General features: G+C 75.9%; 60 protein-coding genes. 15 read left to right on the top strand and 45 right to left on the bottom strand.

Annotated features, from left to right (window positions below):
- The coding region (locus tag ABD993_RS16020; protein WP_345418296.1) for a 2-oxo acid dehydrogenase subunit E2 at positions 1-779 on the top strand (779 nt) is incomplete at its 5' end.
- A 48-nt stretch (positions 780-827) separates the two neighbouring features.
- Here ABD993_RS16020 and ABD993_RS16015 read toward each other — a convergent pair.
- A complete protein-coding gene (locus ABD993_RS16015; RefSeq protein WP_345418294.1) occupies positions 828-2,672 on the bottom strand; it encodes a sensor histidine kinase in 1,845 nt (614 codons plus the stop codon).
- 209 nt (positions 2,673-2,881) lie between these two features.
- Complete coding sequence (locus ABD993_RS16010) at positions 2,882-5,335, bottom strand: glycoside hydrolase family 65 protein (protein ID WP_345418291.1); 2,454 nt, start codon at positions 5,333-5,335, stop codon at positions 2,882-2,884.
- A gap of 133 nt (positions 5,336-5,468) precedes the next feature.
- Between ABD993_RS16010 and ABD993_RS16005 the strand changes: the two genes are divergently transcribed.
- Positions 5,469-5,723: an acyl carrier protein gene (locus tag ABD993_RS16005; protein WP_345418288.1), complete on the top strand. Its 255-nt coding sequence runs from the start codon at positions 5,469-5,471 to the stop codon at positions 5,721-5,723.
- Here the strand turns inward: ABD993_RS16005 and ABD993_RS16000 are convergent.
- Together ABD993_RS16000 and ABD993_RS15995 are read right to left on the bottom strand one after the other, a co-directional pair.
- A complete protein-coding gene (locus tag ABD993_RS16000; RefSeq protein ID WP_345418285.1) occupies positions 5,713-6,600 on the bottom strand; it encodes a universal stress protein in 888 nt (295 codons plus the stop codon). The two genes, ABD993_RS16005 and ABD993_RS16000, sit on opposite strands and share 11 nt — an antisense overlap.
- Entirely contained in the window at positions 6,597-6,764 is a 168-nt protein-coding gene (locus ABD993_RS15995; protein ID WP_345418282.1) for a DUF6307 family protein, read from the bottom strand. The genes ABD993_RS16000 and ABD993_RS15995 overlap by 4 nt, the downstream gene beginning before the upstream one ends.
- Before the next feature lie 212 nt (positions 6,765-6,976).
- Between ABD993_RS15995 and ABD993_RS15990 the strand changes: the two genes are divergently transcribed.
- Complete coding sequence (locus tag ABD993_RS15990) at positions 6,977-7,888, top strand: ABC transporter ATP-binding protein (RefSeq protein WP_345418279.1); 912 nt, start codon at positions 6,977-6,979, stop codon at positions 7,886-7,888.
- Positions 7,885-9,492 carry an ABC transporter permease gene (locus ABD993_RS15985; protein ID WP_345418276.1) on the top strand — a complete coding sequence of 536 codons (1,608 nt, stop codon included), beginning with the start codon at positions 7,885-7,887 and terminating at the stop codon, positions 9,490-9,492. The genes ABD993_RS15990 and ABD993_RS15985 overlap by 4 nt, the downstream gene beginning before the upstream one ends.
- A 69-nt stretch (positions 9,493-9,561) precedes the next feature.
- Here the strand turns inward: ABD993_RS15985 and ABD993_RS15980 are convergent, their stop codons facing one another.
- On the bottom strand, positions 9,562-10,440 hold the full coding sequence (locus tag ABD993_RS15980; RefSeq protein WP_345418273.1) for a universal stress protein: 879 nt from the start codon (positions 10,438-10,440) through the stop codon (positions 9,562-9,564).
- 185 nt (positions 10,441-10,625) lie between these two features.
- Between ABD993_RS15980 and ABD993_RS15975 the strand changes: the two genes are divergently transcribed.
- A complete protein-coding gene (locus tag ABD993_RS15975) occupies positions 10,626-11,603 on the top strand; it encodes an Acg family FMN-binding oxidoreductase (protein ID WP_345418270.1) in 978 nt (325 codons plus the stop codon).
- Between the two features lie 18 nt (positions 11,604-11,621).
- On the opposite strand, the gene ABD993_RS15970 is transcribed toward ABD993_RS15975, so the two are convergent.
- Genes ABD993_RS15970 through ABD993_RS15950 form a run of 5 tightly spaced genes read right to left on the bottom strand, consistent with a single transcriptional unit; the run spans position 11,622 to position 14,016 of the window.
- A complete protein-coding gene (locus tag ABD993_RS15970) occupies positions 11,622-12,086 on the bottom strand; it encodes a universal stress protein (RefSeq protein WP_345418267.1) in 465 nt (154 codons plus the stop codon).
- Positions 12,071-12,577: a CBS domain-containing protein gene (locus tag ABD993_RS15965; protein ID WP_345418264.1), complete on the bottom strand. Its 507-nt coding sequence runs from the start codon at positions 12,575-12,577 to the stop codon at positions 12,071-12,073. The genes ABD993_RS15970 and ABD993_RS15965 overlap by 16 nt, the downstream gene beginning before the upstream one ends.
- Positions 12,574-13,137: an Rv1733c family protein gene (locus tag ABD993_RS15960; RefSeq protein ID WP_345418262.1), complete on the bottom strand. Its 564-nt coding sequence runs from the start codon at positions 13,135-13,137 to the stop codon at positions 12,574-12,576. The genes ABD993_RS15965 and ABD993_RS15960 overlap by 4 nt, the downstream gene beginning before the upstream one ends.
- Positions 13,134-13,580, bottom strand: coding sequence for a universal stress protein (locus ABD993_RS15955; protein WP_345418259.1), 447 nt, complete (start codon positions 13,578-13,580; stop codon positions 13,134-13,136). Before ABD993_RS15955 ends, ABD993_RS15960 begins: the two co-directional genes overlap by 4 nt.
- Positions 13,567-14,016, bottom strand: a complete 450-nt coding sequence (locus ABD993_RS15950) for a CBS domain-containing protein (protein WP_345418257.1) — start codon at positions 14,014-14,016, stop codon at positions 13,567-13,569. Before ABD993_RS15950 ends, ABD993_RS15955 begins: the two co-directional genes overlap by 14 nt.
- Positions 14,017-14,171: 155 nt before the next feature.
- On the opposite strand from ABD993_RS15950, the gene ABD993_RS15945 reads away from it, so the two are divergent.
- The 5 genes from ABD993_RS15945 (at position 14,172) to ABD993_RS15925 (ending at position 18,147) form a co-directional block, all read left to right on the top strand.
- Positions 14,172-15,086, top strand: coding sequence for an SPFH domain-containing protein (locus tag ABD993_RS15945; protein ID WP_345418254.1), 915 nt, complete (start codon positions 14,172-14,174; stop codon positions 15,084-15,086).
- Positions 15,083-15,910, top strand: a complete 828-nt coding sequence (locus ABD993_RS15940; protein WP_345418251.1) for a universal stress protein — start codon at positions 15,083-15,085, stop codon at positions 15,908-15,910. Before ABD993_RS15945 ends, ABD993_RS15940 begins: the two co-directional genes overlap by 4 nt.
- Before the next feature lie 39 nt (positions 15,911-15,949).
- Positions 15,950-16,723, top strand: coding sequence for a universal stress protein (locus ABD993_RS15935; RefSeq protein ID WP_345418248.1), 774 nt, complete (start codon positions 15,950-15,952; stop codon positions 16,721-16,723).
- Positions 16,724-16,775: 52 nt separating this feature from the next.
- Positions 16,776-17,717 carry a nitroreductase family protein gene (locus ABD993_RS15930; protein ID WP_345418245.1) on the top strand — a complete coding sequence of 314 codons (942 nt, stop codon included), beginning with the start codon at positions 16,776-16,778 and terminating at the stop codon, positions 17,715-17,717.
- 115 nt (positions 17,718-17,832) lie between these two features.
- Positions 17,833-18,147 carry a 2TM domain-containing protein gene (locus ABD993_RS15925; RefSeq protein WP_345418242.1) on the top strand — a complete coding sequence of 105 codons (315 nt, stop codon included), beginning with the start codon at positions 17,833-17,835 and terminating at the stop codon, positions 18,145-18,147.
- A 48-nt stretch (positions 18,148-18,195) separates the two neighbouring features.
- On the opposite strand, the gene ppsA is transcribed toward ABD993_RS15925, so the two are convergent.
- From ppsA to ABD993_RS15880, 9 genes are all read right to left on the bottom strand, one after another.
- Positions 18,196-20,640 (bottom strand): phosphoenolpyruvate synthase, encoded by a 2,445-nt coding sequence (gene ppsA / locus ABD993_RS15920; protein WP_345418239.1) that lies wholly within the window; start codon positions 20,638-20,640, stop codon positions 18,196-18,198.
- Between the two features lie 110 nt (positions 20,641-20,750).
- Complete coding sequence (locus ABD993_RS15915) at positions 20,751-21,422, bottom strand: SRPBCC family protein (protein ID WP_345418236.1); 672 nt, start codon at positions 21,420-21,422, stop codon at positions 20,751-20,753.
- Positions 21,419-23,653, bottom strand: a complete 2,235-nt coding sequence (locus tag ABD993_RS15910) for a DUF6544 family protein (RefSeq protein WP_345418232.1) — start codon at positions 23,651-23,653, stop codon at positions 21,419-21,421. Before ABD993_RS15910 ends, ABD993_RS15915 begins: the two co-directional genes overlap by 4 nt.
- Before the next feature lie 3 nt (positions 23,654-23,656).
- Positions 23,657-24,487 carry an SDR family NAD(P)-dependent oxidoreductase gene (locus ABD993_RS15905; protein ID WP_345418229.1) on the bottom strand — a complete coding sequence of 277 codons (831 nt, stop codon included), beginning with the start codon at positions 24,485-24,487 and terminating at the stop codon, positions 23,657-23,659.
- A 113-nt stretch (positions 24,488-24,600) separates the two neighbouring features.
- Positions 24,601-26,955, bottom strand: a complete 2,355-nt coding sequence (locus ABD993_RS15900) for a lysylphosphatidylglycerol synthase domain-containing protein (protein WP_345418226.1) — start codon at positions 26,953-26,955, stop codon at positions 24,601-24,603.
- Positions 26,956-26,989: 34 nt separating this feature from the next.
- Positions 26,990-27,436: a thioredoxin gene (gene trxA / locus ABD993_RS15895; RefSeq protein ID WP_345418223.1), complete on the bottom strand. Its 447-nt coding sequence runs from the start codon at positions 27,434-27,436 to the stop codon at positions 26,990-26,992.
- Complete coding sequence (locus ABD993_RS15890) at positions 27,433-28,293, bottom strand: universal stress protein (protein ID WP_345418220.1); 861 nt, start codon at positions 28,291-28,293, stop codon at positions 27,433-27,435. Before ABD993_RS15890 ends, trxA begins: the two co-directional genes overlap by 4 nt.
- Positions 28,293-29,162 carry a universal stress protein gene (locus ABD993_RS15885; RefSeq protein WP_345418217.1) on the bottom strand — a complete coding sequence of 290 codons (870 nt, stop codon included), beginning with the start codon at positions 29,160-29,162 and terminating at the stop codon, positions 28,293-28,295. The genes ABD993_RS15890 and ABD993_RS15885 overlap by 1 nt, the downstream gene beginning before the upstream one ends.
- A gap of 163 nt (positions 29,163-29,325) precedes the next feature.
- Positions 29,326-29,532, bottom strand: a complete 207-nt coding sequence (locus ABD993_RS15880; protein WP_345418214.1) for a hypothetical protein — start codon at positions 29,530-29,532, stop codon at positions 29,326-29,328.
- Between the two features lie 61 nt (positions 29,533-29,593).
- Between ABD993_RS15880 and ABD993_RS15875 the strand changes: the two genes are divergently transcribed.
- The 3 genes from ABD993_RS15875 (at position 29,594) to ABD993_RS15865 (ending at position 31,634) form a co-directional block, all read left to right on the top strand.
- Entirely contained in the window at positions 29,594-30,037 is a 444-nt protein-coding gene (locus ABD993_RS15875) for a DUF302 domain-containing protein (protein ID WP_345418211.1), read from the top strand.
- Positions 30,034-30,741 (top strand): adenine nucleotide alpha hydrolase family protein, encoded by a 708-nt coding sequence (locus tag ABD993_RS15870; protein ID WP_345418208.1) that lies wholly within the window; start codon positions 30,034-30,036, stop codon positions 30,739-30,741. The genes ABD993_RS15875 and ABD993_RS15870 overlap by 4 nt, the downstream gene beginning before the upstream one ends.
- Positions 30,742-30,848: 107 nt before the next feature.
- Positions 30,849-31,634, top strand: a complete 786-nt coding sequence (locus ABD993_RS15865) for a protein kinase family protein (RefSeq protein WP_345418205.1) — start codon at positions 30,849-30,851, stop codon at positions 31,632-31,634.
- Between the two features lie 74 nt (positions 31,635-31,708).
- On the opposite strand, the gene ABD993_RS15860 is transcribed toward ABD993_RS15865, so the two are convergent.
- The 14 genes from ABD993_RS15860 to ABD993_RS15795 all read right to left on the bottom strand — a co-directional run bounded on the left by ABD993_RS15860 (position 31,709) and on the right by ABD993_RS15795 (position 43,509).
- Positions 31,709-32,065 carry a VOC family protein gene (locus tag ABD993_RS15860; RefSeq protein ID WP_345418202.1) on the bottom strand — a complete coding sequence of 119 codons (357 nt, stop codon included), beginning with the start codon at positions 32,063-32,065 and terminating at the stop codon, positions 31,709-31,711.
- 29 nt (positions 32,066-32,094) lie between these two features.
- Positions 32,095-32,301 (bottom strand): three-helix bundle dimerization domain-containing protein, encoded by a 207-nt coding sequence (locus ABD993_RS15855; protein WP_345418199.1) that lies wholly within the window; start codon positions 32,299-32,301, stop codon positions 32,095-32,097.
- On the bottom strand, positions 32,298-33,746 hold the full coding sequence (locus ABD993_RS15850; RefSeq protein WP_345418196.1) for a wax ester/triacylglycerol synthase family O-acyltransferase: 1,449 nt from the start codon (positions 33,744-33,746) through the stop codon (positions 32,298-32,300). Before ABD993_RS15850 ends, ABD993_RS15855 begins: the two co-directional genes overlap by 4 nt.
- An 11-nt stretch (positions 33,747-33,757) precedes the next feature.
- Positions 33,758-34,396, bottom strand: coding sequence for an AMP-binding enzyme (locus ABD993_RS15845; protein ID WP_345418193.1), 639 nt, complete (start codon positions 34,394-34,396; stop codon positions 33,758-33,760).
- Positions 34,360-35,262, bottom strand: a complete 903-nt coding sequence (locus ABD993_RS15840) for an AMP-binding protein (protein WP_345418190.1) — start codon at positions 35,260-35,262, stop codon at positions 34,360-34,362. Before ABD993_RS15840 ends, ABD993_RS15845 begins: the two co-directional genes overlap by 37 nt.
- Before the next feature lie 20 nt (positions 35,263-35,282).
- Entirely contained in the window at positions 35,283-36,581 is a 1,299-nt protein-coding gene (locus tag ABD993_RS15835) for a WS/DGAT domain-containing protein (RefSeq protein WP_345418187.1), read from the bottom strand.
- A gap of 30 nt (positions 36,582-36,611) precedes the next feature.
- The gene (locus ABD993_RS15830; RefSeq protein ID WP_345418183.1) at positions 36,612-37,574 is read right to left on the bottom strand and encodes an alpha/beta fold hydrolase; all 963 of its coding nucleotides are present in this window, start codon (positions 37,572-37,574) and stop codon (positions 36,612-36,614) included.
- A 92-nt stretch (positions 37,575-37,666) separates the two neighbouring features.
- Complete coding sequence (locus tag ABD993_RS15825; protein ID WP_345418180.1) at positions 37,667-38,368, bottom strand: CBS domain-containing protein; 702 nt, start codon at positions 38,366-38,368, stop codon at positions 37,667-37,669.
- Between the two features lie 132 nt (positions 38,369-38,500).
- A complete protein-coding gene (locus ABD993_RS15820) occupies positions 38,501-38,722 on the bottom strand; it encodes a DUF1707 domain-containing protein (protein WP_345418177.1) in 222 nt (73 codons plus the stop codon).
- The gene (locus ABD993_RS15815) at positions 38,719-39,501 is read right to left on the bottom strand and encodes an FAD:protein FMN transferase (RefSeq protein WP_345418174.1); all 783 of its coding nucleotides are present in this window, start codon (positions 39,499-39,501) and stop codon (positions 38,719-38,721) included. The genes ABD993_RS15820 and ABD993_RS15815 overlap by 4 nt, the downstream gene beginning before the upstream one ends.
- Positions 39,498-39,920, bottom strand: coding sequence for an FMN-binding protein (locus ABD993_RS15810; RefSeq protein WP_345418172.1), 423 nt, complete (start codon positions 39,918-39,920; stop codon positions 39,498-39,500). The genes ABD993_RS15815 and ABD993_RS15810 overlap by 4 nt, the downstream gene beginning before the upstream one ends.
- Positions 39,921-39,924: 4 nt before the next feature.
- Positions 39,925-41,328 (bottom strand): ferredoxin reductase family protein, encoded by a 1,404-nt coding sequence (locus tag ABD993_RS15805; protein WP_345418169.1) that lies wholly within the window; start codon positions 41,326-41,328, stop codon positions 39,925-39,927.
- Positions 41,329-41,434: 106 nt separating this feature from the next.
- Positions 41,435-42,817 (bottom strand): ATP-binding protein, encoded by a 1,383-nt coding sequence (locus ABD993_RS15800; protein WP_345418166.1) that lies wholly within the window; start codon positions 42,815-42,817, stop codon positions 41,435-41,437.
- Positions 42,814-43,509, bottom strand: coding sequence for a response regulator transcription factor (locus ABD993_RS15795; protein WP_345418163.1), 696 nt, complete (start codon positions 43,507-43,509; stop codon positions 42,814-42,816). Before ABD993_RS15795 ends, ABD993_RS15800 begins: the two co-directional genes overlap by 4 nt.
- A gap of 247 nt (positions 43,510-43,756) precedes the next feature.
- Here ABD993_RS15795 and ABD993_RS15790 point away from each other — a divergent pair, with 247 nt between their 5' ends.
- Complete coding sequence (locus ABD993_RS15790) at positions 43,757-45,220, top strand: alkaline phosphatase PhoX (protein WP_345418160.1); 1,464 nt, start codon at positions 43,757-43,759, stop codon at positions 45,218-45,220.
- Here the strand turns inward: ABD993_RS15790 and ABD993_RS15785 are convergent.
- Positions 45,183-45,977, bottom strand: coding sequence for an SLAC1 family transporter (locus tag ABD993_RS15785; RefSeq protein ID WP_345418157.1), 795 nt, complete (start codon positions 45,975-45,977; stop codon positions 45,183-45,185). The genes ABD993_RS15790 and ABD993_RS15785 overlap by 38 nt on opposite strands.
- 23 nt (positions 45,978-46,000) lie before the next feature.
- On the opposite strand from ABD993_RS15785, the gene ABD993_RS15780 reads away from it, so the two are divergent.
- Positions 46,001-46,501: a LysR substrate-binding domain-containing protein gene (locus ABD993_RS15780; RefSeq protein WP_345418154.1), complete on the top strand. Its 501-nt coding sequence runs from the start codon at positions 46,001-46,003 to the stop codon at positions 46,499-46,501.
- Positions 46,502-46,611: 110 nt separating this feature from the next.
- On the opposite strand, the gene ABD993_RS15775 is transcribed toward ABD993_RS15780, so the two are convergent.
- The 11 genes from ABD993_RS15775 to ABD993_RS15725 all read right to left on the bottom strand — a co-directional run bounded on the left by ABD993_RS15775 (position 46,612) and on the right by ABD993_RS15725 (position 53,272).
- Positions 46,612-46,905 (bottom strand): gas vesicle protein K, encoded by a 294-nt coding sequence (locus tag ABD993_RS15775; protein WP_345418151.1) that lies wholly within the window; start codon positions 46,903-46,905, stop codon positions 46,612-46,614.
- Positions 46,898-47,116, bottom strand: a complete 219-nt coding sequence (locus ABD993_RS15770; protein ID WP_425569016.1) for a gas vesicle protein — start codon at positions 47,114-47,116, stop codon at positions 46,898-46,900. The genes ABD993_RS15775 and ABD993_RS15770 overlap by 8 nt, the downstream gene beginning before the upstream one ends.
- Positions 47,077-47,841 carry a GvpL/GvpF family gas vesicle protein gene (locus ABD993_RS15765; RefSeq protein WP_345418146.1) on the bottom strand — a complete coding sequence of 255 codons (765 nt, stop codon included), beginning with the start codon at positions 47,839-47,841 and terminating at the stop codon, positions 47,077-47,079. Before ABD993_RS15765 ends, ABD993_RS15770 begins: the two co-directional genes overlap by 40 nt.
- The gene (locus ABD993_RS15760) at positions 47,838-48,275 is read right to left on the bottom strand and encodes a gas vesicle protein (protein ID WP_345418143.1); all 438 of its coding nucleotides are present in this window, start codon (positions 48,273-48,275) and stop codon (positions 47,838-47,840) included. Before ABD993_RS15760 ends, ABD993_RS15765 begins: the two co-directional genes overlap by 4 nt.
- Positions 48,272-48,883 (bottom strand): gas vesicle protein GvpO, encoded by a 612-nt coding sequence (gvpO, locus tag ABD993_RS15755; protein WP_345418141.1) that lies wholly within the window; start codon positions 48,881-48,883, stop codon positions 48,272-48,274. Before gvpO ends, ABD993_RS15760 begins: the two co-directional genes overlap by 4 nt.
- Positions 48,884-49,114, bottom strand: a complete 231-nt coding sequence (locus ABD993_RS15750; RefSeq protein WP_345418139.1) for a gas vesicle protein GvpG — start codon at positions 49,112-49,114, stop codon at positions 48,884-48,886. It abuts the gene before it with no gap.
- 18 nt (positions 49,115-49,132) lie between these two features.
- A complete protein-coding gene (locus ABD993_RS15745; protein WP_345418137.1) occupies positions 49,133-49,867 on the bottom strand; it encodes a GvpL/GvpF family gas vesicle protein in 735 nt (244 codons plus the stop codon).
- A complete protein-coding gene (gvpJ, locus tag ABD993_RS15740) occupies positions 49,864-50,307 on the bottom strand; it encodes a gas vesicle protein GvpJ (protein ID WP_345418135.1) in 444 nt (147 codons plus the stop codon). Before gvpJ ends, ABD993_RS15745 begins: the two co-directional genes overlap by 4 nt.
- Before the next feature lie 3 nt (positions 50,308-50,310).
- A complete protein-coding gene (locus ABD993_RS15735) occupies positions 50,311-51,609 on the bottom strand; it encodes an SRPBCC family protein (protein WP_345418133.1) in 1,299 nt (432 codons plus the stop codon).
- Positions 51,602-52,366 carry a hypothetical protein gene (locus ABD993_RS15730; RefSeq protein WP_345418130.1) on the bottom strand — a complete coding sequence of 255 codons (765 nt, stop codon included), beginning with the start codon at positions 52,364-52,366 and terminating at the stop codon, positions 51,602-51,604. Before ABD993_RS15730 ends, ABD993_RS15735 begins: the two co-directional genes overlap by 8 nt.
- Positions 52,367-52,840: 474 nt before the next feature.
- The gene (locus ABD993_RS15725; RefSeq protein WP_345418127.1) at positions 52,841-53,272 is read right to left on the bottom strand and encodes a hypothetical protein; all 432 of its coding nucleotides are present in this window, start codon (positions 53,270-53,272) and stop codon (positions 52,841-52,843) included.
- Between the last annotated feature and the right edge of the window lie 196 nt (positions 53,273-53,468).

Below are 53,468 nucleotides of genomic sequence, written 5' to 3'. Positions count from 1 at the left end.
CGCCCCGGCCCGCCGCCGTGCCCGAGCCGCAGCCCGCCGCGGCGACCGCACCGCGGGCCGCCGCCGATCCCCGTCGGGCCACGGCCGCGCTGATGGCGCGGTCGAAGCGGGAGATCCCGCACTACTACCTGAGCACCCAGGTGGACCTCGCCGACGCCCTCGACCGGCTGCGCACGCACAACCGTGCCGTCCCGGTCCCCGACCGGATCCTGCCCGCCGCGCTCCTGCTGTCCGCGGCGGCACGGGCGCTGCGGGCGGTCCCGGAGCTGAACGGGCACTGGGTCGACGACGCCTTCCACCCCGCCGACCACGTCCACCTCGGCGTGGCCGTCGCGGTGCGCGGCGGCGGCCTCACCGTCCCCGTGCTCCGCGACGCCGACACCCTCGACCTGTCCGCCCTCATGGCCGCGCTCACCGAGGCGGGCACCCGGGCCCGCGCCGGGCACCTGCGTTCCTCGGACGTCGGCGGCGCCACCGCGACCGTCACGAACCTCGGTGACCAGGGCGTCGACGCGATCATCGGCGTGATCCACCCGCCCCAGGTCGCCCTCGTCGGGATCGGGGCGGTCCGCGAGCGGCCCTGGGTGGTGGACGGCGAGGTCCGCGCCCGGCCCGTCGTCGACCTGACCCTCGCCGCCGACCACCGCGCCACGGACGGCGCCACCGGTGCCCGCCTGCTGCGTGAGATGGGCAGGCTGGTGCACCACCCGGACGCCCTCCTCCCCGCGCCCCCGAGCGACCCCGACCGCCCCGGGGCCGCGGTCCCGCGCCGCATGTGACGGTCCGGCCCGGCGGCTCGGCTCGGCGGCCGGGCCCGGCTCGGCCGCTCAGTTCCGCGAAGGGTCGATCGGGACGGTCCAGTCCACCCGGGTGCCGTGCGGCTCCACCGCGGTCAGGGTCATCCGGCCACCGCGGCGCTCGGCGCGGCGGCGGAGGTTGGCCAGGCCGCTGCGGCGACCGCCCGGGCCGAGCCCGACGCCGTCGTCGCGGACCACCAGGGCGAGCTCGCCGTCCCCGGCGACGAGGTCGACCTCGACCGTCGAGGCGCGGGCGTGTTTGGCCACGTTGGCCAGGCTCTCGCGCGCGACCGCGCAGAGGTCGTCGACCAGCTCGGCGCGGTCCCCGGCCTCGAGGGAGCCCAGCAGGGTGTCGACCGGGCCGGAGAACCGCAGCTGCGGGGTGTGCCCGAGGGCGGAGGCCGCGTCGGTGACCACGCCGAGCACCCCCGAGCGCAGGCCGTCGTCGGAGTCGTCCGCCCGCCGTCGGATGCCGAAGATGCTGGTGCGGATCTGGGCGATGGTGTCGTCCAGGTCCGAGACGACCGCCCGGAGCCGCGCGGCGTTCGCCGGGTCGAGCCGGGCCGCGATCCCCTGCAGGGACAGCCCGGAGGCGAAGAGCCGCTGGATGACGTGGTCGTGCAGGTCCGCGGCGATCCGCTCGCGCTCGTCCAGCATCGCCGAGCGCTCCGCCTCGGCGCGGGCGTCCGCCAGCTCGAGGGCGAGCGCGGCCTGGGTCGCGAACCCGGCGGCCATCCGCAGGTCCTCCTCCCGGAACGGGACGCGGCCCCGCAGCCGGGCGACCGCGAGCACGCCGGTCGTCTGCGCGATCCCGGCCATGGGCACCACGAGCACCGGGCCGATGTCGATCGCGTCCTCCAGCATCGCGGGCGGCAGGCCCGGATGGTCGTGGGCGTCCGCCAGCCGCAGCGGCTCCCCGGTGCTCAGCACGTGCGAGCACAGGCTGGCGCCGATCCGGGAGGTGTGCCCGACGAGCTCGGCCGCGGGCCGAGACGTCGTGGGCCCCCCGACCGCCGTGGCGACGCGCAGGGTGCGCCGCTCCGCGTCCGGGAGCAGGACCGCGACCAGGTCGGCGCCCGCCAAGCGGTGGGCGTGCTCGGCGATCTCGCGCAGCGGCGGGGCGCCGCCCGGCTCGAGCATCCGCCGGGTGATCTCCGCCGTGGCGCCCAGCCACTCGCCGCGGCGGTGGGTGGTCTCGAACTGGCGCGCGTTGTCGATCACCACGGCGGCCGTCGCGGCGAGCGAACGGGCCAGCTCCTCGTCCTCGGCGGTGAACCCGCCGTGGGTGCTCTCGGTGAGGTAGAGGTTGCCGAACACCTCGTCCCGGATGCGGATCGGCACGCCGAGGAAGGTGGTCATCGGCGGATGCCGCGCCGGGAACCCGGAGCCGCGGGGGTCCGCGGTGAGGTCGTCGAGCCGGATGGGGTGCGGGTCCTCGATCAGCGCGCCGAGCAGGCCCTTGCCCTCGGGCAGGTGCCCGATCGCCGCCGCGGTCTCCGGCGGCATCCCGACGTGCACGAACTCCGCCAGCCCGCCGCGCCCGTCCAGCACACCGAGCGCCGCGTACCGGGCCCCGACGACCTCCCGCGCGGCCTCGGCGATCCGGTGCAGCACGGCCGCCGGGGCCAGGTCCGTGATGATCGTCCGGTTGGCCCGCAGCAGTCCGCGCAGCCGACCCTGGACGCCGATCACCTCCTGGGCGCGGTCGACGAGCTGTTCGAGCAGCTGGTCGAGCTCCATCCGCGGCGCGTCCGCGAAGGTCAGCTCGGGGGCGTCCGCGGCGGTGCGGCTGTCTGCGGTGCGGCTGTCTGCGGTGCGGCTGTCTGCGGTGCGGCTGTCTGCGGTGCGGCTGTCTGCGGTGCGGTTGTGGTCCATGTGGGTCATCCCTGCCTGGAGACCGGTGCGTGGCCCCGTGCCGAGCGCCTTGCGGGACGCCTGTCGGACTGCGCACCGCGGGGGCCGGGCGGCACTCGGCCTGTCTAAACCCCTGAACCGGTGTGGGAGAAGGGCTGTGCGGACAATTCAGCCGCTCGGCCCACACCCGTGCCCCTCATCCTGCCGAGCGCTTTGTCCTGTTCGGAGGCTCACCCGGCCGCGAACCGGACCGCGTCGCCGGGTCCCAGCGGCCGGACCTCCCCGTCGCAGCCGACCCGCACCGGGGTCCCGGGCCCGTCCGCCGCGGCGATCCGGACCTCCCGACCGCTGACCCGCAGGTCCAGGGTCAGGCCCCGGTACTCGATGGTGAACCCCAGCTCCCCGTACCGCGCGGGCCAGTGCGGGTTCACCCACAGCACGTCGGCACGGGTCTCCAGGCCGCCGAAGCACCGCTGCAGCAGGTCCACCGAGCCCGCCATCGCCCCCAGGTGCACCCCCTCGGCGGTGGTGCCGCCCTGGACGTCCGCCAGGTCGCTGCGCAGGGCCCGCTCGAAGTGCTCCAGGGAGTCCTCGCGGTGGGCGCGGGCGAGCACCCAGGCGTGCACCAGCGCGCTCAGCGTCGAGCCGTGCACGGTGTGGGCGAGATGGTGGGAGATCGTGCGGCGGATGGCGTCCGGGGGCAGCGCGTACCCGAGGCCGCCGAGGAGCTCGCGCAGCTCGTCCGCCGAGAGCAGGTAGAACAGCATCAGCGCGTCCGCCTGCTTGCTGACCTGGTAGTCGTCGACCGAGCGGCCCTCGGCCTCCAGGATCCGGTCCATCCGCTGCAGGTCCCCGTAGCGGCGCCGGTAGTCCTCGAGGTCCAGCTCGGGCAGCGCGCTCGCGCCGTGGAACTGTTCCAGGACGCCGTCCGCGCGGAAGGGCACGTAGAGCCGCCGCCGCAGGACGTCCCAGTGCATCCGCTCCGCGGCCCCGAGGTCGAGGCGCTCCAGCAGCTCGGTCCGCCGCGTGGTGGGCAGCGCGGCCAGCGTGTCCTCGGCCCGGTGCCAGAGCCAGACGGCCATGACGTTGGTGTAGGCGTTGTCGTCGACGCCGGGGGTCGTCGCGCCCGGGTAGCGGGTGGAGTACTCGTCGGGGCCGATCACGCCGCGGATCCGGTAGCGGTCCAGCGCGGCGTCGTGCGCGGTGAGGTCGGCGAAGAACCGGGCGGTCTCCAGGATGACCTCGGCGCCGTGCCCGGCCAGGAAGTCCAGGTCGCCGGTGGCCTGGTAGTACTGCCAGACGTCGAAGGCCACCGCCAGGCCGACGTGCCGCTGCAGCCTGCTGACGTCCGGGATCCACCGTCCCGAGAGCGGGTTGAGGTGCATCCACTGGCTCTCCTCCCGCCCGTCGCTGCCGGACTGCCACGGGTACATCGCCCCGCGGTGGCCCACCTCGCGGGCGGCCCGGCGAGCGGCGTCCAGCCTGCGGACGCGGTAGTGCAGCAGGGCCCGGGCGAGCTGCGGCATCCGGAGCGTGAGCAGCGGCAGCACGAAGATCTCGTCCCAGAACACGTGCCCGCGGTAGGCCTCGCCGTGCAGGCCGCGCGCCGGGACGCCCGCGTCGAGGTCGAGATCGTGCGGCGAGGCCGTCTGCAGGACGTGGAACAGCCCCAACCGCAGCGTGCGCAGGGTCTCGACGGTCGCCGGGCCGCGCAGGTCGACGCGGAACCGCCGCCACAGCCTGCCCCAGGCGAGCTCGTGGCTCGCCAGTAGCGACTCGAAGTCCGGGGCCGACGCCAGCTCGTCGACCGCCGCGGTCGCGGGGTGCGACACGGCGACGTCCCGGGAGGTCACCAGCGCCACCGTCTTCTCGACGGTCACCGGCTCGCCCGCGCGGACCTCCACCGCCATCCGGTGCGCCACCAGCCCGCGGGAGCGCTCCAGCTCCCGCTCGGCCCGCCCGCGGTCGACCCGGGTGCGGGCGGCGACGGCGACCAGCAGCTCGGACTGCGTGGTGGTCGCCGTGAGCAGCACGGTCTCCGGGTCGGGCTCGGCGAGGCCGCGGACCCGCAGGTGGCGGCTCGCCATGTCCCGGTAGCGGGCGACGCCTGCGTTCGACACGGCGCCGTCGATCCCCGACCGGACCTCCAGCCGCCCGCTCCAGTTCTCGGGCATGACGACCGTCTGCAGCGCGGCCAGGTGCCGCTGGCCCATGTGCACGAGCCTGCGCTGCCGCACCGTGGTCCGCCTGCCCCCGGCGTCGGCGAGGCGGACCACCCGGGTCAGCAGCCCCCGGCGCAGGTCCAGCGTGACCCGCTGCTCGACGATCTCGGCCGGGCCGAGCTCGAGGAGCAGCCAGTTGGGCAGGTTGACCATGCTCTCGGTCTCGACGGCCAGCCCGCCGACGCGGTCCGGCAGCCGGTTGAAGAACCCGCCCGCGTAGGTGCCGGGATAGTGCACCCCGTCCGCGCGGCTCTCCGGCGCGGCGCCCCGGACGGCCTGGTAGCCGTTGCCCAGGGTGCAGAGCGCCTCGCGGCGGCCCTCGTCGGCGGGGTCGAAGCCCTCGAAGACGAGGGTCCAGGGGTCGTCGGTCCCGCGGACCGCGGCGGGCGTCGCTCCCGGTCCGGCACCCGCCGAGGGGGCGTGCGCGGCCTGCAGGTCGTCGTCGGTCGTCGTCCGCACCATGGCCTCCACGGTCACGCCCGGCGCGACGCGATCCCAGGGTCGAAGGTCTCTCGGCGGAGGTCCCCGCGGCCCCGGGTCGGCGCGGTCCCTTCGACCCTGCCGTCGGCGGCGGCCCCGGGGGATCGTCGCCGCCATGACCGAGCACACCGTCCCGACCGGCGCCGACGCCCGCGCGCTCGTCCTCGACGTCCTGCGCACGATCGCCCCCGGCCCGGCGCTGGAGTCCCTGCGCCCCGACGACGACCTCCGCGACGTCCTCGGCCTCGACTCGCTGGACTTCCAGGCCCTCGTGGCCCGGGTGTCGGAGCGCACCGGCCTGCGGATCGAGGAGGACGACTACGCCGACCTCGCCGACCTCGCGGGCTGGGTCCGGCACCTCACGAGCTGACCGGCACCTCCGCCGACCGGCCCTCCGCCGAGCGGCAGAGCGGCCCGACGATCGCGACGGGGCACTCCGCCAGCAGCACCACCCGGCGCCCGACTTCGCCGAGCCCGATCACCGACGACCGGCCGCGGGCCCCGAGCACGACCAGGTGCGCCCCCTTGGAGGCCTGCACCAGCGCCCGCTCCGGCCGGTCCCGGACGACCGTGTGCCGCAGGCGCACCGCGGGGTACGCCCGACGGAGCGGTGCGATCCGGGCGTCGAGGACGCGCCGGACGTCCGGGGCGAACGCGGCGAAGTCGAGCTCCTCGGTGCCGGCGTCCAGCGGCGCGTCGCTCCACGCGTGCACGATCTCGAGCGGCAGGCCCCGCTCCGTCGCCTCGCGGAAGGCGACGGCGAGCGCGGCGTCGCCGTCCTCCGCCCCGTCGAGCCCGGCGACGATCCCGCCGTCCTCGGACGGGTGACCGGGACGCTCCACCACCACGAGCGGACAGCGGGCGCGCCCGGCCAGCGCGACCCCGAGCATCGTGCCCGCCCAGCCGCCCACCGGCCCGCCGATGACCAGCAGGTCGGCCTGCTCCGAGGCCCGGCCGAGCTCCTCGGCGGGCACCCCCTCGCGCACCGACCGTTCGATGCGGACCTCCGGGAGGTGCTCGGCCGCGCGGGCCGCGGCCACCGAGAGCCTGACCTCGGCGAGCGCCAGCCGCGCCGCCCGCGCCCCGTCCGCGGCCACCCGGGCCGACGGGATCGGGTCGGCCGCCCACGGCGTCACCGTCAGCAGCCGCAGCACCGCACCCCGGCGGGCGGCCTCGCGGGCCGCCCACGACACCGCGACCAGGGCGGGGGCGTCGCCGTCGACGCCCACCAGCACCACGGGGCTCATCGCATCTTCTCCGGGACGTGGTCGATGGCGGCCAGCACGGCCTCGGCCAGCGCGCGGGCGGCGTCGCCGGTCAGCGTCGAATGATCGCGGATCGCCGCGGCGACGAGGTCCACGCGCCGCTCGTGCGGGGTCGGTGCCCGGTGGACGGTCTCGACGGTGGTCATCTGTCCCTCCTCGATCGAGCTCTACGCGGCCGGTGGCCGCCGGAACCGACGCTAGGACCGGCCCCGGGCCGCGCACACGGGCCGGACGGCACCCCCGTGACGTCCGGAGGACCCACCGCCGGACGGCCCGCCGGAGGGGTGGCCGACGACCCTGGTCACGCGCCACGACCCGCTCGCACGCTGGCCGTCGACGTGGGGCAGAGGAGGGTGGGATGGACGCGATCGAGGTCGACGACCTGCACAAGGTCTACGGGGCGGTCCACGCGGTCGACGGGGTGTCGTTCCGCGTGCGGACCGGGGAGGTGTTCGCCCTGCTCGGGCCCAACGGCGCGGGCAAGACGACCGCCGTCGAGATCCTGGAGGGCCACCGCAGGCGCACCGCCGGACGGGTCTCCGTGCTCGGCTGCGATCCCGAGCGCGGCGGCCGCGACCTGCGCGAGCGGATCGGGATCGTGCTGCAGTCGGCTGGGTTCGACGAGGACTTCAGCGTCCGCGAGCTCGTCCGGCTCTACCGCGGGTTCTACCCCCGCAGGCTCGCCGTCGACGACGTGATCGAGCTGGTGGGGCTCGGCGACAAGCGCGACGCCCGGGTCAAGACCCTCTCCGGCGGCCAGCGCCGCCGCCTCGACCTCGCCCTGGGCCTGGTCGGCGATCCCGAGCTGCTGTTCCTCGACGAGCCGACCACCGGCTTCGACCCCTCCGCCCGCCGCCGGGCCTGGGACATGGTCGAGATGCTGCGCGGGCTCGGCAAGACCGTGCTGCTCACCACCCACTACATGGACGAGGCGCAGCACCTGGCGGACCGGGTCGGCGTCATGGTCGCGGGCAGGATGGTGGCCGTCGGGTCGCCCGCGGAGATCGGCGGGATGGCCCGGCAGGCGTCCGTGGTCACCTTCCGGCTGCCCGCCGGGGCGGACCCGGCGAGCCTGCCCGACCTCGGCGGCCCGATGGTCACCGAGGGGCTCGAACGCCAGGTCCGGACCGCCGAGCCGACCCTGACCCTGCACCGGCTCACCGGCTGGGCCGTCGAGCGCGGCCTGGAACTGCCGGTCCTGACGGTCACGCACCCGTCGCTCGAGGACGTCTACCTCGATCTCGTCACGCCCACGGGGGTGTCGTCGTGACCGCCTCCGCCGTCGGGTCGGTGGCCGCCCGCCCCCGGTTCCTCCCCCTGGCGGTGGGCCAGCTGGGGTACGCGCTGCGCGAGCTCTGGCGCACCCGCGTGGTGTTCGTGTTCACCGTGCTGTTCCCGCTGACCTGGCTGGTCATCATCGGCTTCCTGGCGGGCGACGCCGTCGTCGACGAGGCGAGCGGGGTGCGCGTGATGCAGTTCGTGACGCCCTCGGCCATCACCCTGGGCGTGCTCTACGCGGCCTTCCCCACCGTCGCCATCTCGCTGGCGGTCGCCCGCACCCAGGGCATCCTGCGCAGGCTGCGCGGCACCCCGCTGCCCACCGGGACCTACCTCGCGGGGCGCATCGCCGCCACGGTGGCCGTCGCGCTGTTCTCGACGCTGGTCATGCTGGTCGTCGGCGTCGCCCTCTACCACGTGCAGATCGTCTGGCGGACCGTGCCCGCGACGCTCGTGACGCTGGTGGTGGGCGTCGGCTGCTTCGCCGCGCTCGGCCTCGCCGTCGCCGCGGTGTCGCGGTCCGTCGCCGTCGCGTCGGCCGCCTCGATCGGCGCCTCGGTGCTGCTGGGGTTCGTCTCCGGCCTGTTCACCCTGGGGCAGCTGCCCGCCTGGGCGGACACGATCGCCTCCTCCCTCCCGCTCAAGCCCCTCAACGACGCCCTGCGGGACCAGTTCACCCCCTTCCATCCCGGCGCGGGATGGCACCTCGGGTCGCTCGCCGTGCTCGTCGCCTGGGGGCTGGTCGGGGCGGTCGTCGCCGCCGTCGCGTTCCGGCGGGAGCCCGGTGGGCGGGCGCGTCCCGCCGACTCGCGGGCCGCCGCGGTTTCGGCGCGCCCGGCGCAGGTCGCCGTGGCGCGCCCGGGCCGCCCCTCCTGGGCGGCGCTGACGCTCGCGCAGCTGCGGTGGGCGCTGCGGACGACGCTGCGCGAGCCCGGCTCGGTGTTCTTCGCCGTGGTCATGCCGCTCGCCGTGGTCGTGTTCGTCCTGCTCATCGTGCCCGCGTCGAGCGACCCCGGGGTCCCGCTGCTCGTGGCCGCGGGCATGACGACGTGGGGCGCGGCGGTCGCCGGGTTCGTCACCGTGCCCGCGGCGTTCGCGCTGGCCCGCGAGCGGGGGGTGCTCACCCGGCTGCGCGGCACCCCGCTGCCCGAGGCCGCCCACCTCACGGGCCGCGCCGGATCGGCGCTGGCCACCGCGCTGGCCACCGCCGTGCTGGTCTTCGGGATCGGCGCCCTGGCCCTCGGCGTGGTGGTGCGCCCCGCGGGGATCCCGGCGGCCGTCGGGGTCCTCCTGCTCGGCACCGCGGCGCTGGCCGCGTGCGGGCTGGCGCTCGGCGCGGTCGTGCCGAGCAGCAAGGCGGTCAACGCGATCGGGCTGGGCATCCTGCTTCCACTGTCGTTCTTCTCCGACGTCTTCCCCACCGGCGGCACGCCCGCGTGGATGAGCGCGGTGGGCGCGGCGTTCCCGCTGAAGCACCTCGCGAACGGGCTGGCCGACGCGCTGAGCCCGGTGGGGCCGGGTGTGGCCTGGCTGGACGTCGCGGTCCTGGTCGGGTGGCTGGTCGCCGGGGTGGCCGCGGCGCTGTACCGGAGGTGACCGGCGGGACGCGCCGAGCCCGGCACGCGGGTCGCGTGCCGGGCTCGGGGTGTGCTTCCCGGAGGGCGCTCAGGACGGGCGGGCGATCAGCACCGGGCAGGACGAGTGGTGGATGAGCGCATGCCCGACCGAGCCGAGCAGCAGCCCCCGCACCCCGCCCCGCCCGCGGGAGCCGACGACCACCAGCCGCGCACCGCGCGAGAGCTCGACCAGCTCGGCGGCGGGCCGGTCGCGGACGACCCGCCTGCGCACCTCGACGTCGGGGTACTTCTCCGCCCAGCCCGCGAGCCGCTCGGCCAGCAGCACGTGCTCCTCCGCCTCGACCGCGTTCCAGTCGACGAGCGGGGCGATGCTGAGCTCCACGACGTCGTCCTGCCAGGTGTGCAGGGCCAGCAGCGGCGCGCCGTGCAGGGCGGCCTCCTCGAACGCCAGCGCCAGGGCCTCCTCGCTGATCGGGGACCCGTCGACCCCGACGACGACCGGCCGGACGTCGTCGGCCGCGCCCTCCTCGGCGTCGCCGCGCACGACCACGACCGGGCTGGTGCCGCGCGCGGCCAGGGCCACCGCCACCGAGCCCACGAGCAGCCCGCTGAAGCCGCCGAGCCCGCGGCTGCCGACCACGACCAGGCCGGCCTCCTGCGACTCCGCGAGCAGCACCGGGACGGCGAAACCGGTCCGCAGCTCGGACTCCATGTCCACACCGGGCTCGGTGTCCCGGGCGAGCGCGACGGCGTCGGCCAGCACCTGCTCGGCGGCCTCGGTCATCGTCGACTTGTACGAGGTGCCCAGGCCCGGGTTGCCGATGTGGTTCGGCTCGGGCAGCACCAGCGCGGACACCAGCCGCAGCCGTGCCCGGCGCCGGGCAGCCTCCCGGGCCGCCCAGCAGACCGCCTCGGCACCCGACGCCGAACCGTCCACCCCGACCACGACCGGTCCGTGTGCGTGCATGACCACTCCCTCCACAGGTGCAGGACTCGCCACGAGCGTCGCGCACCGACCGTCGTCCTGCCGGCACCGCACGACCCCGGTGGGTGGGCCGGAAGTCCCGGGACCGGACGACCACCGGCATCTACGCCGCGGACCCCGGGCGTGGCGAGATGACGGGGACACCCACCCCGTCGGAAGGAGGGGCCATGTTCACGTCCCGGGTGGACGCCGGAACCGTGCAGGCGGCCCTCGGGCTCGCCGCCCGGGCCCCGTCGGTCCACAACACGCAGCCGTGGCGCTGGCGGATCGGGCCCGACGTCATCGGGCTGCGGGCCGACCTGCGCCGCTGGCTCCCGCTGACCGACCCCGACGGCCGCGACCTGGTCCTGAGCTGCGGCGCGGCGCTGCACCACCTGCAGGTGGGTCTGGCGGCGCTCGGGGTGCCCGCCGTCGTCGAGCGGCTGCCCGACCCCGACGAGCCGGACCTGCTCGCCACGGTCCGCCTCGGCGCCCCGCGCGGCGGGGACTCGTCGCCCGTCGCGGAGGTCGAAGCGCTCCAGGCCCGCCGCACCGACCGCAGGCCCTTCACCGACTGGCCGGTCCCGGAGCAGCACCTGGACTCGCTGGCGGCGACCGCCGCGGCGCACGGCGCCCTGCTGCGCCGGGTCCCCGAGGGCGCCGCCCGGGCCGCCCTGCTGCACGCGATCGCCGCGGCGGCGGCCTCCCACGCGGCCACCACCGGCTACGACACCGAGCTGGCGCTCTGGTCCGGCCTCGTCGCGGGCGACGACGGCATCCCCGCGCGCAACGTGCCCGCGGGCGGCGCGACCCGCCGGTTCGCAGGCACCGGCCCGGCCCCGGACGGCGCAGAGGACGGCGCAGAGGACGGCGCGGAGCTGCTGGTCCTGGGCACCTCGTCGGACGACCGGCTCTCCCAGCTGCGCGCGGGCGAGGCGCTCGGCGCCGTGCTGCTGCAGGCCACCGAGCTGGGCCTGGCGAGCTGCCCGCTGTCGGAGCCGCTGGAGCTCGACCGGACCCGCAGGCTCGTCCGCGACGAGGTCCTCAACGGCACCCTCTCCCCGCAGATCGTGCTGCGCGTCGGGTGGGCGCCGGTGGGCGACCCGCTCCCGCCCACCCCACGGCGACGGACCGCCGACCAGGTCGACGGTCCGGACGCACCCTGAGCGAGCGGGCGGGCGGGGTCAGCTCCGCCCGCCCGCGCCGGCCAGCGCACGCACCACGGTCACCGTGCACGGCGCGTGGGCCACGCAGTACCGTCCGACCGACCCGAGCACCGCACCGGCGACCGCGCCGCGGCCGCGGTGTCCCACGACCAGCTCGTCCGCGTCCGCCGCCGCCCTGACCAGTGCCTTGGCCGGCGCCCCGAACACCGCCTCGACATCGACGGGCACCGCCGCGGCGAGCGGCCCCACCACGGTCCGGGCCTCGGCGACCGCCGAGCGCAGCCCGCGCTCGACCGTCTCCGTCGTCTCCGCCGGGGTCGGGGGCGGGCCGCAGTCGAACTCCGGGCTGTAGTCCGGTGTCTGCACGGCCATGACCACCCGCAGCGCCGCGTCCTGGCGCGCGGCCGTCTCCAACGCGTGGTTCAGCGCCGCCCGCGACTCGGGCGACCCGTCCACGCCGACCACGATCACCGCTCGGTCCATCGTCTCCGCTCCTGTTCTCCGGGTCCCGCCACCGCGGGCTCGGTCGATCGGCCGGTGCGCCCGCCCGGTGCGGGGGGCGGCAGGCCGCGGCGGCGCCGCACCTCGTCCGCGGTGTGCTCGCCCCAGGCGAGCATCCGCAGCGCGTCCCGGCGCGTCACGATCCCGACCAGGCGGTCCGCCTCGACGATCGGGATCGACCGGACGTGCGCCTCCAGCATCAGCGTCACCACGTCGGCGAGCGGGTCTGCGGGCGCGCGCACCAGCGGGGGCGTCCCCATGACGTCGTCGACGACCGCCGTCCCGCGCAGCAGGTCCGCCTCGGTGACGACGCCGACGAGCCGCCCCGCGCCGTCGAGCACCGGGGCGGCGGTGAAGCCGTGGGCGGCGAGCATCGCCGCCGCGGCCCGCACGGTGGTGCCGACGCGCACCGTGAGGACCGGGCTGGTCATCACGTCGGCGGCGGTCGGCCCACTCCCGGACGGCCCGGTCACGGCCGGGTCCAGCGGGACTCGATCTCCGCCCATTCGCGCGCCCACTCGCCGTCGCGCATCCGGGACACGCCCGCGAACGCCAGCCTGCCGAGCAGCCACACCGTCACCTCGCCCACGGCGAGGACGACCAGGGCGGTCACCGTCGCCACGAACACGACCTCGGTGTGGGTCAGCGGCGCCCGGACCACCCGGTGGTCGGCGGTCACCCAGATCGTCGTCCCGCTCCCGGCGGTCGCCGGGCCGGACACCTCCACGCTCCCGGTCCGTTCGATGCCGTCGGCCTCGGTCCAGCGGACCGGCACGACCACCCCCGACCCGGCTTCGGGGACGAGTCCGGCGTCCTCCAGGACGACCGCGGCCACCGGCGTGCGGTCCCGCTCCTCGGCCCGGGCCCGGTCGGACAGGGAGCCGAACGACCCGATCCCGATCACCACGGAGGCGAGCAGGACGAGCAGCGCGCCCGCACTGACGACCCATGCGACCAGGTCGGCGACGCGGTCGGAGCGCCGCCGCGGCCGCAGCGGCCCGGTGGGCCGGGCGTCCTCGCCCGCGCGTCTCACGGCTCCTCCCGGTCGTGCACGACGACCACGGGGCACCGCGCGTGTGTCGCCACGTGCTGGGCGACGGAACCGAGCAGCAACCCGGCGAACCCGCCGTGCCCCCGGCTCCCCACCACGAGCAGGTCGGCGTCCCGGGCGGCCTCGAGCAGCACCAGTGCGGCCCCGCCCTCCACGACCTCGGCCTTCACCTCGCAGGCCCGGTCGCCGAGGGTCGCCCGCAGCGCCTCGTCCAGCGTGGAGCGGGCGATGCCCGACCAGTCCGTCCAGAGCTGCGGCACGGGCATCGGCCCGTAGGTCACCGGGATCGACCAGCCGATGACGGCGTGCACGTGGGCGCCGGTGGCCTCGGCCTGCCGGACCGCCCAGCGCAGCGCCTCCCGGGAGGACCGCGACCCGTCGACGCCGACGACGATCCGCCCCGGACCGTGCTCAGCCCCGGTCATGGCTGGCCAGGGCCGTCCGCGCGGCCCAGGCCTCCTCCGACTGGAGCTGCCGGTGGGCGACCAGCCGCAGCACGTCCCGCCGGGTCACGATCCCGACGATGCGCCCGGAGTCGAGCACCGGCATCGCGCGCAGCCGCTCGTCGAGCATCCGGGAGACGACGTCGGCCAGGTCGTCGCCGGGCTCGGCGGCGATGACGCCGTGGCTCATCACGGCGGCGACGACGGCCTCGGGGTCGATCTCGACCTGCCACCCGTCCGGCGCGATGCGCCCGCGGACCAGGTCGGCCTCGGTCACCACGCCGACCAGCCCGCCCTCCGCGTCCACGACGGGCGCGGCGCTGTGGCCGTGCGACACCAGCGTCGCGGCGGCCACCTGGACCGGGGTGTCGGAGCGCAGTGTCGTCACGGCGGTCGTCATGACGTCGCGTACCTTCATGGGTCCTCCTCACCTGGGGATGTGGAGGCAGCGTCGGCCCCGCGGTCGCCCGGGCGCACGTGCCGAAGGGCCCGCGACCGGTGCGCCACCGGGCCCGATCCGTCGGGACGCTCGGCATCTGCCGCCCGCGGCCGCGCGCGCGCACCGTGGAGGCCATGAGCACTCCGCTGATCTGGACCCTCGCCGCGGTCGTGGTGGCCGTGGTCGTCGGTCTGCTGAGCATCCGGCTCGTGCAGCAGTACGAGCGCGGCGTCGTGTTCCGGTTCGGGCGGGTCCTCGCCGACGTGCGCCTGCCGGGGCTGAACCTGATCGTCCCGATCGCGGACCGCATGGTGAAGGTCAGCACCCAGGTCGTGGTGCTGGCGATCCCGGCCCAGGGGGCCATCACCCGCGACAACGTCACCGTCAAGGTGGACGCCGCCGTCTACTTCCGCGTCGTCGACCCGGTCAAGGCGATCGTCAACGTCGAGGACTACCACCACGCCGTCTCGCAGGTGGCGCAGACCTCGCTGCGGACGGTCATCGGCCGGGCCGACCTCGACACGCTGCTGTCGGACCGGGAGCGGATCAGCACCGAGCTCAAGGCCGTGATCGACGCGCCCACCGAGCAGCCGTGGGGCGTGCGGATCGAGCTCGTCGAGCTCAAGGACATCTCGCTGCCCGAGCAGATGACCCGGTCGATGTCGCGGCAGGCGGAGGCCGAGCGCGAGCGGCGGGCCCGGGTGATCGCGGCGGAGGGCGAGCAGCAGGCGTCGAGCAGGCTCGCGTCCGCCGCCGCCACGATGGCCGGGACTCCCGGCGCGCTCCAGCTGCGGCTGCTGCAGACCGTCGCGGACGTGGCCGTCGAGAAGAACAGCACGCTGGTCATGCCGTTCCCCGTGGAGCTGCTGCGCTTCTTCGAGGAGCGGCCGCCCGCTCCCCCCGCCGCGGTGGCCCCCGTCCCCGCGCCGCGCGAGCCCACGCGGGGCTGGCCGCACCTGCCCGGTGAGGACTCGGACCTGTCCTTCCCGGTGGACCGGCCGCTGAAGGTCCGGTCCGCCGACGAGGCCGACGCGAGGTGGTCCCCGTGACCCGGCCCGTCGTCGTCGGGGTGGACGGGTCCGGGCCCGCCCGCCAGGCCGCCGCCTGGGCCGCCCAGGAGGCCGACCTGCGCGACGCCCCGCTGCAGATCGCCTGTGTGCTGGAGCGGGTCCCGGCGGGGCCGCCGCTCGTCGCCGAGGCGATCCTGGCGCGCTGCGCGTCCGTCGCGCACATCGCCGCGCCGTCTCGCGTCGCGCAGACCGGCACCTGGTTCGGCCGCCCCGCCCCCGTGCTGAGCAGGCTGGCCGCCCACGCCGAGCTGCTGGTCGTCGGGCACCACGGGTCCGGGCGGGTGCGGCCCGCGCCGGGCAGCACCGCCGCCCGGCTCGCCCGCCGCCACGTCGGGGCGCTGGCCGTGGTGCGCCACGCACCCGGCCGCCCGCTGCCGGACCGCGGCCGCCCCGTGGTCGTCGCCGTGGACGGCGAACCGGGCAGCGCCGCGCTCGCCCACCACGCCGCGGCGCTGGCCGCGCTGCGCGGGGCGGAGCTGAGCGTCGTACACGTCCGGCGCGACGGCTCCCGGGACGGCGCGGGCCGCCGCGAGTCCTACACGCTGCTGGCCGAACGGGCGCTGGAGGAGCTGACCGAGACCTTCGTCGTGGCGCACCCCGGCCTCACCGTGCACACGACCGTGGCGGGCGGGCGACCGGCCCTCACCCTGCTCGAGCACGCCGAGGACGCCCAGTTCGTGCTGGTCGGCAGGCACGCGGGACTCGGCGTCGGGGCCTGCGCCACCGTGCTGCTGCAGGCCTCGGCCTGCCCCGTGCTGATCGTCGACCCGGCCCGGGTCGCCTCCGCCCTGACGCCCGCCTGAGCCCGTCCGAAACGCCCGTCCGAACCACGAGGAGGACCCGTGTCCGAGATCCGCCCGGTCGTCGTCGGCGTCGACGGCAGCGGCGTGGCGTCGGCCGCCGTCCGCGTCGCCGCGGTCGAGGCCGTCGCCCGCGGGTGCCCGCTGCAGGTGGTGCACACCGTCGGCGACGGCGAGCCGCCCGAGCAGACCGAGCGGATCCTCGCCCGGGCCGTCGGCATCGCCCGCGACGTCGATCCCGCGCTGGAGATCCGCACGCGGACCGCGGCCTGGTCCCCCGCCGTCGCGCTCGCCGCCGCCTCCCGCGAGGCGCGGCTGCTCGTCGTCGGCATGGCGGGCAGGGACGACCCGCCGGAGGCCGCCGACCGCTCCGTCGCCCTCGACCTGCTCCGCCGGGCGCACTGCCCGCTGGTCGTGGTGCGCGCCCGACACCGCAGGCACCGGGCCGTGGTCCTGGCCCTGCTGACCGGCACCGGGGACGCCGACGTCCTCGCCGTGGGCGCGGACCTCGCCGCGGGCCACGGCACCACCCTGGTGGTCGAGCGGTGGGGCGAGGCGCGCACCGACCCGGTCGACGCGGTCGGGCTCGCCCACCGCGTGCGGCCGGAGGTCGAGGTGTCGGTCCACGACCTCGGCACCCCCACGTTCGGCGGCCTGCTCGACCACGCCGAGGGCGCCGTCGCGCTGGTGCTGGCGGGCCCCGCCGGACCCGCGCGGTTCGACGACCCGGCGCGCGTCGCGGTCCATCGCGGACCCTGCCCCGTCGTGGTCGTCCCGCAGGGGGCGCCGCTGGACGCCGCGCTGGGTGCGTCGTGAACCGCGCCCTCCCCGTCCCTCCGCAGGCGGGCCGCGCCGCCCGGTCACCGCGATGAGCACCGCGGGCCTCGACGACCCCGTCGACCACGGCGACGTCCACGCCGCGCTGGACCTCGCCCGGCTCGCGCCGTCGGTCCACAACTCCCAGCCGTGGTGGTGGCGGACCGGCGACGGCGTGGTGCACCTGTGCGCGGACCTCACCCGCTGGCTGCCGGGGACCGACCCGGACGGCCGCGACCTGCTGCTCGCCTGCGGCGCGGCCCTGCACCACCTGCGCATCGCGCTGGCGGCCCGGGGCCACGGCGCCGTGGTGCACCGGCTGCCCGAGCCCGACGAGCCGGACCTGCTGGCCGTCCTCGGCATCCGGCCCGGCCCGCGGCCCGAGCCCGCCGTCGACCCCACTCTGGTCGACGCGATCCCGCGTCGCCACACCGACCGCAGGCCGTATCGCGACCTGCCGCTCGCGGGCGGGACCGTGGGCAGGCTGACCCGGGTCGCCATGGAGCAGGGTGCCCAGCTGCGGGTCGTCGACGACCCGCGGACCCACGACGTCGTCGCGTCGGCGCTGCGCGCGTCCGCGATCGAGCACGCCGCGTCCGAGGGCTACCGCTCCGAGCTGGCGGGCTGGACCGGGCGACCGAGCGGGCTCGACGGCGTCGCCGGGCACCGCCGCACCGGCGTCGGCGAGGAGCCGGACGGCGCGACCCTGCTGCTGCTCGCCACCTCCTCCGACGACCGGCTCTCCCGGCTCCGCGCGGGCGAGGCGATGAGCGCGGTGCTGCTGGAGGCGACCCGGTCCGGCCTGGCCACCTGCCCGCTGAGCGAGCCGATGGAGGTCGACGGCACCCGCGCCCTGCTCGAGGACGAGGTCCTCCGCGGCTCGGCCTGCCCGCAGCTGCTCCTGCGCGTGGGCGAGGCGCCGCTGACCGGGGCCGCCCCCGAGGCGAGCCCGCGCCGCCCGCTGGCGTTGCAGGTGGAACCGCTCGGCGGCTGAACAGGCCGAACGGTGCTGCCGGGCCGGGCCCTCCGGCACTCACCGCCCCGCCCCACCCGGACGACCATCGTGGGTACGGACCGGGAGCCGGTCCGCCGAGGGGAAGGAGTCCATCGTGAGCATCGACGACCGCGAGTCCACCGGGCAGGACACCGGGCAGGGCACCGACCGCGACGCCGCCCTGCGGGAGCAGGCGCGGGCCCGGATCCAGCGCAAGCGCGGCTTCTGGACCCACTTCGCGATCTACGTCGCGATGAACGCCATGTTCGTCCTCATCTGGGCCTGGACGGGCGCGCCGTTCTTCTGGCCGGTCATCCCACTCGTGCTGTGGGGCATCGGCGTCGGCGCGGACGCCTGGGACGCGTTCGCGGGCAAGTCCATCAGCGAGGAGCGGATGCGCCGCGAGATCGACCGCATGCGCCGTTCGTGACCCCGGTCCCCCGCCGCACCCGCGCCCCGGCGCGGGTGCGGCGGTGTGTCAGGGCCGTTCCACGGTGCGGCGGGCCGCCTCCAGCAGCAGCCTGCGCTCCGCGGCGTCGATCGCGGCCCGGGCCTGGCCGACGGCGTCGGGGTTGACCGAGACGGCCGAGATCCCGGCCCGCACGAGGAACTCCACGAAGCCCGGGGTCCGGCTCGGCGCCTGGCCGCACAGCGAGGTCGGCACGCCCAGCAGGGTGGCGCGCTCGATGATCGTCGTGATCGCGTCGAGCACGGCGGGATCGGACTCGTCGTAGAGGTCGGCGAGCCGCTCGGAGTCCCGGTCCACGCCCAGCATCAGCTGGGTCAGGTCGTTGCTGCCGATCGACACCCCGTCGATCCCGAGCCCGACGTACTCCGGCAGCCAGTGCGCCACGGACGGTACCTCGGCGGTCAGCCAGCGCTGCAGGCCGCGCTGCGCGCCCAGCGGGCTGCCGTCGACGAGGTCCAGGACGGCCGCGAGCTCCCACCGCGTCCGCACGAACGGGATCATCAGGTGCACGTTGGGGGTCCGCTCGCGCACCTGCGCGAGCATCCGCAGCTCGAGCGCGAACACCTCGGGTTCGCGCAGGTAGCGGTAGGCGCCGCGGAACCCGATCATGGGGTTGCGCTCCACCTGTTCGAACTCGGCGCCGCCGGTGAGCCCGCGGAACTCGTTGCTGCGCAGGTCCGTGGTGCGGTACAGCACCGGGCGCGGCGCGAAGGCGGCCCCGATGCGCCCGACCGCCTCGGCCATCGCGGAGACGAACCCGTCGCCGTCGCCCGCCGCGAGCATCGCCCGCGGGTGCCTGCCACCGAGGGCGGCGGTCAGGGCCAGCTCGGCGCGCAGCAGCCCGACGCCGTCGACGTCCATCGCGGCGACGCGCTCGGCGGTCTCCGGCAGGGCCAGGTTGACGTGCAGCTCGGTGCCCGTCGCGACCGGGGCGGCGCTCCGGACCGGCGCGGCGGCCCGCGGGGCCGGTTCCCGCACGACGGTCGCCCGGCCGCCGCGACGGACCTCGCCCGCGGTGCCGTCGACCGTGATCGTCTCGCCCTCGACGAGCTCGGTGGTCGCCGTGCGGGCCCCGACGACGCAGGGGATCCCCAGCTCGCGGGCCACGATCGCCGCGTGGCAGGTCACCCCGCCCTGGTCGGTGACGACGGCGGCGGCGCGGCGCAGCGTCGGCAGCCAGTCGGGGTCGGTGCGGGGCGCGACGAGGACGTCTCCGACCTGCAGCCGACGTCCGTCGGTGGGCTCGTGCAGCACCCGGACCCGCCCGCAGGCCCGCCCGGGTGCCGCCCCCAGACCGGTGGCGACGACGCCGCCGACGGGTTCCGCGCCGTCGGGCGAGGCCGCGGTCTCCGGGGCCGCCGTCGTCTCCAGTGCCGCCGTCGTCTCCGGGGCCGCCGTAGTCTCGGGTCGGGTCGTCGGGTCCGGCTCGGGAGCCGGGGCCGGGTCGGTGAGCGTCGTGATCGGCCGGGTCTGCAGCAGCCACAGCTCCCGGGCGATCATGGCCCACTCCACGTCCTGCGGGCGGCCGTAGTGGTCCTGCACCCGCAGCGCCAGCCGGGCGACCGCCTGGGCGTCGCGGTCGTCGAGCACCCTGGCCTCGGCGCGGGTGCCGTCGAGGGTGACGGTGAGGTCGCGGCCGTCACGGCCGCGGACGATCTCGTGGGTCTGGTGGCCGACCCGGATCGAGCGCAGGTGCAGGTCCGGGGCGGAGAAGACGTAGGTGTCGGGCTCGACTGCCCCGCTGACCACCACCTCGCCCTGCCCGAAGGCGGCCTCGACGACCACCCGGTCGCGGCGCCCGGTCGTCGGGTCGGCGGTGAACGCGACCCCGGACCGCTGCGCCGCCACCATCTCCTGGACGACGACCGCGACCGCGGGCTCCCCGACGATCCCGCGCTCCGTGCGGTAGGCGACCGCCCGGGGCGCCACCGCGGACGCCCAGCAGTCCACGATCCCCGCCACCAGGTCGGCGTGCCCGCGGATGTTGGTGAAGGACTCGTGCACGCCCGCGAACGACTCCCCCGCGCCGTCCTCCCCGATCGCGGAGGACCGCACCGCCACGGTCGCGGGCCCCAGTCCCTCGATGCCGAGGGTGCTGTAGGCCGCGGACACCTCGCTGTGCAGCGCGGACCCGATGCCCGCCTCGCGGATCAGCGCCGCCATCCGTGCGCACCGCTCCTCGACCCCCGCCGGCTCCGGGTCCCGCAACGCCTGCTCGTGCAGCGCCGCGATCTCCTCGCGGACCCCGGCGGCGTCCATCGCCGCCAGGTACGCCGCCGCGGGCACCACGAACCCCTCGGGCACGGGGAAGCCCGCCCCGACGAGCTCGCCGAGGTTGGCGGCCTTGCCCCCCACCTCGCCCGCGTCCCCCGCCCCGACCTCGCGCAGCGGGCGGAGCCGCGTCGGGTCGGACGGGGCGGCGGCAGCGGTCTGGTGTGCGGGTTCTGCAGTCATGCCCCCACGGTCGCGCCGCACGCCCCCGCCCGACAGCGGCTGTCGGACCCGGGCTCGAGGACCGAACGTCCCGATGCGCGTGCCCGGAGGATCGTGGACCGGTCCGCGGCTCAGCGTCCGACGGCGTGGCCACCGGGGCCGCCCGCCTCGGCGCGGGACTTGATGCCGCGCAGCATCCGGCGCTGCATGGCGAAGTCGCCGAACTCCATGAGCAGCCTGCCCGCCGCGGCCGCCGCCGGGTGGGACCGGTCGAAGACGGCGCTGACCCGGGTGAGCAGGCGGGTGCCGCCGTCCGCGGTCGGGGTCAGGCGCCAGGCCCAGCTGCTGTCCGGTTTCGTCCAGAGCAGCCGGTGCGGCGCGTCGATCTCGGCCACCCGGAAGGCGGTCCGCTCGGTCGGGGTGCCGAAGGGGGACATCGGGACCCATCCGCCGATCTCGACGTGCTGCCACTCCTCGACGAGCGCGCTCGCGCTGGGGCGGCCGAGGTTGTCCAGCAGGTCGTCGCTGTACCAGCCTGCGCGGCCGGACCCGGCCTGCACCAGCCACGGCCACACCCGCTCCGGCGGCGCGGCCACCGTGATCGCGCGGGTCGCGCGGAACGGGGCGTCGGGGAACAGGGCGTCGCCGGGCAGGGCCGCGGCGAGCTCCTCGTCGGTGGCCCCCCAGCGCAGGTGACGACGGCGGACCAGCGGGGCGGCGAGGAACACGGGCAGGTCGGCCAGCACCGCGCCGAGCTCGCGCAGCAGCTCCGGGCCGGTCGGCCCGCGGTTCCCGGCGGTCACGACGACTCCCTCCGGCCCGCGGGCTCCTCGGTGATCGCATCGATGTGGAACTCGATGTACGGGAAGGTGCCCTCGGGCTCGGGGGCGTGCCAGACGCCGTCGCCGACCGTCGGGATCCGCCGCCCGCCGACGTCCCGATGGGCGCGCAGCGGGGTCGACCAGCGCTGCGGGGTGAAGGTGCGGCCGTCCGCGGAGGCGCGCAGCCGGTCGTCGGAGACGAAGTCGACCAGGTCGCCGTCGGCGTCGGCGTCGAGGACCAGCTCGGCCGTGACGGTCTCCGCGCCCACGGTGTAGGTGCCCCGCACGCCGCGGGTGTGCGGCCGCGACCAGGTCACGGCGGCGTCGAGCAGCGCGCCGGGGGCCATGACGCAGAGGTCGTTGAACACGGTGACGGTCTCGGCGCGGGTCATCGCGCCGCCGGACGCGTCGAGGACCGGCACGATCCCGCCCAGCCTCGCCCGCATCCGGGCGTGGCCGTCGCGGTACTCGTGCAGCACCTCCACCGGCAGCCCGCCGCGCCGCGCGGTCAGCGAGAACAGCCGGGTGGGGTTCGGCCCGAACCGGCTCGTCTGCTCCCCGGTGAACGGCATCCAGGAGGCCGTCGGTCCCGAGCGGATCCGCCCGTGGATCAGGGCGGTGAAGCCGGTGGTCCGCGGCCTGCCGACCACCCCGGAGCGGCGCAGCCAGCGGGCGACCGGCTCGGGGAGGTCGGCGAGGTCGTCCTCGGTCACCGGCTCCCCCGACGACGACGGGTCGGCGGCCCGCAGCGCGGCCGCCTCCGCCCGGTAGCGGGCGGACAACCGGACCGGCCCGCGCCGCGTCCTCGCCCGCGGCACACCCGACGACCGGGCCCGGGTGCCCACCGAGCCGATCGATCCCGTCGGGGGCGGCGCGGAGCCGTCGGTGTCCCCCGACCCCGGGGCCGCGAGCAGCGCCGCGAGCTCCCCGCGCAGCGCCGCGACCACGGCGTCGAGCTCGGGGCAGGCCTCCGGATCGGCGAGGACGGTCAGGGTCAGGGTGCCCGCGTAGGACAGCGCGCCGAACACGACCGGCACGTTGCCGGTGGTCGTGGTGACGGGGACGACCTCCCGGACCCGCGCCCCGAGCAGCGTCAGCGGCACCTGCGGCCCACGCAGGTTGGTGACGAACGTGCTGACCAGCCGCTGGTGCTCGACGATCCAGCGCAGCGCGCCCAGCGCGGCGACCAGCCGGAACACCGCGTCGAGCAGCGGTGCCGACGCCGCCCGGGGCCGCTCCCGTCCGAGCGCGGTGCGCCGCGCGACCTCGCGCAGCCGGGCCGCGGCGGGCCCGGAGGTGGGCAGCCCGACGGGCAGGATGCCGACCGCGTTGCCCAGCCGGTCCGCGCGGGCCCGCCGCCGCGCCGAGATCGACACCGAGGCGACGACCTCGTCGACCTGCTCGCCGCGCCCGCGCAGCAGCGCGCCGAGCGCCCCGCCCACCGCCGTCAGGACGACGTCGTTGACGGTCCCGCCGTGCCGGTGCGCGGCGGCGTGGACGGCCGCGAGGTCGACCCGGACGACCCGCAGCGCCCGTCCGGGCCCGGTGGGCCGGTTGAGGGAGGACCGCGGGGGGCGGGGAGCGTCCGTGGCGCGCAGCTCGCCGATCGCGTCCCGGATCCGCCGCAGCCCCCGCACCGGGTGCCACAGGAGACGCGCCCGGGTGGTGAGGGCGTCGACGAACAGGCGTGTGGCCGTCGGGGCCGGGCGGGGGAAGTCGCCGTCGCGGGTGGGCGGGGCCCCGTCGACCAGGGCGCCGAGGGCGGCGAGCCCGCCGATGCCGTCGGCGAGGACGTGGTGGAACACCACCACCACCGCGCCGCGGTCCCCGGTCGCCCCGGTGACCACCACCGCCTCCCACGGCGACCGTCGCAGGGACAGCCGGGTGCCCACCGCCCGGACCGCGACGTCCAGCAGCGCGGCGTCGGACAGGGGCCCGTCGCACCGCACCTCGCGCACGTGCCGGTCGACGGAGAACGCGGGATCGTCGACCCAGACCGGCCGCCCGCACAGCGGTGGCGTGCCCATGAGCCTGCGGCGGAGCCGGGGCACGGCCCGGACCCGGTCGGCGAGCGCCCGGCGGACCTCCGCCGGGTCGAGCGGCCGGTCCAGCACGAGCAGCACACCGACCTGCCACGGCACGCCGGCGCGGTCCACGGCCAGCTCGAGCAGGTCGTCCGGGGCGGCCCGGTCCAGGACGTCGGTGGGGTCCACGGCTCAGCGCAGCAGGGCGCCGCCGTCGACCACGACCTGTGCCCCGGTCATGTACGACGCCAGGTCCGAGGCGAGGAACAGCGCGACCCGCCCGATCTCGTCCGGGTCCCCGAGCCGCCCCATGGGGATCCGGGCGACGAACTGCGCCGCCAGCTGCTCCAGGTCGATCCCCTCGGGCACCGCACCCGCCCGGGCCGTGATGCCGGGGGTGGCGATCCCGCCGGGGGCGATCGCGGTGACCGCGATCCCGTGCGGGGCGAGCTCGAGTGCGACGTTCTTGGTGAAGCCCCACACCCCGTGCTTGGAGGCGTCGTAGTCGGCGAGCCCGACGGCGGACGGGTGCAGCGCGTCGATCGAGGTCACGGTGATGATCCGGCCCCCGGCACCCTGCACGATCATCTGCTGGGCCGCCTCGCGCACGCAGAGGAACACCCCCGTGAGGTTCACGTCGATGACCCGCCGGAAGTCCGCCAGGGCCTGCCCGAGCACCGGGATCGCGGGGTAGATGCCCGCGTTGTTCACGAGGATGTGCACCCCGCCGAACCGGTCGACGGCGGCGCGCACCATCCGACGCACGTCCTCCTCATCGGCGACGTCCGCCTGGACCGGGACCGCCTCGAACCCGACGTCCACCAGCTGCTTGGCCGCGAGCTCGGCCGCGGCGCCGTCGAGGTCCGCGACGACCACCGCCGCGCCCGCCTCGGCGAGCCGGTAGGCGATCCCGTAGCCGATGCCGACCGCCGCCCCGGTGACGATCGCGGTCCGCCCCGTCAGGTCGATCAACGTGGTCGCCGGGACCGGCCGCTGCGCCGGGGTCCCACCCGTCTGGGTCATCGCTGCTCCTTCGTCACGATCCGCCGAATGTCACGATCCGCCGCGGACGCCCGGCCGACGACCGGCTCACCGGCCCGAGCGTCCGGGCCGAACGGCCCGGGTCGCCGGGCCCTTCAGATCACGCGGTGGTGCTGCAGGTACCGGAAGACCGCGATGCCGGGCACGACCGGCAGCCAGTAGGTCAGCAGCCTGCACACCAGGACCGCGGCGACCGCGACGCCGGTGCTCGTGCCGAGCGTGACCAGGCCGCCGATCATCATCGCCTCCACCGGCCCGGTGCCGCCGGGGACGGGGAGCAGGTGGCCCAGGGTCTGCGCGACCATGAAGACCGCCATGACCCCCAGCAGCGGGATCGGGGCGCCGAGCGCGGCGAGGCAGGCGACCAGGCCCGCCCCCGAGGCCAGCATGTGGCCGAGGGCGCCGCCGAAGAGCTGGGTCGCCCGGAGCGGGTGGCGCAGGGTGGCGCCGAGCTCGCGGGCGATCCGCAGCCCCGGGCGCACGACCCGGCGACTGCCGTACGGGGAGGCGAGCACCGCCACGGCGGCGACCACGGCCGCCGCCAGCACCGCGTAGAGCGGCCAGCCCCACGGGATCCGCAGGTCCCGGACGACGGAGGACGCGCCGAGGACGAGCAGCCCCACCAGGCAGCACACGGCCCCGACCAGGCCGCCCCCGGCGATGTTGAGCACCGTCGCCCCGATCGCCGACGACCGGCGCACCCCGAGCCGCTCCAGGAACGCCACGTTGAGCCCGACGAACCCGATCCCGCCCGGCGTCGTGCGGCCGGTGAAGGCGGCGGCGACCTGGACCGCCGTCGTGCGCCAGAACGGCAGTGGGACCGGGCTCGACCCCAGGAACGACACCGCGGACAACACGATCGCCACCAGCCCCGTCGCGAACGCCACGGTGAGCCAGAGCCGGTCGGCGCCGCGCAGGGCGACGAGGACCTCGCCCGTGCTGGAGAGCAGCGGGAGCAGCGTGTAGACGGCGGCGCCGAGCAACAGCAGCCCGACCACCGTGCCGGGCCGGACCGGCGAGCGCAGGGTGGGGACGGGCCGGTCGATCTCCTCGGCGAGCCTGCCCCGCAGCTCCACGAGCTCGTAGCGCTGCCGGGCGAGCCGCCCGCGGATCCGCCGGGGCAGGGCCAGCGACTGCAGGTGCGGCAGCGCCGCCTCGAGCCGGTCGGCGTCCAGCGTCCGAGCGGCGCTGCGGACGGCGCGGTCGATCCCGACGACCGACGCCACCGACACCAGCGCCTCGGCGAGGTCCTGGGCGCAGCGCAGTGGGGAGGCGCCGATCTTGCCGAAGGTCAGGCCGAGGATCCACGGGCGGCCGTCGTCGTCGACGAGGACGTTCCCCGCGCGCAGGTCGTGGTGGGCGATCCGAGCGTCCTGCAGCACGGCCACCTGTGCCCACACCGCGTCGAGGAGGTCGTCGTCGACCTCGTCGGGGGGGAGGTCGGTCAGCCGCCGCCCGCGGACGTCCCGGCGCACCAGGAGCGGGGCCCCGTGGCCCGCCTCGCAGAGCGTGACCAGCGATGGGGTGCGCAGACCCGCGCGTTCGGCGACGACCGTGACCAGGGCCTCGTGCTCGGCCTCGTGCCGCGGGCTCGCCAGCGGGGGTTCGTCCTCGACCTCGACCGAGGCGAGCAGCCGCCGCAGCCGGTAGCCGACACTGGCCCGGCGGTGCAGCCGCTGCACCACCTCGACCAGCAGGGTCTCCCCCGTCCCGGTGGTCGCCGCGTACTCCAGCGGTCCCGACATGCGGGTCCGCAGCGCGGTCAGCCCGACGACGTCGATCCCGGCCTGCTCCAGGGCCCGCCGGACCGCCGGGCCGGTCGTCCTCCGCCCCGGCGCGCCCCACGCGAGGTGCGAGGCCGCACCGACGCCCCACCCGAGGAGCCCGCCGCCGATCGCGCCGAGCGGCCACGCGGTGCCGAGGTGCAGGTCCGCGACCGCGACCAGCAGCGGCACCACCCACAGCGCCCCGCGCCAGCGCGTGGTGAGGAACGGCGTCACCACCGCCACCAACGCGGACGCGACGGCGACGTGCAGCGCCGGGAAGGCGAGCCCGGCCGCGTCCGACGGCCGCGGCCCGACGAGCCCCGCGAGGCCGACCGCGAGCAGCCACGTGGCCGCCACCGCGACCGCCAGCTCGACCGCGAACCGGATCCGTTTGAGGTAGAGGGTGACCGCGACGACGGCCGCGGCCCCCGCCCACCCGCCGACCAGGGCGAGGACCCGCCAGCCGATCCCGGTGCCGCCCGGGAGCCCCTGGAGCTGGACGGTCAGGCCCGTCTCCACCGGGCCCGGCGCGGCGAGCCGCCACACCACGGCGGCCGCCGCGAGCAGCCCGGCCGCGACCAGCAGGACCACCAGGTCCCGGGGGTGCCTGCCGAGCGGGGTCACCGGCGGAGCGGGTCGCTCCCGCGGCCGCACCGGCTCCGACGTCGCCGCCTCCACGGACACGAGACCTCCTCGATCGCGCTGGTGCCCGGGCCGGTCAGTCGACCGCCCGCCGCACCCAGTCCACCATCGCCTGCTCGGACAGCGCCCCGACCTGGCGGGCCACCACCCGGCCGTCGCGCAGGACCAGGAGCGTCGGGATGCTCCGGGCGTCGAAGCGGGCTGCGACGCCCGGAGCGCGGTCGACGTCGACCTTGACCGCCTTCACCCGCCCCGCGAGCTCGAGCGCGACCCGCTCGACGCCGGGCGCGACCACCCGGCACGGCCCGCACCAGGCGGCCCACAGGTCCACCAGGACCGGCACCCGCGACCGCTCCGCGACCTCGGTGAAGTCGTCGTCGGTCGCCGACACCAGCCAGGGCAGCGGGGCGTGACACGACCCGCAGCGCGGGGTGCCGTGCGCCGCGACGGGGACGCGGTTGCGCCTGCCACAGCCGGGGCAGGTAACGGTCTCCGTCGCGGGCGGGGTGGCCCTGGCCGTCACGTCGTCGCCCGGACCACGGCGACCGGGCTCCGGGCGTGGTGCAGCAGGGCCCGGCCCGTCGAGCCGAGCACGGCCCGCCGGACCCGGCCACGGTCGAACGAGCCGACGACCACGGCGCGGGCGTTCACCGACCGCGCCACCAGCGCCTTCGCCGCCGACCCGAGGACGACCTCGCGCGAGACCCGGACGTCCGGGTACTTCTCCGCCCAGCCCGCCAGCCGCTCCGCCAGGACCTCGCGCTCCTCGGTCTCGAGCATCGGGATCTCCACCCCGCTGGGGTCCTCCAGGTAGTCCGACCAGGCGTGGACGGCCACCAACGGCGCGTGCCAGGCGTCCGCCTCGGCGAAGGCGTAGGCCACGGCGGCCTCGCTCGCGGGCGAGCCGTCGATCCCGACGACCACGGGCCGGATCCGGTCCTCCCGCCGCAGGGCCTCGTCCGAGGCCTCGGGCCCGCGCACCACCACGACCGGGCAGGCGGCCCGCCGGGTCAGGGTGTCCGACACCGACCCGAGCAGCAGCGCCCCGAACCCGCCGACCCCACGGGCGCCCAGCACGAGGGCACGGGCGGAGGCCGACTCGGTCTCCAGGACCGAGAACGGGTCGCGCTCCACGTCCTCCTGCTGGACCGGGACGTCCGGCGCCACCGCGTGGGCGGCGTGCGTCGCCGTCCAGAGCTGGCGCCGGACGTGGGTCCGCATCAGGTTCCGGTCCTCGGTCGAGGTCCCGTCCGGCAGCTGGTAGGCGCGGACGAGCCGCAGCCGCCACCCGTGCCGCGCGGCCTCGGCCGCGGCCCAGCGGACGGCCTCGGTGGAGAGGGCGGAGCCGTCGACCCCGACGAGGAGGTCCTCCCGGGCCATCAGCCCTCCTCGGGCCGCACGACGGCGACCGGGCAGGCCGCGTGGTGCAGGACCGCCTGGCTCACCGACCCGAGCAGCGGGCCCCTCAGCGTCCCCCGCCCCCGCGACCCGACGACGACCAGCCCGGCCTCCTCCGAGCGCGCCACCAGCTCGCGGGCGGCGCCATCCATCACGACCACGGTGTCCACGCCGACCGCGGGGAACTTCCCGGTCCACGGGCCGAGCCGGTCGCGCAGCCGCCGCTCCTCCTCGGCCTGCAGCGCCGACCAGTCGACCAGCGGCACCAGGAAGGGATCGAGCACGGTCTCGGTGACCGCGTGCACGACGACCAGGTGCACGCCCCGCCGGGTCGCCTCCTCGAAGGCGAACCCGAGGGCGGAGTCGTCGCCGCCGTCGACGCCGACGAGCACGGGCCCGTTCGCAGGCGTCCCGCGCACGACCACGACGGGGCCCGCCGCGTGGGCGGCGACGCCGATCGCGACCGAGCCGAGCAGCAGCGCGGTGAACCCGCCGCGGCCCCGGGACCCGAGCACGACGAGCGCGGCGCGCTCGGACTCCTCCCGCAGCACCACCTGTGCCTCGCCGCCGCGGACCTCCCGGTCCACGGGCAGCCCCGGTACCGCCTCCTCGGCGATCCCGGCCGCCTCGGCGAGGTGCTCGGCCGCCTGCTTCTCGACGACCCGCCTGCCGTACTCCTGGCCGAGCGCGGGCACGCCGATCGGGCGGAACGAGGTCCACGGCGCCGCTGCGACCAGCCGCAGCGGGACACCCCGCCGCTCCGCCTCCCGCGCCGCCCACCGCGTGGCCTCGCGCGCGGAGTCCGAGCCGTCGATCCCGACGACCACCGCTCCCTCGACCCGATCCGACATGGTCCCTCCCGTGTCCCGGCCCCGGACCGTCCCGGAGTCACCACACGGTCGCCCGCGGTCGGGCCCGCCCACATCGGCTCTCCGGCCCGTTCGGCAGGGCCGTTGGACCCCCGCCCGGGTCCGGGGCCGCGGGCTCAGCCCGGACCGGCACGCCCCGGGGTCGTCACCACGTGACCGCGGCGGCGGGCACGAGCTCCGTGCGCACCCCGGGGAACTCGGTATCCGCGACGACGAAGTGGGTGAACTCCACCATCTCCCGGGCCCCACCGGCACCGTGGTGGCAGCGGCCGGTCCGGCAGGCGTGGGCGGCCCGTCCGCCCCGTGCCGCGTCGGGGCCGATGGACCGGACGCGGCGGGTCCCTCGGCACATGCCGCGGACCCCGTCGGGGACGCACCGTGGGAGCCACGCCGTGCACTCGGAGGAGACCGCCATGACGCCACGGGGAGCAGACCCGACCGCGGAGACCGACGTCGCTCGCACCGTCACCGTCCCCCGCCCGTTCGCCGAGGTGGTCCCCCGGGTCCGCGCGGCGCTCGCGGGCCAGGGCTTCGGGGTGCTGACCGAGATCGACCTCACCGCGACCCTGCGGGAGAAGCGCGGCGCGGAGATCGAGGACTTCGTGATCCTCGGCGCGTGCAACCCCGAGCTCGCCGAACGCGCCGTGCGGATCGACCGGCGCGTCGGTGTGCTCCTGCCCTGCAACGTCGTCGTCCGGGACGCCGGGGACCACACGGTCGTGCAGGTGATGAACCCCGAGCTGCTGGCCACCGTGACCGCCGAGCCCGGCCTCGGGCCGATCGCCGACGAGGCCGGGCGCCGGATCGACGCCGTCCTCGCGGAACTGCGCGACGAAGCGGAGGCCGAGCGGGGATGAGCGGGGGGCGGGGACCGGTCGTGCTCGCGACGGCCCACGACACCGCGGTGTCGTGGGCCGTCGCGGAGGCGGCCGGACGCGGCCTCGCCCTGCGCGTCGCGGGTCGGGACGAGCTGGCCCGGGCCCGGACGGTGCGGACCCTGCGCCTGCTCGCCCCGGGGGTGCCGGTGTCGGCGGTGCGTCTCGCGGATCCGCTGGGCGTCGACCTGCCCGCCCTGACCGCCTCCGCGCACGTCCTGGTGGTGGACGCGCCTGCCCGCGCGGACGTGGTGGCCGCCGCCGGGTGCGCGGTCGTCGCGGTGCCCGCGTCCGCGACCCCGCCCGGCCGGGTCGTCGTCGGCGTCACCGCCCGGGACGCACCCGCGGTGCTGCCGCGGGCGGTCGAGGAGGCGCTGGCCCGGGACGCCGAGCTCGTGGTCGTCGGTACCTGGACCGGGCGGGCGCCCGTGCCGCCCACCCGCCGGTGGGCGGACGGCGCCGCCGCCGCACACCGGGAGCTCGTCGAGGCGACGGCCGGATGCCGGGCCACGCACCCCGACCTGCGACTGCGCCTGTTCGTGGTCCACGACGACGCCGAGTCGGTGCTGACGCCGCTCACCGCGGAGGCCGAGCTGCTCGTCGTGGGCGGGGTGCGGCCACCGCCGAACGCCCGCTGCCCCGTCCTGGTGGTACCGCCCGCGGGCGAGCGGACCGGGGTGGCCTGAGGACGGCCGTCGGACGGCCCGGGTCCGGGTGGCTTTGGTCCCTGGGCGGCCCACCCGGTGGGTTGTGATCGTGGTCCGGGGACCGGACCGGGGGACGAGGGGGACGCATGCGCGCGCACCGGAATGCAGGCGGCGTGGCCGCGCTCACGGACCGCTACCGCCTCCTCGGCAGGCTCGGGAGTCGGCGCGGGGGCCGGTTCCGCGCCCACGACGCGCTGCTGCGGCGGACGGTCGTGATCGAACCGACCGGTCCCGATCCCTCGACCGTCGTCTCGCACCATCCGGGCCTGGTCGCGCTCTACGACGCCGTGGCCGCCGACGACGGGTACCTCCTGGTCACCCAGTTCGTCGACGGGCCCCCGCTCGACCGGGCGACCCGACGGGAGCTGTCGGTCCCCGCCGCGCTGGCGCTCGGGGCCCGGCTCGCCGACGCCCTCGACCACCTCCACCGCCACGGCGCCGTCCACGGCCGCATCCGCTGCTCGAGGGTCCGGCTGGACCGGGCGCGCGCGCCCCACCTGCTCGGCGTCGCGCACCGCAGTCCCGAGGGGGCGGACCGGTTCGCGCGGGAGGCCGCCGACGACGTCGCCGCGATCGCCCGGCTGGTCCGCACCTGTCTGCGCACCCCGCGCCCCGCCCCGCACCCCGCCGAGGTCCCCGCCGAGGCGGCGGCCGCGCTCGCCGCCGCCTCCGGCCCCCGGCCCGGCCGTCCCACGGCACGCGGCCTCGCCGCCGCCCTGACCGCGGCCACCGCCCCGCCCCCGGACCACCCCGCCCCGGACCACTGGCGCCCGACCCCGCAGGCCGAGCGGGCACCCTGGGCCCGCCTCCTCCCCGAGCCGTGGGAGCTGCGTCCGCCCTCACCGCTCACCGACCGCCGCGCGCGGCCATGACCCCGAGATCGGTCCCTCGGGGTCATTCGGGTTCATGAGGTGCGGCGGCGCGGGCGGGCCCGCGCCGCCTGCTCTCAGCGCGCCCGCTCGGCGAACAGGCCGAGGACGTTGCCGTCCGGGTCGGCGAACATCGCCATCTCGCCGACGTCCCCGACCGGCATCGGGCCCATCACCCGGCGGCCGCCGAGGCCCTCGGCCCGCTCCAGGGTCTTCTCCAGGTCCTCGACGCCGACGTAGAAGGTCACCCAGGGCGGCACGCCCTCCGGGGTCTGCATGATCCCGCCCTGGATGCCCGCGTCGCCGCCGGTGTCGACGACGCCGTAGCCGTTCGGGTCGGGATCGACCGTCCAGCCGAACAGCTCGGCGTAGAACCGCCGGGCGGCCTCGCCGCTCGCGGCGCCGATCTCGAAGTGGACGACGGGTGCGCCCATGGGACACCTCCAGCTCGGGCGGGCGCGGCTCAGCCGCGCCCGCGGTCGGTGAGCCGCTGGCGGGCCAGCCGCTCCAGCAGCTCGGGCAGGGCCCCGACGGGGACCCCGGACAGGTCGGCCCGGCTCCCCCGCACCGTCCGGACGACCGTCGTCCGGGGCAGTTCGGGGAACTCGGCGGTGAGGCGCTCGACGGCGCCGGTCACCTCGTCGACACGGGCGGGGACGGACAGGGTCATCGGGTTCCTTCTCGGTGGCGCACGCTGGGCGGAGGCGATGCTCCGTCCTCATCTCTGCCCGCGACCAGGGACGAAGGTCCCGGGTCGGTACTGGTCGCGACCACCAGCTCACCGAGCGACGACTCGATCCCGGCCGCGAGGACGTCGAGGTCCGCGGCGGTGTCGTCGCCGGTCAGCCCGATGACGACGGAGTCGCGGTAGCTCATGATCGCCACCCCGGTCCGCACGGTGCTCGCGATCGGCACGTAGGGGATGATCTCCTCCAGCTCGCGGCCCAGCCCGTAGAGCGGCCGCCGCGGCCCGGGGACGTTCGTGGTGACCGTGACGATGGTGCGCTGCGGCAGCGCCGCGAAGGCCCGCACCGTCGAGGCGACGAGCGGGAAGGGCTCGTACCGGGCCAGCTCGGTGACCAGCGCACCCGCCTCGGCCTCCCCGGCGGCCTTGCAGCGGCCGAGCTCCTCGCGCACCGCCGCGAACCGCACGAGCGGGTCGGCCAGGTGCACCGGCAGCTCCGCGAGCAGCAGCGACACCCGGTTGTCGCGCAGTCCCTCCTCCCCCGGCGCGCGCACCGACACCGGGACCAGCGAGCGCACCGCGCCGGGGCCGGGCTCCTCGCCGCGGGACAGCAGCAGCGCGCGCAGCCCGCCGGTCACGGCGGCCAGCACCACGTCGTTGAACGTGCCGCCGAGGCCCCGCCGCACCGCGCGGACGTCGGTCACCGACGCCCGCGTCCACGCGAAGTGCCGCGGCCGGTGCAGCGGCCCGGACAGCGACGACGGCGCGGCGGGCGGCATGCTCGCCGCCAGCGCCACCAGCCCGCGTCCGGCGGTGGCCAGCCGCGCCGGGTGCCGCAGCATCCCCAGCAGCGCCCGGGTCCCGGTCAGCGGGAGCAGGGCGAGCCCGCCGACCGCGCGGGCGGCCAGGACCGCGGCCGACGGCGGCGACGCGGGATCCCAGTCGTCCGGCACCGGGGGTGCGGGCTCCGGCTCCGGGTCGAGGATGACGCGGTAGAGGTCGGTCCCGGAGACGCCGTCGACCAGGCTGTGGTGCACGGTCGAGATCAGCGCCCACCGCCCGCCCGCCAGCCCCTCCACGAACCAGTACCGCCACAGCGGCCGGTCCCGGTCCAGCCGGGTGGACATGACCCGGCCCATCAGCTCGCGCAGCTCGGCGTCGCCGCCCGGCGCGGGCAGCGCGGCCCGCACGAGGTGGTGGTCGAGGTCGAAGCCCGGGTCGTCCAGCCACACCGGCGGCCCGAGGTCGAGCGGCACCTGCGCCGCGCGCTGGCGGTACCGCGGGATCAGCGGCAGCCGGCTCGCGAGGTGCGCCTCGAACTCGGCGAAGGCGGGCGCCGGCCCCGCGAACACCGCGGTCGAGGCGATGGCCAGCGACGCGGCGGGCTCGACGTCCTCGGCCTGCAGGAAGGCCGCGTCCAGCGGCGTCATCCGGTCAGGGCTCACAGCGCACGCTTCAGGATCTTGTCGGCCGCGCCCTTGGGCAGCGCGTCCCGGAACTCGACCGACCGCGGGTACTTGTAGGACGCCAGCCGCTCCCGGACGTAGGAGATGATCTCCGTCTCGGTCGCGGTCCGCCCGGCCCGCAGCGCGACGACCGCCTTCACCTCCTGCCCCATCCGCGCGTCCGGCACGCCGATCACGGCGGCCTCGCGGATCGCGGGATGGGTGTAGAGCACGTCCTCGACCTCGCGCGGGTAGACGTTGTAGCCGCCGCGGATGATCAGGTCCTTCTTCCGGTCGACGATGAACAGGAACCCGTCCGAGTCGACGTAGCCCAGGTCGCCGGTGTGGAACCAGCCGCCCGCGAAGGCCTCGGCGGTCGCCTCCGGCCGCCCGCGGTACCCGCGCATCAGGTTCACCCCGCGGATCACGACCTCGCCGACGTGGTCGCGGCCGGCGGGCAGCTCGCGACCCGCCTCATCGTGGACCTGCACCTCGACGCCGTAGATCGGCTTGCCGACGCTGTAGACGCGGCGGTCCTCGGGCCCGGTGTTGAAGGTGGTGGTGGACGCGGTCTCGGACAGCCCGTAGCCCTCCAGGATCACCACGCCGAACTCGCGCTCGAAGGAGTCGAGCACCTCGGCCGGGATCGGGGCGCGCCGCCGGAGATCGCCACGCGCAGCGACGAGGTGTCCCGGCGCTCCCGGTCGGGGTGCTCCAACAGGGCGACGTACATCGTGGGCACGCCCTCGAACACCGTGACCCTGTCCCGCTCGATCACCTCGAGCGCCCGGCCCGCGTCGAAGCGCGGCATCAGCGTCATCGTGGCGGCGAACCGGACGCACAGGTGCAGCTGGCTGGACAGTGCGTAGACGTGGAACAGCGGCAACGCGACGAGGACGATGTCGTCGTCGCGGATGCCGAACAGCCTGCCGGGGGTGTCGGCGTTCATGAACAGCTGGAAGTGGGTGAGCTCCGCACCCTTGGGCGTGCCGGTCGTCCCCGCGGTGTAGACGATGACCGCGACGTCCCCGGGATCGCGCGGTTCGAGGATCGGGCCGTCGTCGTGGGCCAGCAGGGCGTCGAACGGCAGCGCCGCGACGTCACCCGGGTCGCCGAGCACCACGAGGTCGGTCACCCCGGCGTCGGCGGCGCCCTTCGCGGCCTCCGCGGCCACCCCGCCCCAGGTCACGAGCGTGCGGGCGCCGGAGTCGGAGAGCACGTAGGCGACCTCGCGCGCCTTGAGCAGCACGTTGACCGGCACCACGACCGCGCCGGCTTTGAGGATGCCGAAGTGGGCGATCGCGAACTGCGGGACGTTCGGCAGCTGGAGCGCGACGGCGTCGCCGGGGCGGATGCCGTGGCGCCGCAGACCGGCGGCGAACCGGTCCGCGGCGGCGTCCAGGTCGGCGTAGCCGAGCACGGCGTCGTCGAGCCGCAGCGCGACGCGATGGGGATGGGTGCGCGCGGACTCGCGCAACATGGTCGCCAGGTTCAGTCCCATGACGTCCTCCTCGACGTGTGTCAGACGGTGACGAGCGCCTCGGCCGCCTCGGCCGCGAAGGCGCGGACCAGCACGGCGGCGTCGCCGACGAGGCGGCCGTCCGTGCCGAAGCCGATGAACAGCTGCCCGGCGTAGCTGAAGACACAGGCGGTGACGGCCTGGTCGCCGCTGCACGGCGCCCAGCCGACGCTGCCGAGCACCAGTGCCCCGGCCAGGCTCATCGGAGTGGGCGGGCCGGGCACGTTGGTGAACACCCCCACCGCCTTGTCGGCGAAGAACCGGGCCACCGGCCCGCCGAGGACCGCCGGGGCCGACCCGACGAACCTCTGCGTGGCCGCGGTGACCCACGGCTCCCACGAGCCGCGGACCCACGCCGTCCGGTCGCGGACGACGGCGATCCGGTGCGCGAGGTCCCCCTGCAGCGGCAGCACCGCGAGGACCAGGGAGAAGTGGTTGCCCAGCCGGGTCGGCAGGGTCGGGTCGTAGGGCGCCAGGTTGACCGGCACCATCCAGGCCAGGTCCTCCGGGCTGCCGCCGCGGTGGTCGAGCACCCGCCGGACCGCGCCGCCGAGCAGCGCGGAGAGCAGCTCGTTGACCGTCGCGCGGTGGTGGTGGGCCAGCTCGGTGAGCGCGGCCAGCGACAGCGGCTCGCCCCACGCCGCGTTCTTCCCGTGGCCGACCGGGCCGCTCCACGCGGTGTGCGGGTTGGACCACGTCACGAGCTCGCCGACCGCGGCCAGGCTGCGCACGGCGGTCAACGCGAGATCGCCCGCGGTCCGCACCGCGCGCCGCGGGTCGAGCAGGTCACGGACGCTGGGTCCGTCGGCCAGGTGGGTGCCCGCGGGAGCGGTGCCGCCGTCGTCCAGCGGGTCGAGCAGGTCGACCATCAGCTGGGTCAGCCGGATGCCGTCGGCGACGGAGTGGTGGACCTGGAGGATCACCGCGCTCCCCGAGTCGTACGGGACCAGCAGGACCCGCCACAGCGGGTGGTGGCGGTCGAACTCCGCGGAGCGCAGGCTGCCGACCAGCGCCTGCAGCGCGGTCTCGCTGTGCGGCCGCTCCTCGACGCGCAGGTGCCGGTGCACCGCGAAGTCGGGGTCGGGCTCCCATTCCGAGGGCAGCGGCCAGGGCCGCAGCACCGGGCGGCAGCGGAACACCGGATGCCGCTTCACCATCCGCTCGACGACGACCGTCCGCAGACCCGCCGGATCCACCGGCGTCGCGGTCCACATGACCGAGACGACCGACAGCACGTTCTCCGGACGGTCCAGCCGCAGCCACACCGCGTCGTCCGCGGGCATCGGGATCCTGGTGTCCATCACCCCACGGTCGCCCCGGCCCCGGTGGGCTCACAGTGCCGAAGGACTCCCGGCGCGGCCGCCTTCCGTCCCGGGCTCGTGATCGGCGAGCCAGCCGAGCACCTCGGTGGTGAAGACCTCCGGCACCTGCAGCTGGGGCACGTGCCCGACGCCCGCCAGCTCGCGGTAGGTCCAGGCCGGGTTGCGGGCGGCCGCCGCCCGGGCCGCCGCGACCGGCACGAGCAGGTCCCGGTCGCCGTGCAGCAGCAGGACCGGCACCCGGACCGCCGCCATGGCGGCCCGGTACTCCCCCGCCCGCACCAGTACCCAGGCCAGCGAGCGGGCGGCGGTGAGGAAGGCCCGGTCGACCCCGGCGACGTCGCGCCTGCGGGCCACCAGCGCCACGGACCGGTCGAGGAGCTCCGTGGGCACCGTGGCGGGGTCGACCCCGCACAGCCGCAGCATCCCGACGACGGTGGCCCGGGGCCCGATCCGCCGCCGCCGCGCCGCCGTCAGGTACTCGCCCAGGCCGGGGAGCAGGTGCAGCAGGACCGCGGCCTCGCCGCGCGGCAGCGCCGGCACGGGCGGCAGCGCCGGGTCCACGAGCACCAGGCCGGTCACCCGCTGGGGCGACCGGTCGGCCATCAGGATGCCGATCATGCCCCCCATCGAGTTGCCGACGACGACGGCCGGGCCCCCGACCACGGTGTCGGAGAAGCGTTCGAGCAACCGGACGTTCTCCGGCACCGTCGTGAGCCGGGTGCCCGGGGCCGTGAGCCCGAACCCGGGCAGATCGACGGCGAGCACCCGGTACCGCCGGGCCAGTGCGGGCGCGACCAGGTCCCAGTTCAGGTGCGACCCGCCGAGGCCGTGCACCAACACCAGGGCCGGGCGCCCTGCCGGGCCGCCGAAGTCGACGTAGTGCAGGTCCCCGCCGAGGTCCACGGTCAGGCTGCGCCCGGGTCCGGGCCGCGGTCCGGGCTCGGGCGAGCTCACGTGCGCGGGGTCGTCCACCCCTGCGACGCTAGGACCGCGACGGTGCCCCGGACACGGGCCGGAGGGCCCGCGGACCACCGGCCGAGCGGCCTCCCGTCCGGGGTCCGTGATCAGTAGAACGGCCCGGCGATCGAGTCGGTGACCCGCTCGTCCCGGTCGAACGTCAGCTCGTCCCGCACCCCGACGACACCCTCCAGCCGCGAGATCAGGGCGACGACGGCCACGGCCTGACCGCGGCGCGACACCTGCCCGTCCAGGGTCACCACCCCGTCCTCGACCGCCACCCGCACCCGGGCCGCGTCCGCACCGGCGAGGTGCGGCAGGACCACCTCGACGATCTCGGCGCGGATCTCCGCGTCGTCCCGGAGGAAGACGCTGAGCACGTCCCGGCGCCCGAGCACCCCGACGAGGTGCTCCACCCCGTCGCGGAACTCGGTCACCGGGAGCCAGCCCAGGTGCCGACGCCGCATCCGGCGGGCGGCCTCGGCGACCGTCGCGTCCGGGCGGATCGTGATGGGCGGGTAGCTCATCGCCGCACCCGCGGTGGTGGGCCGGTCCGCCGCGCGGTCGTGCCGCCTGCCCGTGACGTCGGTGTGCTCGGCGCCCCGCATCAGGTCCGCCTCCGACACGACCCCCAGCAGGCGCGAGCCCCGCACCACCGGCACCGCCCGGACGGCGTGCCCGGTCAGCGTCCGGATCACCTCGTCGATCGTGGTCTCCGGCTCCACCGACACCACCGCGGTCGACATCACGTCCCGGACCAGGCTGCGCCGCAACCCGACCCGCGCCCCCGACTCGGTTCCCGTCGTCATGGTCTGCTCCCTCGCTCGGCCTCGTCCGAGGCTCGGGCGACGGGGCGGGCGGCGCCGGCGGCATCGGTCCCGGCCTGCGGAGGACGCTCGGCTCCGGGCGGTGAGTCCTTCGCCCCTGTCCGCGCCGGAGCCTCAGCGACCGCGGAACCCCGGGCCGCCGAACGGGCCGGGTCCGGGGCGCGGACCGTCGACGACCAGCAGGCCGCGGAGGGCGAGTGCCGCGCCGCCGAGCACGCCCACCTCGTCGAGGGTGAGCCTGTCCGCACCCGCCGCCTCGTGCACGGCGGAGGCGACCTGCTCGCGCTCCCGGTCGGAGCAGCGCAGCCGTCGGGCGTCGGAGTCGGTCGTGGTCATGTCGTCCGTCCTTTCTTCTCGGGTCCGACGGGGCGCAGGGTCCCGTCGGTGTCCACCAGCAGTCCGCGGTGGCCGCGGTCCGCCAGCCAGATCCCGGCGGCGGCCGCGCCGAGGGCGAACGCCGCGGTGGCGGCGATGTCGACGGCCGTCAGCGAGTCGCCGACGACCGTCACCGACGCGAGCCCGACGGGCGCGAGCCCGGTCCGGGCGTCCACGACGTGGGGGCCGCGGCGGGCGGTGCCGGAGGTCGCGACGGCGCCGGTGTGGATCGGCACGACCGCCACGAGCCCGCCGGGGTCGTGCGGGTCCTCCACCCCGATCCGCCACGGCGGGTCGTGCGGGTGGAGCGTGCGGCAGGTCAGGTCGCCGCCCGCCGACAGGCAGAAGTCCGTGTCGGGCAGGGCCGCGAGGGCGGCGGCGGCCCGCTCCACCGCCCAGCCCTTCACCACGCCGGACGGGTCGAGCCCGCCACGGCGGCGGACGTCGAACGCCCCGCCCGAGTCCCGCCGGGCGGCCTCGCCGAGGGCGAGCACCTCCCCCACCTCCGGCGGACAGTCCGCGAGCGCGAGCTCGCCGCGGTCCAGCCGGGAGACCGCCGAGTCCCGGCGGTAGGTGCTGAAGACCCGGTCGGCGGAGCGCAGGCTCGCGCACACCCGCCGCCAGGCGACGCGGGCGAGGTCGTCGTCGGTGTGGGAGCCGCGCAGGGCGAGGCTGACCGGCATCCCCATGATCTGCTCGACGTACCGGGCCGGGCGCGGGCCGGCGACGGTCGCCGTCACGCGAGGCCCGCCTGGTCGAGGGCGCTCTGCAGGGACCCCAGGTAGCCCTCGGAGGTGACGGTCGCGCCGCTGACCATGTCGATGTCGGCGCTCTGCGCGGCGAGGGTCTCCCGGGTCAGCACGGGCAGGGCGCGGGCGTTGATCTGCTGGTCCCTGCGGTTGCCATCCGGGTACACGGGCACCTGCACGTCGGTGATCCGCCCGCCCGCGACGGTGATCACGACCTGGACGTCCCCCCACTCCGTGGAGGTCGACTCGCCGGTGAAGGAACCGTTCGACGCGCTGCGCGCCTGCGACCCCGCGGCAGGCGCCGCGACGGACGTGGCGGGCGCCGCCGCGCTGCCGGTGGAGGTCTTGTAGCCGAACAGCAGGACCACCACGGCGACGGTGGCCAGCAGCCAGGTGACGATGCGTCTCATCCCGTCACCAGCCGAAGTGTTCGAGATGGATGCGGGAGTCCGGGACGCCCGCGGACCGCAGCGACCGGACGACCGACGCCGTCCAGGCCTCGGGCCCGCAGAGGTAGACGTCGCGCTCGGCGACGTCCGGGACCCAGTGCCGCAGCAGGGTGGTGTCGTCGGCGGGCCCCGCCCCCTCGCCGATCCACGAGTCGGGGGCGCGACGGCGGCCGGGCAACGTCAGCACCCGCAGCCCGCGGAGCTCGGCGAGCCGGGCGAACTCGGCACCGAACAGCGGCCTGCCGGTGGTGCGCTGGAGCACGACGGCCTCACCGGGTGCGTAGTCGAGGCCCTCGGCCAGTGCCCGCAGCGGCGTGATCCCGACGCCCGCCCCGATCAGCACGATCCGGCGGCGGGTCCGCGGGCGGGCGGTCAGCCTGCCGTAGGGGCCCTCCACCAGCGCGCGGGTGCCCGGGGGCAGCGCCGCTACGGCCGCGCTGCCGTCGCCGAGCGCCTTGACGGTGATCCGCAGTCCGTGCGGACCCGGGGCCGCGGACAGCGAGTAGGGATGGGCCCGCGACCAGCCGGACCCGGCCAGGAAGCGGAAGGTGCAGAACTGGCCCGCGGTCGCGGGGAACCGGTCCAGCCTGCGACCGGTGAGGTACACCGAGACCACATCCGGGTCGCCGCAGTCCTCCGGCACCACGGCGGCGACCCGCAGGTCGTGGCGCAGCGACCGCACCACCGGCAGCCCGACCCGCCAGACGAGCACGGCGCCCGCCGCCGCGGCCCACAACCCCCACCAGAACGCGGTCGCCGGACCGGAGGACACGAACTCCGTGCCGGTCCACAGCTGGTGGGGCAGCGCGAGGGCGACGCCGAGGTAGGCGTAGAGGTGCAGCAGGTGCCAGGACTCGTGCCGCAGCCTGCTGCGCGCGGCACGCACGCTGGTGAGGACCACCAGGACCAGGCACAGCGTCCCGCCCAGGGCGAGCAGCATGCCCGGGTAGTCGACGGTCAGCTCCCAGAACATCCCCGGCACCGCGGCCAGGCTGCCCGCGGCGTAGCCCCAGGTCGTCAGGCCGATGTGGGCCAGCATCAGGGTGAACGAGGCGAACCCGACCCAGCGGTGCACCCGGGCGAGCCGGTCCTGGCCGACCGCACGCTCGACGGGCGGGATCCGCGCCATCAGCAGCACCTGGACCAGCAGCAGGAACGACGCGACCAGACCGGTCCAGCGGCCGAGCGAGGTCAGCCCGCTCGCCCAGCCGCCGAGGTCCTGCAGGCCGTGCCCGGCGAGCCACTGCGCGGTGACCGCGACCAGCCCGGCGCCGACGAGCGCCGTGGCCCCGTAGCGGATCCGGGAGTCGACGGTGGCGGCGCGGCCCGCGGGGGCCGCGCGCAGCGGGCGGTCGAGGGTCACGCTCATCCGTTCCGCCCCGTGCGGGCGCTGGTCGTGGTGGGGGGCATGGTCGGCTCCGGGAGGACGGCGTCGGGGACGTCCCCACCCTCCGGCGGCCGGGTGAGGCCGCGGCTCAGTCGGGTTCGGAACCGGGTAAGAGTCTGTCCGACCCGACGGTGAACCCGACCTCGGCGCCCCCACCCTCGCGGGTGCGGGCGAACACCGTGCCGCCGTGGGTCGCCGCGACGTCCCGGACGATCGACAGCCCGAGGCCGGACCCCGGCAGCCCCCGGGCGGTGTCGGCCCGGTGGAAGCGGTCGAACACCTTCTCGAGGTCCGCCTCGGCGATCCCCGGCCCGCGGTCGGCGACGGTCACGCCCTCGGGACCCACGCGCACCTCGACCGGCTCGGTGCCCGCCGCGTCGAACTTCGCGGCGTTCTCCACCATGTTGCCCACCGCCCGGTCCAGCCCGCCGCGCCTGCCCCACACCGGGGTGGGGCGACCCTCGACGCGGGTCTCACGGCCGGTGCGCCGATGCACCCGCGCGGCGGCCTCCCGGGCCACCGCGAGCAGGTCGACGGTGTCCTCCGGCTCGTCGGGCCGCTCGGCCAGCGCCAGCTCGACCAGCTCCTCGACGAGGTGGCTCAGCTCGCGGGTCTCGCTCTGCACGTCGTCGACCAGCCGGTCGCGAGCCGCAGGCGACAGCTCCGCGATCCGGCGCAGCACGGACGCGTTGGTACGCAGGCTGGTCAGTGGGGTGCGCAGCTCGTGCGCGGCGTCCTCGACCAGCCGGTTCTGGGCCTCCCTGGCGCGGGCGAGCCGGTCGAGCATCGTGCGGAAGGAGCCCGCCAACCGGCCGACCTCGTCCCGGCCCTCGACCGGGACCTCGCCGTGCAGGGACCCGCTCGCGCTCACCTCCTCGGCGAGCCCGGTGAGCCGCACGAGCCGCCGCGTCACCCGCTGGGCGACGAGCCATCCGGCCGCGGCCGCGGCGAGGACGACCGCGACCCCGGTCAGGGCGATCTGGCGGGCCATCCCGGCCAGCACCCGGACCGTGGCGTCCACGTCCGTGCCGACCTGCAGCACGTCGCCCGTCGGGAGCGCGGTGGCGAGCACCCGGAAGGTGGTGCGGCCGAGCTGCACCTGCGTGGTCGCCGTCGCCCCCTCCCGGCCCGACGCGGCCAGCGCGAGCTCCGCGGGCCCCACCGGCAGCGCGACCGGTCGGCCGCCGACGCGGGTCACGGTGCCGTCCGCCGCGACGGTCTGGGCGACCAGCCCGGTGCCGCGCCGCGGGCCGCCGCCGGGCCCGTCGGTGTCGTCCGGCCCGTCAGTGGGGACGACCGCCAGCACCTGGGTCTGCCCCGCGGCGACGGCGGCGGAGAGTGTCCGCAGCGACTGGTCGATCTCGTCGTAGATCCGGGAGCTCGCCGCGGCGTAGGACAGCAGCCCGACGGCGGTGGCGACGAGCAGCGCGACGAGCGCGAGCGTGCAGGCGAACCGGGTCCGCAGGGTCACGGCTCGCGCACCGTGTACCCGACCCCGCGGAGCGTGTGGATCAGCGCCGGGGCGCCCGCGGCGGTGAGCTTGCGCCGCAGGTAGCCGATGTAGACCGCGAGGTTCTTCGACTCCGCCCCGAAGTCGTAGCCCCAGATCCGCGCGTAGACGGTGGAGTGGTCCAGCACGATCCCGGCGTTGCGCACCAGCAGCTCGAGCAGGTCGAACTCGGTCTTCGACAGCTCCAGCTCGGTGTCCGTCCACCAGGCCCGGCGGGCCAGCGGGTCGACCCGCAGGCCGCCGACCCGCAGCACCGGGTCGCGGTCGGGCTGCTCCGGCTCGGGTGCCGCGCGGCGCAGCAGCGCGCGGAGCCGGGCCAGCAGCTCGTCGAGCTCGAAGGGCTTGGGCAGGTAGTCGTCCGCGCCCGCGTCGAGCCCCGCGACCCGGTCCGAGGTCTCGATGCGCGCGGTGAGCATGAGGACGGGGGTCCGGTCGCCGTCCGCGCGCAGCACCCGCACGACCCCGAGTCCGTCGATGCCGGGCATCATCACGTCCAGGACCAGGACGTCGAACGCCGAGCGGCGCAGCCGGGCGAGCGCCTCCACCCCGTCGCCGAGCAGCTCGACGGCGTACCCCTCCAGCTCCAGCGCCCGCCCCAGGGCGTCCCTGATGGCGCGGTCGTCGTCGACCACCAGGACCCGCTGTGCCCCCACGGATCCCCCATCCCGGTCGTCGCCCGCGCCCCGATCGTAGGGCCGCCCCGCCAGTCTGCCGCCGCACGGTGAGCACCGGGCGTGGGGAGGGTCGGAGGACGGTGAGACGGCGCGGGCGGCGGGGGGATCCCCGACCGCGACGAGGAGCGTTCGGCGGCGGGACCACTGGTGTTCACCCGACGCCCCCGGTCCGGTCAGTTCTGCGCACTTAGCTCCGATCGACCGTTGTCACCCGAACGAGGGATCCATGGCCACTTCCGACGCTTCCCACCACGCCACCGACCCCACTCCGCCGGGACTGGACCGGCGCACGATGCTGCGCAACTCCGGCGTGGTCGGCCTGGGTATCGCCCTGTTCGGCAGCATCGACGCCATCGCGGGCCGTCCGGCGTTCGGCGCCCCCACCCGCGCCGCGGCCGGGTACGGACCGCTCGTCGCCGACCCGCGCACGCTCCTGTCGCTGCCCGAGGGGTTCTCCTACACGGTCGTCGCCGAGGCCGGTGTCACCCGGCTGACCGACGGCGGCGAGCCCACCCCCAGCGACACCGACGGCACCGCCGCGTTCTCCACCGGGGACCGGACGGTCCTGGTGAACAACCACGAGATCGGCGGCGACGAACCGTTCGGCGTCCCCCACCGACCCGGGCTCACCTACGACGACGCGGCCCTCGGCGGCACCACGAACATCGAGGTGGGTCCGACCGGGGACCGGCTGGGCGAGTACGTCAGCGTCGCGGGCACCCACAACAACTGCGCAGGCGGCGTCACGCCGTGGGGTACCTGGCTGACCTGCGAGGAGACCGAGGACCGGGCGGGCAAGGCGATCGGCGCCGCGGTCCTCACCAAGGACCACGGCTTCGTGTTCGAGGTCAGCCCCGTCGGCCCGGAGAACCCGGGCAACAGCCCGGTCCCGCTCACCTTCCTCGGCCGCTTCGCCCACGAGGCCGTCGCCGTCGACCCGAGGACGTCCGCCGTCTACCTGACCGAGGACGCCAACGACCCGCACGGCCTGCTCTACCGCTGGACCCCGCCGAAGGAGTTCACGGCGGGCAAGTGGAACCTCAAGCGCCTCGCCGAGACCAGCGGCCCGACGGCCGGCGCGTTGCAGGCCATGCGCTGCAGCCGCGGCGGCACCCACGTTCGCGACCTGTCCGAGGCCACCTCACCCGGGACGCAGTACAAGGTCGACTGGGTCGAGGTGCCGGACCGGCTGGCCGCGACGACCTCGACGCGCAAGCAGTTCACCGACGACCGGGTCACCCGCAGCCGCAAGTTCGAGGGCGCGTGGTGGGCGGACGGCGGCGCGTACATCGTGGCCAGCTACGCCCGCGCGGCGGACGGCAGTGTCCACGAACACGACGGGCAGATCTGGTTCTACGAGCCGGGCAAGGAGCGGATCACCCTGAAGACGATCTTCACGGTGAACCGGACCCCCGACGAGGACGGCACGAACTTCGACGGCCCGGACAACATCACCGTCTCGCCCTACGGTGGGGTGATCGTGTCCGAGGACGGCGAGGGGGTGCAGCACCTCGTCGGCGTGACCGACCAGGGGAAGTCGTACGCACTGGCGCGCAACGACCTCAACGGCAACGAGTTCGCGGGCCCCACCTTCAGCGCCGACGGCAGGCTGCTGTTCGCGGGCATCCAGACCCCCGGCCACGTCTTCGCGATCACCGGCCCCTGGCGTCGCCCGTCCAACGGCGGCTGAGTGGCGCGGCGGGCGGGCTGAGGATCCACCGCACCGTGCGGACGGCGACGACCGCCCATGCGGCGGCGAGCAGGGCGTAGAGGACCATCGCGACCAGGCCGAACGCCCCGAGACCGGTGTGCGCGAACAGCACGCTCGTGCCGGTCACACAGGTGCCGACGGGGAAGGTGAAGCTCCACCAGGTCAGCGAGAAGGGCAGTCCCCGGCGCGCGGTCCTCGCCGTCACCGCGGCGGCCAGTGCCAGCCACAGCATGGCGAAGCCCCAGGTCGGGACACCGTAGAGCAGCCCGAACACCCGCGCACCCGACGCGAAGGGCTCCGGCAGCGCGCCCGCACGGTCGCCGAGCAGCCCGGCGGCGGTCACCGACTGGCCGAGCGGACCGAGCACGATCCACATCGTCGGTACCGTCGCGGCGGGCCCGGGCCCGTGCACGACGAGCCGGTTCCAGATCTGCGGCAGGATCGCCAGCGTCGCGAACAGGCTGATCCCGAACATCGCGTAGCAGGCCACCAGCATCGCCGACTGTGCGACGGCCGGGGCGTGCGGAACCAGGAGCGCACCGTTGGCCGCGGACACCATCGGCGGCACGACGGGCATCAGCCAGCCGCCGGACGGCTGCGCGTCGCGGTGGTGGACGATCATCATGTAGGGGATCCAGACCGCCGTGACCAGCCCGAGGACGGTTCCCAGCCCCCAGAGCACCCAGCCGGCGGCGAGCGAGACGTCGAACCGGACCGCGCCCGCCCCGACCGTCATCAGCGCCGCACAATTCCGCCCTGGTGCGGGCGGACGTGCTCGCCGACCGCGCCGACCTGGGGTTCGTCGAAGGGCCGCGACACTCACCCGATCTCGACGAGCAGCTCGTCGCCCGGGACCGGCTCACCGTCGTCGTCGCCCCCGACCACCCGTGGGCGCGAACTCGCGGTGTCACCCCCGCTCGGCTCGCGGCCACCCCGCTGATCTCCCGGGAGAGCGGCTCGGGCACCCGGGACCACCTCGAACAGGCCCTCGCCGACACGGGTCCGCTCGCCGCCCCCGTCCTCGAGCTGGGCTCCACCACCGCGATCAAGTACGCGGCCGCGGACGGCATCGCCCCGGCCGTCCTCAGCTCGCTGTCCGTGAGCGGGGAGCTGGCGGGCGGCACGCTGGTCGCGGTCCCCGTCCGCGGCCTCACCCTGGAACGCCGCCTCACCGCCGTCTGGCCCCGCGGCCGCCCGCCTGCAGGCCCCGCCCGCGACCTGGTCGACATCGCCGCCCGCACGGGCACCGGCCGCCGCTGAGCTCCCCACCGGGACCTTCTCCTGCCTCCGCCGTCGGCTCGCGACGCCGCCACAGCGAGGTCGTCGAGAGCCATCTGCGCTGGGCGGCGGAGTGTGACCGGTGGGGCGGCTCAGGTACCCGCTTCGGGTCCCAGCAGGTTGCCGAGTGGGCCGAGATCGATGTTGAGGTCCCCGGGCTCGAGACCGAAGTGCTCCCGGAGCTCGACCATCGCCTCCTCGAGGCGCATCAGCCCCATCCCCAGGCGTTCCACGGTCTCCTCGGGGAGGTCGCCCGCCTCGACCCGGCGCAGCGCCTGGCGCTCCATCAGCTGGCGCAGCAGCTCGATGATCGTCAGCACCAGCCTCCCGAGATCCTCGGCGACGGTGTCGGGCTGCGACTCGATGCGCCGCGGCAGCTCAGCCATCCGACCCACCCGTCAGCGTGTGCACCGAGCTGATCAGCGCCCGCAGGGAGACGTGGACGAGATCCACGTCCGCCAGCGAGATCGTCACGTCCCCGGTGATCATCACCCCACCCGCGAGCAGCCGGTCGAGCAGGTCCACCAGGGCCAGCTCGTCGTCGGGGCGCGCGGCGGTCACGGCTCCTCCCACGTGGTGAAGGAGAACGCGGGCCACGGCCCGGTCAGCTCCACCCGGACCCGGCCGTCGTCGGCGGCGTCCACCGCGTCGCGGAACTCCGCCTCGCGTCCGTCCGCCACGAGGTAGCCGGCGTTGAGCACCATCTCCTCGGTCCGCCCGCTGAGCCTGGCGTCCTGCATCGGATACCGATGAGCGGCCGAGGAGCGTCCGGCGAGAGTGGTGTGCAGCCGCTCGGCGGCGTCGCGAGCCTGCTCACGGCTGCGGGCGCCGCGATCCCGCTCGGCCCGCCGTCGGAACAGGTACGCCGTCCCCGGGCGGTCCGTCGACGCCGCGGGGGCGGCCGCGGGCTCCCGCTCCTCCTGCGGCAGGGCGTAGACCTTCACCCCCCACTCCCGGTGCCCGCCGACTCGCCGCAGCAACGCGGCGAACTCCTCGGCCCGCTCGCGCAGCAACCGACGGACGGCGTCGTCGTCCCGGTACAGGGTCGCCAGCCTCACCGGTGCGACGGGGACCTCCGCGGCGGCACGCACCACCACGTCGTGGTGGGCGCGGGCGAGCTGCTCCAGCCGCCCGAGATCCTCCATCGCGGCGGCCATCCCGGCCTCGTCGAACCGACCGGCCGCCACCGTTCCGACGACGGCGGCCAGCTCCGCCTCGGCGACCAGCCGGGGCGCCTCCCCGTCGACACCCGGACCCGCAGGCGCCCCCTCCGCGCCTGCGAGCCGGACCGCGTAGAGCCAGACCAGCTCGTCGGGGCTCATCGCCGCCTCCCCTCACCCCGACGTGCGGCGGTGCGCCGGGCAGGCTGCGCGACGGGTTCCTCGTCCGGCTCGTCCGCGGGCTCCGCCTCGTCCGAGCCGTCGATCCCGACGACACCCCCCGCCTCGAGCGCCTCGATCCGCGCGCGGAGCTCGCGGTTCTCCTCGGCGAGGTCGCCCTTCCCGGAGCTGAGGCTGGGGTCGTGTTCCCACCAGTCGATGCCCATCTCCCTGGCCTTGTCGACCGAGGCCACCAGCAACCTGATCTTGATCGTGAGCAGCTCGATGTCGAGCACGTTCACCCGGATGTCCCCGGCGATCACGATCCCCTTGTCCAGCACCCGCTCCAGGATGTCGGCGAGGTTGGTCGACTCCTGTCGGTGCGGCTCCGGCGGGCGGCTCGCCCTGCCCGGTACCGGGATGCCTCCGGCCGTCATCGTCCTCCCTTGTGCAGCTGTCCGCGGCCGTAGCGGCCTGCGCGGCGGTACCCGGTCAGGTCGCCGTCGTCGTTCACCTGGACCTCGAACAGGGCCAGGATGTCCGCCGAGTCCGGGATCCGGCGGGTCTCCACCACCTCGATCCCGATCAGCCAGCCGTCGTCGCGACCCTCGATGGACACGACGCTCTCCAGCTCGCGCCCGGTCAGCGCGACGATCTGCTCCGCGGCGCGTCGTGCGGCGTCGACCGGCAGCACGCGGCTCCTCCGCCCGCGGGCGGCGCCGTTGCGCCGGGCCGCGGAGCGCGGACCGACGCGACCGCTCGCGCGGTCGTCCACCTCGTCGTCCACCTGGTCGTCCACCTCGTCGTCCGGCTCCGGCTCGACGTCCGTGCCGTCGTCCGTGTTGTCGGCGTCGATGTCGGCGTCGTCGTCGATCTCGCCGTCGGTGTCGTCCGGCTCGGCGGCCGCCCTCTCCTTCGAGCCTGCGGCCTTCTCGGCCCGCCTGCGTGGTCGCGCCGACCGGGCGCCGGAACGGGAGTCGTCCTCCCGCTCCGGTCGCCGCTTGCGTACGGGCCGGCGGTCCTCGTCCTCCGCCACGTCGCCCACTCAGCCCCGGCGGACCATCAGGCGTTGGAGCAGGTCGTTCTCGCGCGCCGTGCACTCCTCCTCGGAGAGCTCACCGCTGCGCCGCGCCTCGTCGACGCGGTCGAGCTCGACCCGGATCCGCGCCGGGTCGTAGTACTGCTCCTCGGCCTGGGCCTGGATCTGCTCGGCGAGCCAGAGCACGCCGCGCATCGGTGCGAGCGGCAGGCCGATCAGGCCTGACACGAGCCCCATGGGTCTCACTCCGTCCGGTCATCTCTCCTGGGGGATGAAGTCGTAGGGTGCCAACGGCCCGAGCAGCCGGAGGCGGAGCCACTCGTGGGTGTCCGCACCCAGCTCCTCCACCGCGTCCTCGAACTCCTCCGCCGCCTCCCGGTCGACGAGGAACGCCGCACTGACGACGTCCTCCGGTTGGGCCGGGGTGGTCGCCGAGACGTCCACCGCGTAGTCCCCGATCCGCTCGAGGATGTCCGCCGCGTCGACGTCCCGCCGCTGTTCGAACGCCTTGACGATCCGCTCGCCCAGCTCCACCCGGTCGTAGTAGGCGGCATCCTCCGGCAGCTCCCGGATCCGCTCGTGCAGCTCGCGGATCCCGGAGTCCTCCTCCACGATCTCGCGGATCAGGACGTCCTGCTCGTAGGTGCCCTTGAGGGTGTACTGGATCTTGCCTTCGAGCTGCTCGAGGGCCCGCAGGAACCGGTCCTGGTGCGGCGCCAACAGCTCCTCGACGACCCCCTCCTCCTCGACGACGGCGGGGAACCGCATCGGCAGGACGGTCGTCGTGGCCGCGACCGTGTCGACGACCGACTCATGGGCGAGGAGGTCGTCCCGGGTGCCCAGCGGGCGATCGGTCGGCACGTCGCCGACGATCGCCGCCACCGCCTCGTGCACGACGGTGGTGACCTTGCCCGAGGGGCCGAGGCCCGTCAGGTCCTCCGGCAGCTCGGCGTCGGCCGAGACGAGTCCGTAGACGTACGTGGCGCTCACGCCTCACGCTCCCGGGTCCGCTGCCGCGGCCGCCGCCGCGGCGCCTCCTCGCGCTCCTCGTCGGAGTTGCCTCCGAGCAGCTCGCCGACCTTGTCGACGGCGGCGTCGAGCGCGCCGCTGGTCTTGCCCTTGGCCCCGCCCTCCATGATCCCCTGGGTGAGCTCGGTGATGTCCTTGCCGCCCTTGCCCTTCCCGTAGAGATCGAGCCGGTTGGTGGCCTCGGCGAACCGCAGGAACGTGTCCACGCTGGCCACCACGATCCGGGCGTCGATGGTCAGGATCTCGATGCCGACCAGCGACACCCGCACGAACACGTCGATCACCAGACCCTTGTCCAGGATCAGCTCGACGACGTCGGCGAGGCCACTACCGCCGCCGCCACCCGAGCCGCGATCGACGTACCCACCGCCCCCGCCCTGGGTCTGCGTCGCCATCGTCATCGCTCATCGGCTCCTTCCGCCGGCCGCCGCCGGCTCGCGCCGGGCGGACCTGCGCCTGCGCGGCTTGGGCTCCTCCTCCGGCTCCTCGTCGACCGGCTCCTCGTCCGCGACGTCCTCGGCCGCGGGCTCCTCGTCGGCGTCCTCGGACTCGTCCTCGGACTCGTCGTCGTACTCGTCGACGGGCTCGTCGTCCTCGGCCTCGTCCTCGTCCGCCTCCTCGTAGGACTCCTCCGCCTCGTCCGCCTCGTCCGCCTCGTCCGCCTCGTCCGCGAGCTCGTCGTCCGACTCCGCGTCGGCGTCCTCGGCCTCGTCGTACTCGTCGGTCTCGGAGTCGTCGGTCTCGGAGTCGTCGGCCTCGGCACCCTCCGTCTCGGCGCCCTCCTCGGCGCCCTCGTCCTCGGCGCCCTCCTCGGCGCGCTCGCGCTCCTCCTCCTCGAGCGCCTCCTCGTGGGTCCGGGTGACCTCGCCCTCGTGGATCTCGCCGCGCCAGCCCTCGACGTCGTCCGGGTGCAGGAGGACCGTCGCCATCGCGTGCCGACGGAAGTGCTTGAACTCCAGCCGCGCCCGCCTGCCCTGGGCCCGCCAGATGTTGCCGGTCCGCTCGAACAGCCCCTGGGGGAAGTACTCCAGGACCAGCAGCACCTTCGTGGCGTTCGGGCCCAGCTCGGTGAAGCTGACCGCGCCGTCGACGTGTCCCTTGGCCCCCTTGGACTTCCACACGATGTGGGAGTCCGGGACCTGCTCCATGATCGTGGCCTCCCACTCGCGGTGGGACAGGAAGATCTGCGCCTTCCACGTGGTCTTCTCGTCGGAGATCTGATCGACGCTCTCGACCTTCTTCATGAAGCTGGGGAAATCGCCGAACTGGGTCCAGAGGTCGTAGCAGGTCCGCAGCGGGAGACCGACGTCGAGATCCTCGACGATCTGGGTGACCTTGAGCTTCTTGCCGCCCTTGCCTCCCCCGCCGCCGGATTCGGAGTCCGATCCGCCGCCGAAGAGGCCCGTGACCTTGTCCTTGATCCCCGAGAAGAATCCGCCGCCGGAGTCGGAGTCCTCCGAGTCGTCGTCCGGATCGCGATCGGGATCGTCGGAGTCGTCGCCCGAGTCGTCCGATCCCCTGATCGCCGACTTCAGTCCGCTGCCGGTCTCGCTGACATCGGTCAGCCGCTCGGTCAGACCGGAGACGCGATCGGTCGCCGCCTCGGCGGCACGCTGCACCAACATCGTCAGCAGCTTCTGGCCGGCGTCCTTGAGTGCATCCGAGGGCAGTGCGTCGCTGAGCTTGCTCGTCGACTCAGGCATCCTCGGACCTCCGCCGTCCGCCCTTGCGCCCGGCAGCCGCCTTCGTGGCTCCGGACGCGGCCTTCGTCGCGGTGCCCGAGGCGGCCTTCGCCCCGCCGCGCGCAGCCTTCGCGCCACCCGAGCCCGCCCTCGACGTCGTGCTGCGGGCCGTGCGGGTACCGGCGGCCGCGCTCCGGCGCGCGGTCCCGGAGCCCCCGCCCTCGCGCGCCTTGGCCGTCCGCCGTCGCGGAGGAGCCTGCTCCTCGGGCTCGGCGTCCTGCGTCTCGTCGGACGCCTCCTCGGGTGCCTCGCCCTCGTCGGCGGACTCGGGCTCCGCCTCCTCGTCGGAGACCTCCTCGGTCTCGTCGACCGGGCCGGCCTCCTCGTCCTCGTCGGCATCGCCGTCACGCTGGTCGACGGTGTCCCGCAGCCCGCCCGCGGCCTTCTTCGCGCCGCCCGCCGCTCCTCCGCCGAGGTCACCGAGCGACTCGACCCGCTTGCCCACCTTGTCGGTGAGCGACGAGACCTGGCGCGCCGCCACCGCCATCACGGCACCCTTGCCGGCGTCCAGCAGCCGTCCCCGGACCTGGTCCGAGAGCGCGGAGAGCTCCGGAGAGCTGTTGAGCAGCTTCTGCCCCTGGGCCAGGAGCTCACCCGGCCCACCCGCACGACGCCCCGCGGCCATCCCGCCGAGCATCAGGGCGAGCTTCATCTTCTTGGTACGCCCCAGGAAGTAGCCGCCGGCCACTCCGAGGGCCACCCGTGCGCCGCATTTCATCGTGCCTCCTCATGTGGTCACCCGTCCGCGCCGCGCACGCCCATTCGGAGATCGCTTCCGAAAATGATCAGGCGCCACGCCGGGCCGGTCGTCACCATCTACCCGTCACGATCTCGGCGCACACCCTGGCAGACGATATCCGCCATTTTTGCGCCATTCGGACCACCTCGACGGTCCATTTCGCGAAATGACCATGAATCGACTGGGCCAGACTCGCCCCGACGGACCTGCACCGTCGCCTGCCCGAACGAGGGAGGCGTCGCCGGAACGGCGGAGCGTCCACTGGGCCGAACGAGATGCGGGCTCCATGCCGGCTGAGCTGGGCGAACGGCGACTCCTCGCCACCCGGTCCGGTGTGGACCGCCTGCCGCAGACGACGGTTCCCCGCGCCGCACGTCGCGGGGATCGTCCACGGGCGACCCCTCGAATCGCACGATCGCATTTCCGGGGCAACCGCCGAACAGCCGAACGTGCTCAGCTTCCCGCCTTCGCCGCAGCCACCACGATCAGAACGATCAATGCCAGCAGCAACAACACCACGGTGACCGGCAACAACACGAGGGCGAGCACGAGTGCGAGCACCAGCCCGACCCGGACCGCGGGGCTCAGCGCGCCGACGGCGCCCTTGATCGCCCCCCAGATGGGGTTGCCGCCCGAGAGGCCCGCCCGTACCCCGCCGAGCACGCCGCCCATGACGAGTCCTCCGGAGGCCGCCATCGCGTCGAGGGAGCCCGCCAGGCCCTCGACCTTCTCCAGTGCGATGCCGACGGACGCGCGGAGCAGGGTGCGCACAAGCTCCTTCAGGCTCGCCTTGAGCTCGTCGACCGCGGCCGTGCGGGCCACGGCCGGGTGCGGCGAGGATCCGTTGCGCGGCAATGCGGCCGCGTCCACCTCGAGGGAGCTCATCGACGCCTCGCGCCCCGGGCTGAGGTGCCGGTTCGGTCACTGTGCGCTCTTCGCATCGTCGTCCTGTCGTCGTCGGATCACGCCGTCGCCCGACCCGGACGCCGGCGCCCGGCAACGACTACCACCCCGGGCCGAGGTCTAGAGCGTGTCTCTTAACTGAGGCGGGCGTGGATGACGACCGCAGCGAGGAGGACTC

The organism is Pseudonocardia xishanensis, from assembly GCF_039541715.1.
Taxonomy (GTDB): Bacteria; Actinomycetota; Actinomycetes; order Mycobacteriales; family Pseudonocardiaceae; genus Pseudonocardia; species Pseudonocardia xishanensis.
This window is presented reverse-complemented; position numbering and strand designations above follow the sequence as displayed.

Bases quoted from the DNA above. Each gene is read 5' to 3' on its own strand.
- ABD993_RS15765 (WP_345418146.1), bottom strand. From the start codon at position 47,841: ATGAGCCCCGACGAGCTGGTCTGGCTCTACGCGGTCCGGCTCGCAGGC.
- ABD993_RS15885 (WP_345418217.1), bottom strand. From the start codon at position 29,162: ATGTCGGATCGGGTCGAGGGAGCGGTGGTCGTCGGGATCGACGGCTCG.
- ABD993_RS15730 (WP_345418130.1), bottom strand. From the start codon at position 52,366: ATGAAATGCGGCGCACGGGTGGCCCTCGGAGTGGCCGGCGGCTACTTC.
- ABD993_RS15975 (WP_345418270.1), top strand. From the start codon at position 10,626: ATGTTCACGTCCCGGGTGGACGCCGGAACCGTGCAGGCGGCCCTCGGG.
- ABD993_RS15970 (WP_345418267.1), bottom strand. From the start codon at position 12,086: ATGGACCGAGCGGTGATCGTGGTCGGCGTGGACGGGTCGCCCGAGTCG.
- ABD993_RS15760 (WP_345418143.1), bottom strand. From the start codon at position 48,275: ATGACGGCCGGAGGCATCCCGGTACCGGGCAGGGCGAGCCGCCCGCCG.
- ABD993_RS15995 (WP_345418282.1), bottom strand. From the start codon at position 6,764: ATGACCACCGTCGAGACCGTCCACCGGGCACCGACCCCGCACGAGCGG.
- ABD993_RS15775 (WP_345418151.1), bottom strand. From the start codon at position 46,905: ATGGCTGAGCTGCCGCGGCGCATCGAGTCGCAGCCCGACACCGTCGCC.
- ABD993_RS15990 (WP_345418279.1), top strand. From the start codon at position 6,977: ATGGACGCGATCGAGGTCGACGACCTGCACAAGGTCTACGGGGCGGTC.
- ABD993_RS15820 (WP_345418177.1), bottom strand. From the start codon at position 38,722: ATGACCACGACCGACTCCGACGCCCGACGGCTGCGCTGCTCCGACCGG.
- ABD993_RS15835 (WP_345418187.1), bottom strand. From the start codon at position 36,581: ATGGACACCAGGATCCCGATGCCCGCGGACGACGCGGTGTGGCTGCGG.
- ABD993_RS15875 (WP_345418211.1), top strand. From the start codon at position 29,594: ATGACGCCACGGGGAGCAGACCCGACCGCGGAGACCGACGTCGCTCGC.
- ABD993_RS16005 (WP_345418288.1), top strand. From the start codon at position 5,469: ATGACCGAGCACACCGTCCCGACCGGCGCCGACGCCCGCGCGCTCGTC.
- ABD993_RS15805 (WP_345418169.1), bottom strand. From the start codon at position 41,328: ATGAGCGTGACCCTCGACCGCCCGCTGCGCGCGGCCCCCGCGGGCCGC.
- ABD993_RS15955 (WP_345418259.1), bottom strand. From the start codon at position 13,580: ATGACCGGGGCTGAGCACGGTCCGGGGCGGATCGTCGTCGGCGTCGAC.
- ABD993_RS15840 (WP_345418190.1), bottom strand. From the start codon at position 35,262: ATGGGACTGAACCTGGCGACCATGTTGCGCGAGTCCGCGCGCACCCAT.
- ABD993_RS15855 (WP_345418199.1), bottom strand. From the start codon at position 32,301: ATGACCCTGTCCGTCCCCGCCCGTGTCGACGAGGTGACCGGCGCCGTC.
- ABD993_RS15785 (WP_345418157.1), bottom strand. From the start codon at position 45,977: ATGACGGTCGGGGCGGGCGCGGTCCGGTTCGACGTCTCGCTCGCCGCC.
- ABD993_RS15890 (WP_345418220.1), bottom strand. From the start codon at position 28,293: ATGGCCCGGGAGGACCTCCTCGTCGGGGTCGACGGCTCCGCCCTCTCC.
- ABD993_RS15905 (WP_345418229.1), bottom strand. From the start codon at position 24,487: ATGACCCAGACGGGTGGGACCCCGGCGCAGCGGCCGGTCCCGGCGACC.
- ABD993_RS15865 (WP_345418205.1), top strand. From the start codon at position 30,849: ATGCGCGCGCACCGGAATGCAGGCGGCGTGGCCGCGCTCACGGACCGC.
- ABD993_RS15825 (WP_345418180.1), bottom strand. From the start codon at position 38,368: ATGACGACGGGAACCGAGTCGGGGGCGCGGGTCGGGTTGCGGCGCAGC.
- ABD993_RS15750 (WP_345418139.1), bottom strand. From the start codon at position 49,114: ATGGGGCTCGTGTCAGGCCTGATCGGCCTGCCGCTCGCACCGATGCGC.
- ABD993_RS15810 (WP_345418172.1), bottom strand. From the start codon at position 39,920: ATGAGACGCATCGTCACCTGGCTGCTGGCCACCGTCGCCGTGGTGGTC.
- ABD993_RS15725 (WP_345418127.1), bottom strand. From the start codon at position 53,272: ATGAGCTCCCTCGAGGTGGACGCGGCCGCATTGCCGCGCAACGGATCC.
- ABD993_RS15945 (WP_345418254.1), top strand. From the start codon at position 14,172: ATGAGCACTCCGCTGATCTGGACCCTCGCCGCGGTCGTGGTGGCCGTG.
- ABD993_RS15735 (WP_345418133.1), bottom strand. From the start codon at position 51,609: ATGCCTGAGTCGACGAGCAAGCTCAGCGACGCACTGCCCTCGGATGCA.
- ABD993_RS15790 (WP_345418160.1), top strand. From the start codon at position 43,757: ATGGCCACTTCCGACGCTTCCCACCACGCCACCGACCCCACTCCGCCG.
- ABD993_RS15860 (WP_345418202.1), bottom strand. From the start codon at position 32,065: ATGGGCGCACCCGTCGTCCACTTCGAGATCGGCGCCGCGAGCGGCGAG.
- ABD993_RS15930 (WP_345418245.1), top strand. From the start codon at position 16,776: ATGAGCACCGCGGGCCTCGACGACCCCGTCGACCACGGCGACGTCCAC.
- ABD993_RS15950 (WP_345418257.1), bottom strand. From the start codon at position 14,016: ATGAAGGTACGCGACGTCATGACGACCGCCGTGACGACACTGCGCTCC.
- ABD993_RS15880 (WP_345418214.1), bottom strand. From the start codon at position 29,532: ATGTGCCGAGGGACCCGCCGCGTCCGGTCCATCGGCCCCGACGCGGCA.
- ABD993_RS15870 (WP_345418208.1), top strand. From the start codon at position 30,034: ATGAGCGGGGGGCGGGGACCGGTCGTGCTCGCGACGGCCCACGACACC.
- ABD993_RS16015 (WP_345418294.1), bottom strand. From the start codon at position 2,672: ATGGACCACAACCGCACCGCAGACAGCCGCACCGCAGACAGCCGCACC.
- ABD993_RS15850 (WP_345418196.1), bottom strand. From the start codon at position 33,746: ATGACGCCGCTGGACGCGGCCTTCCTGCAGGCCGAGGACGTCGAGCCC.
- ABD993_RS15980 (WP_345418273.1), bottom strand. From the start codon at position 10,440: ATGCACGCACACGGACCGGTCGTGGTCGGGGTGGACGGTTCGGCGTCG.
- ppsA (WP_345418239.1), bottom strand. From the start codon at position 20,640: ATGACTGCAGAACCCGCACACCAGACCGCTGCCGCCGCCCCGTCCGAC.
- gvpJ (WP_345418135.1), bottom strand. From the start codon at position 50,307: ATGACGATGGCGACGCAGACCCAGGGCGGGGGCGGTGGGTACGTCGAT.
- ABD993_RS16000 (WP_345418285.1), bottom strand. From the start codon at position 6,600: ATGAGCCCCGTGGTGCTGGTGGGCGTCGACGGCGACGCCCCCGCCCTG.
- ABD993_RS16010 (WP_345418291.1), bottom strand. From the start codon at position 5,335: ATGGTGCGGACGACGACCGACGACGACCTGCAGGCCGCGCACGCCCCC.